The sequence below is a fragment of the Thioalkalivibrio sp. ALJ2 genome (assembly GCF_000378325.1).
GTDB lineage: Bacteria > Pseudomonadota > Gammaproteobacteria > Ectothiorhodospirales > Ectothiorhodospiraceae > Thioalkalivibrio.
Genome location: NZ_KB899554.1, coordinates 1 through 56,155, shown reverse-complemented (window position 1 = coordinate 56,155; position 56,155 = coordinate 1). Strand labels below are relative to the sequence as shown.

Sequence of the window (56,155 nt, the reverse complement as noted above, 5' to 3'; positions counted from 1 at the left end):
CTGGCGGTAGGAGTCGCGCAGTACGTCGTAGTTGCGGGTCAGCGCGGTCAGCTCCGACTCCACGGCCGGAGCGCGGTCGACGTCCTGTTCCAGCCGCGCGACCCGCGCCTGGAACTCTTCGATCCGGGTCTCCAGCATCGCGATCTCGCTCTCGGCGTCGGTGATCGCGGCCTGCAGCGCGTCGCCACCCCCGGTAGCCCCAATGGGTACGACCGCCGGGTTGCGCGCGTAGTCGGCGGCTTCGCGCGAGCGGCGCTCTTCCAGCTCCGAGAGGATGCGCCTTGCGGCGACGATGTCGGGGTGGTCGTCGGTGTAGCGATGCCGCATGGCATCGATGTTTTCCTGCAGGTCGTTGATCCGGCGGTCCAGCTCCGGGTTGCGGTACTGCGCCCTCACCGTGCCGCCACCCGACCGGCTCTCCTCGGCACGGCGCTGCAATGCGGCCAGGCGGCTGTGGGCCTCGCGCAGTTGCAGCTCTGCCTGGGCCACCTGTTCGCGGCCGCGTTCCAGGCGCGAATAGAAGTTGCCGTCGCCGCTGATAAAGCGCGCATTCTGCCGCTTGAAGTCTTCGATCTCGGCTTCCCTGGCCTGCAGCTGGCGCTCGTAGATCTCGATCTGGCGCTCGATGAATCGCTGCGAGGTGCTCAGATCCAGGCGCGAGTCGCCCAGGCCGCGCTCCATGAACAGATTCACCGTCTCGCGGACCACGCGCTCGGCCACATCAGGATTGCTGTGGCGAAAACGCACAGTGAAGATGTTTTCGCGCCGTTCGCCGTCCAGGGTCAGCCTGCTGCGCAGCAGGCTGACCTGCGCGTCGAGGTCGGCACTACCCATGTAGACGTCCAGGTCGCTTTGCCGGGCGATGGTCTCCAGGTTGTCGCGGCTGAGCAGGGTGCGCGTCACCATCCGCAGCCGCTCTTCTGTATCCGGGCGCACCGTCATCCCGCGCAGCAGCGGGTTCAGGACGGACTGAGTGTTGACGAATACCTGCGCATTAGCCTGATAGGTATCCGGGAGGCTCTGGATGTAAGCCCATCCGCCCAGACACACAATCCAGGCAATCGGCAGAATCCACCAGCGTCGGCGCCAGGTGGCGCGCGCCCGCTGAACAAAATCCTGAACAATCTTTTCCATTTCTTGTTGCCCCCTGTTAAACCCTTTGACGTTCAATGACGCCTTGTGGGTCTTCGAACGGAGTAACAGTTCTCCGGTAAAAGGGTTCCCCGCAAGGTCGATTGGCACCTTGCTTGAGCCCCACCTCGGGAGACGTCTAGGGCTATTGAAGATCGTTTGTTTTCCCTTGTCTACACGTGTCGAGAATGTTTACACCTGAAAAAATTTTGAAGCTGAGTTTTCTAATAAATTTTCGCGGTTTTATAACGGATCAGGGATTTACGTTAACTGGTACGCAGTTTGCTGGGCTTTGTTCGATTAGGCTCGAAACGGCTGCGGCAGGGGGGTGGCCTGGCGGTTGGGAGGGATTCTCAAATGCACGACGATCTGGGCCAGAGAAGTCTCGCGCAGAATCTGGCGGAGTTCTGGCATCCCGCCATGCTCAAGCGGAACTGGAGCGAGCGCCTCGCACTGATGAACGACATCTACCGACAGCTCCATCGGTTCAGTGCCAGTGACGAAGAGTACGAGTCCTGGGCCGGACAGCTGGTGGAGGCCGTAATCGACCGGCTCGGGGAGCCACCGATTACGGATCCGGCTCAGGCCGATCTCTACGCCTGTTCGCCGAACCCGAGGCACTGGTCGGCCGCATTCGCCTGGCGCTACGGCCGCAAGACACCCGGCCGGCCCGAGCAGCGCTGCTGGCCTCGGTATGCGGTCAACCTGCTGACCGAGATCGGCATCCGAAAGGAGTGGCGCAAGTGCCGCCTGATGGATCTTTCGCGGGGTGGCGCGCGGATTGCACTGGTCGGGCAGTACCCGTATTTGCCGCCGGATACCGCCTTGCAGCTAATGCTCCCGACCGCCGGGACCTTCGATGCCGTCGTGGTATCCGATCGCCGAGTGGGTCTGGGCCTGCGTTTTCTCAGGCGCAATGGTCCGGGTCAACGCATCGACACGACGGCTTGAAGGCATGCGCCTCTGGCCGGGGAAATCCGTATTGAATTACGCAATGGAGGACGAACGTTTGTATACCCATGCTGGCGTCGAACCGGGACGCCCCACCTCAGATCGTTGCCTGCCGGATGGGCACTCCCCGTCCTATCAGGTGTATCTCGCCACGGGCGCCCGGGCGCGTCGCATCCACTATCGGATGCGCTACGCGGTGTACTGTCTGGAGACTGGTTTCGAAGCGGCCGAGCGTTACCCGGAAGGTTTCGAGCGCGACATCCACGACGAGCACGCCGCTCATTTTCTGGTGCGGATGGGCGGGCTGTACGACGGCGGGCACTGGGTTGGCGCCATGCGTCTGATCCGGCCGGAGGCGGGTCTCCTCCCGACCATGGCCGCCGGGCATCTGTTTGAGGATGCCTTCGCGACGCCCAGGGTCGAGTCCCCGCGGGTGCTCGAGGTTTCCCGTCTGATTGCTCGTGGTTCACCGGAACGCGGATCGCCGCGTTTGCTGTATCACCTTTGCCAGGCCGCCCAGGCCTATGCCGAAGACCACGGGTATGACTTTCTGCTGTTCATGATTCGACCAGCCCTCGCGCGTCTGCTCCAGCGCCACCATATCCCCATCGAGCTGTGTGGCGAGGCCTGTGATCACCGGGGGCTGCGGCTGCCGTTTCGTGCATTGACTGCCGAGTCCGGCGTGGCGCTGTCCGCCTGGCGCCGCCGGCTGGGGCTGGGCGACGCACCGGTGCGCCCCCACTATGCGCAACTGGCCGGACACCCACCGCTCCCGTACCGCGCGGCGCCGGGGTACAAGCGTTGCTGGCGCCCGCGTGTGTATCACGCCCCAAGGGCTATGGAAGTGCCCTGTGCAGGATGACCCGCTCATCACGGCATTCTGCCGCTATTTTTCTCTGGTGAAGCCGGACAAGGAGCAGCTGGAGGCGGTGTACCGACTGCGCTACGAGGTCTACTGCCGAGAGTTTCGTTACGAGTCTCCGGAGAGCTGCCCGGGCGAGCGCGAGATCGACGAATATGACGCCCAGTCCACGCATTGCCTGCTGGAGCATGTGGTGAGCGGTACCCACGCGGGCTGCGTCCGGGTCGTGCATGTTGACGCGCGTCAGAAGATCCACGAACTCCCGATGGAGCGCCACTGCGATAACTGCTTTTACGAGACCGAATTTCGCCCGGACCGGCTGGAGCGGGACGCGATCTGCGAGGTCTCCCGACTGGCCGTCAATGGCCTGTTCCGGCGACGTCTGGGGGAGTCGGTCACTCCTGTCGGGGACCTTCATCTGCTGAATGTGCCTCTGGAACAGGCGCGTACCTTCCCGCTGCTGGCGTTGAGTCTGTTCATGAGTGCGGTCGCCATGATGGAGATCGAGGGCCGCTCGCATGCCTTCGCCATGATGGAGCCGTCTCTGGCGCGCATCCTGCGTCGCCACGGCCTGAAGGTGAAGCAGATCGGCACGCTTCAGAACTACCATGGTCGCCGCGCGCCGTTTCATATTAGTCTGCTTACAGCCCTGGCCGGGATTCACCGTTCACCGTCGCTGAGCCAGCTGTATGCACACTCCTATGCCAATCTCTCCGACCCCCATCCCTCCGACTCTCTCTGGGACGCGATTGCCAGCGCGGCCTGATGCCTGAATTCGACTATCACGCGGCGTTCCGGCGCACCCATGGCTGGGTGACCTGGCCGGAGATGGAACGCCTGCGCGGTGCGCGGGTGGCGATCGCCGGTCTTGGGGGTGTCGGCGGGAGCCATCTGCTGACGCTCGCCCGCCTGGGGGTGGGGCGCTTTCATATCGCGGATTTCGACTGCTTCGAGCTGCACAACATGAACCGCCAGGCGGGGGCCGGCATGTCCCGTTTGGGCCGACCCAAGGTCGAGGTCCTGCGCGAGATGGCGCTGGACATCAATCCGGAGCTCGAGATCACCACATTCCCGGAGGGGGTGTACCAGCACAATCTGGAGGCCTTCCTGCAGGGTGTGGACCTCTACGTCGACGGGCTCGACTTTTTCGTGTTTCAGGTCCGCCGCGAGGTCTTCGCCGCGTGCGCGGAGCGGGGGATCCCGGCGATCACCGTGGCCCCGCTCGGCATGGGGGCCGCATTGCTCAATTTCCGCCCGGGTGGTCTGTCGTTCGATGACTACTTCGACCTGCGCGATGGATTGCCCGACGAGGAGCTGGCGCTGCGTTTCATGATGGGCCTGGCCCCGTCGATGATGCAGATGGGCTATCTGGCCGATCCTGCCGCCGTCGACCTGAGGGCGCAGCATGGCCCGTCCACCGTGATGGCCTGCGAGCTGTGCGCCGGGGTCATGGGTACCGAGGCCCTGAAGATCCTGCTGGGACGTGGCCGTGTCGTCTGGGCCCCGCGCGGCGTTCACTTCGATGCCTATCGCCAGCGCCTCGCCCGCACCTGGCGCCCCGGTGGCAACCGCAATCCCCTGCAGCGCCTGCTGCTGGCGATCGGACGACGTCGACTCGCACGTCTCCGGGCCCAGGTCTGAACAGCAGCCATCCAGCCTCGCGTTTCGTATGTTCGGACATAAAAAAACCCCTCGTCCGAAGACGAGGGGCCGGGAGAGGCTTTCCACCCAGGGGGGAGCAGAAGGCCCAACCACAAGGGCTGCTAGGCAGCCAGGCCAGTCTCGCGGCGGCGGCGTCGCGTGGCGACGAAGCCGAGCATTACCAGCCCGGTTCCCAGCAGAAGCAGCATGCCCGGCTCGGGTACCCCGAACCACCGGGCGTCGGCCGAGCCGACCACATCAAAGGTAGTGCGCTGATCGACTTCCTCGAAACCCTCGATAAAGTCGAACTGACCCGATACTCGGACATTCATGTAGAACGGGTCCGGACTGGTGAAGAATTGCTTGCCTTCATCCGTCAGCATCCACTCGTTGAAGATGAGCGCGAAGCTGCCGATATCGTCCGAGCCGGGTTCAAAGCGACCCGCGCCCCGCTCGAAGATGTCGGACCAGCCTACGAGGATGTCATCACCCGTGCCGCCAAGGGCCACACCGTCGGCCGCATCGCCCGAGTTAAACCCGAAGGTGGTATCCAGATTCGGATCCAGGTAGAGCGCGATCGAGCCGGTGGTGCCGGTGAACTCGCCCGAACCCGCGTCGAAAGTCCCGGAGGACTCGAACACGGCATACAGGCCATAGAACAGATCACCGTCGTCCCCGCCGGCGCCCAGACGATTGCTGACGCCTGTACCCCCAAGGAAGTACTGACCTACGTTCCAGTAGGCCGCCGCGTCGAAGGAACCGTCGGTATCGAGGGTCAGCAGCTCCTCATACCCGCCGGTAATACGGTCAACCTGACGTTCGCCGACCGCGATCGTCGAGAGATCGAGCTGCGAATCATCAATCGTGAAGACGCCGGCATGTGCGGTGCTCGCAAGCCCCAGACTGGCCACTGCCAGTACCGCCCCCAGCGCTGTTTGCTTGAACCTTTCCATGTTGTAATCCTCCACCAGTTAGCATCAATTTGTTTGGGTTAACGCTTACTTCCACTTCAATTTGCTAGTCGTCCTGTCTTGCGAGTGAAGTAAAGCAGGCTGCGTGCCAAAAGTGTTAACTATCGGATTTTCAAGGCGTTTGTTTTGTTTTTCCTTGGTCCTGGAAAAGGCCTTTGTAAAAAAAACGGACGGCGGAGTTGGGGGCTCGGCCGTTCTTTCCGTGAAGGAGATGTCACATGTCCAAGCGTGCCAAGACCCGCGACGAGATTGCCGAGGCCTACAAGTCGCCACCCTGGTGGTACGACGCGCGGGGGTTTTTCATCCTGACCTTTGCCTACAACAGCACCCTGGGCGCCCAGATCCGTTTTTTTGGCCGCAACATGGGGGCCCGGCATCTGGAGATCGGCTGCGGTACGGGGACGTTGCTGGAGATGGCGATCAAGTGGCGGCGCCGGCGCAAACTGCCGGAGAGCGAAATCGTTGGCGTGGATTACGCCGAATCCATGCTGGCGGGCGCGCGCCACCGCTTCGCAAAGGACGAGCACGTGACTGTCAAACACGCCGACGCCGCGGAGCTGCCGTTCGCCGACGGCGAGTTCGATACGGCCAACATCGCCAACTCGGTACACTGCTTTCCGGATGTGGACGGCGCCATCCACGAGGCCTTTCGGGTGCTCAAGCCGGGGGGCACCCTGGCCGCGAACGTCCTGCTGTATCCGCGCACGCCGCAGCCACTCAAATTGATTGCCGAACGCATCAACCGCTGGGGCATGCGCAAAGGCATCCTGCATACCCCGTACGAGGCCCGCGATATCCTGAGTCGCTTCACCAGCGCCGGGTTCCAGGTGGTCGACTCCTCGATCTCGGGCAATTGCTACAACCTGCTGTTGAAGAAATCGCAGTAGTCCTGGCGCCAGTTTCGACGCTGGCCGGAAAAGCTGAAGCCCACGCGGACGTGGGCTTCAGCTCGGCGCGTCTTTCTCGCTTTTCCGGTTTTACAGCGACTCGTGAAGCGACTGCGCCCGTTCGCGTTCCGGGAAATCTTCGTGGGCCTCCAGCAGCTCCGTCAGCAGGGCGCGCGCCTGTTCGGTTTCGCCGCTGGCCTGGTAGGCCTGTGCCAGATGGAACCCGATATCCGGTGCCTGCGGGCTCATCCGGTAGGCCCGCTGCAGGGTCTCCAGCGCGTTCTCGGTGTCGCCGCCCTCCAGCAAGACCACGCCCAGGGTGTCGAGAATCGCGGGCTGATCCGGGGCCAGTTCGACAGCCCGCTGGGCATACTCGCGGGCGCGGGGGTTGTCGGTCTCGCGGGCCAGCCATGCCGCATTGTTCAGCGCGATGACATCGTTGGGCCGCTGTTCCAGCACGGTTTCGTAGGTTTCCAGGGCTTCGGCCTCGTGGCCGGCGTTGATCTGCGCCGAGCCGAGCAGGTGGCGCGAGGCGAGATCATCGGGGTGGTCCTGCAGCCAGCCCTGCAGCGTCTCCAGGGCCGCGTCGGAATGGCCGGCCCGCTGCTGAACCTGGTATTTCTCCACCAGCCAGTCGCGTCGGGACTCACGCTCAAGGGCGCGTTCGTAGCCCTCGATTGCCTTGTCGAGCTCGCCGGCTTGTGCGTCGAACCAGGCCTGTTGCGCGATCACCTGCGCCGCCTCCGGGGCCCGCTCCGCAACGGGCTCGAAGACCTGACGCGCCTCGTCGACCTCGCCGGCCAGACTCAGGTGGCGGGTCAGCACCATGCGCGCGCTCATGTGGCTGGAGTCGATCGACAGCGTCTCGCGCAGGGCCGTGACGGCCTGCTCGGTCTCGCCCAGCGCGGCGAGATTGCGCGCCTGCCGGAAGCGCAGCTCCGCGGCATCCGGCCGCAGTACGGCCAGGTGCCCAAGCGTCTGTGCCGCGCCCGCGAAGTCCCCCTCGCGCTCCTGCAGATCGACCAGCAGGCCCAGCACTCGGGTGTCGTTGGGGTGATGTTCGCGGGCTTTTTCCAGGGTCGATCGGGCGGCGGCGTGATCCTCCTGCTGGTTCTGGGCGCGTGCCAGCATCAGGTAGGGCTCGATCCGATCCCGGTGCGCCTCGATTGCGTCCTGCAGCCAGCGCTTGCCGGCCTCCATCTCGCCCTGCTGGAAATGCAGTGTCGCCAGCCGAATCGCCGAGGTGGGATGCCCGGGGTCGCGTTCCTGCAGGTCCTCGAGGATCTCGCGGGCCGTCTCCAGGTTGCCCTGGCGGACCTCGAGCGAGCTCAGGTTCAGGGCCAGGGTGCTGTTGTCCGGATGGAGTGACAGTCCTTCCTGATAGATCAGGCGGGCCTCGTGGGTTTCGCCCATCCCCAGCAGGGCGGCGCCCATCAGGTTGAAGCCCTGCGGGTTTTCCGGGTCCTTGTCGCGCAGACGCTGGGTGGCTTCCAGGGCCTGCTCGTACTGCCCATCCCGGATATGCGCCAGGGCCACCGAGTAGTCGGCCAGGCGTACATCCGCGCTTTCGCTGGCGACTCGGTGCAGCAGCGCCATGCCTTGCTCGTGGTCGCCGTGCCGCACCAGGGCAATCCCCAGCATCTCCTGCAGTTCCGGGCGGTCCGCGCGGTTGGCCAGGGCCTCGCGCAGGACCTCGATCCCGCTTTCAGTGTCGCCCTCGCCGATATAGAGCGCGGCCAGCTGATCGCCCAGGGCTTCGATCAGGTCGGGCCGCTCGCTCAGTGCCTCGGCCAGGATCCGTCGAGCATCCTGCGTGCGGCCCTGTTCAATGCGCAGCTGGGCCAGCAGCCGATAGCTCATCGCGTTGGCCGGGCCCAGCGCATGGTGGCGCTCCAGCAGGCGTTCCGCCTGGGACCAGTTGCCTTCTTCCAGCTGGATGGCCGCCAGATAGGGCATCGCGAGGCGGTAGTTGGCCGAGGCCGCCAGCGCCTCTTCCAGGTGGGGGCGAGCCTGCAGGGGTTCGCCCGTCTCGAACTCGATCAGCCCCATCAGGAAGTGGCCGCCGGCGTGGTTGGGTGCGCCATCCTTGAGGAATTTGCCATCGGCCCGGGCCTCGTCGAACTGCCCCAGTTCGACGTGCATCAGCCCGCGCTTCAGGCGTTCGGCGATCGCATCCGGGCGCAACTCGACGGCGCGGCTAAAGGCCTTGAGTGCAGCCTCGGGGTCGCCCTGCACCCGTTCCAGGTCTCCCTTGAGGGACCAGGCAGGCGAAAATTCGGCGTCCGTTTCCAGGGCCGCATCGGTCATCTTCATGGCCTGCTCGGCGTCGCCATCGGACATCGCCTTGTAGGCGCGCGCCAGATGAATCTCGACCAGATCGTCATGCGCCTCGCGGGCGGCCTCAAGATAATCCGATCCGGCAGTGGCGTCTCCCGCCTGATAGGCCGCCAGCGACCGATAGGCCAGCAGGCGCGCGGCATCCTCGCCTTCCAGGCCATCGGCCTCGGGGATCTCGGCGATTGCCCCACTGCCACCCAGCATGAACAGCAGCCGCGCCAGGGGCAGGGCGTACTCGTTCGGGTCCGCGCCCGTCTCCAGGGCTCGTTGCAGGTGGCGCACGGCCGGTTCCGGCTGCTGGTCGCGCAGATAGGCGAGGCCCAGGCGGCCGCGCACCTCGGGGTCCGGATTGCGCTGCAGCACGTTGCGATACTCGATGGTGGCCGCGGCATATTCGCCTGCCTCCATGTGGCGCTCGGCGCGTTCGCGGTGCTCGGCCTCGGTCGGGGTGCCCAGCGCGTCGCAACCGACCAGGGTCAGCGCCATCAGCAACGGGGCCAGGCGCGGGAGGGTGCGGCGGGGCGCGCCCACCACACGGGATACAGAACGGGGAGTCTTCATGGCGGGTTTACCTCAGGCCAAATTTGTCGAGCAGGCTGTAGAGCGTCGGCCGTGTGATTCCGAGCTGGTCGGCGGCCTGGGCAATGTTGTTCTTGCTGCGGGCCATCGCCTTCAGGATGGCCTCGTGTTCTGCGCTGTCGCGGATATCGCGTAGTCGTACCGCCGGGGCCTCGCCCTCGGGCGGCTCCAGGCCCAGGTCCTTTGCGGTAATCAACTGGCTGTCGGCCATGATCACGGCGCGGCGGATCAGGTTTTCCATCTCGCGCACGTTGCCCGGCCAGTCATAGGACTCGATCGCGTGGGTGGCGTCCTGGGTAAAGCCGCGGCGCGGCCGCCGCTGATCCTGGGTGAAGCGGTCGAGCAGGTAGTGCGCGATCAGCGTTGCATCCCCCTTGCGCTCGCGCAGGGGAGGAATCGAGACCGAGATCTCGCTGATGCGGTAATACAGGTCTTCGCGGAACTCGCCCTGCTGGATCAGCGCCTTCAGGTCCTGGTTCGTGGCGCCGATGATGCGCACGTTGACCGGGATCTCGCTGCGACCGCCGAGGCGTTCGATCTTGCGCTCCTGCAAAAAGCGCAGCAGCTTGGCCTGCAGGCTGTGCGGCAGGTCACCAATCTCGTCCAGGAACAGGGTCCCGTTGTTGGCGTGTTCGATGCGCCCGATGGTCTGCCGTGTGGCCCCGGTAAAGGCGCCTTTCTCGTACCCGAACAGTTCGCTTTCCAGCAGGTTCTCCGGGATCGCCGCGCAGTTGATCGCCACGAAGCGTTCATCCGCGCGCCCGCTCAGGTCGTGCAGCGCGCGTGCCAGCACCTCCTTCCCGGTGCCACTCTCGCCCAGCAGCAGCACGGTGGCGTCCGAAGGTGCGACACGCTCGACTACTCGGCAGACATCCAGCATTCCCGGGTCGGCGGTGATGACCCCGCTCAGGGACGCCCCGGGCTTGCGCGCCAGCTTGCGGTTCTCCGCCTCGAGGCCGTACAGGTGGGCGGCGCGATCGACGATCATCCGCAGCAGGTCGGATTCGACCGGCTTGATGTAGTAGTCGTAGGCGCCCAGGGCCACGGCCTTGAGCGCGTTCTCGCGATCGTCATTCCCGGTGACAACGATGACCTTGGTCTCCGGGTCCATCGCCAGGATGTCCTGCAGCAGGGCCAGGCCCTCGGAAGCATTGGCCGGGTCTGGCGGAAGGCCCAGATCCAGTGTCACCAGCTCCGGCTGATGGCGCCGCATCCTGGACATGGCGCTTTCGCGGTCCTCGGCCTCCAGGATCTCGTATCCCTCAAAACACCAGCTCAGCTGGTTGCGCAGACCCTGATCGTCTTCGACGATGAGAAGCTTCAGCATGGAACCCTCGCAATCACCTGCGGCCTTCATGACGGTTCAGCCATGGCCGGTGCCATCTGCAAGGGGAGCTTCAGGGTAAAGATCGTTCCGACGCCGGCCTCGCTGTCGACGGTGATGCGTCCTCCCATGCGCAAAACTCGATCCCGCGCCTCATATAAACCAATCCCCATCCCTGCATTTCCCTTGGTGGTTTGAAAGGGCTTGAAGAGCCGATTTTTTAGAAAAGCCGGCTCCATACCGCTCCCCGTGTCTTCAATTTGAACAATAGCCCAACCCCCTTCGGTGTAAAGATTGAGATTGATTGAGCCGTCATCCGGCGTAGCTTCTTGAGCATTTCTTACAAGATTGAGTAGTACATTTTTAAGTCCCTCCTGGTCCCCGATGACGGCCGCGGGTTCGCGCAGGTCGAGCCGCGGCAGGGGCGAGCGGTGGCTGCTGGCCTCGGAGACCTCGGCGAGAAGCCGATCCAGCGGGATGATGCGGCTCGGTGTGTCGGGCGTGGCCTGGGCGTGGCGCAACTGGGCCAGGGTCCGCTCCAGCCGGTCGCGGGCATTGCTCACCGTGTTCAGGGCATCGCGGACAAAGTCCGGGTTGGACAGGTGACGCTCCGCGTTGGAGCACACCAGGGACAGCTGGGCCGAGACGTTCTTGAGGTCGTGCACCAGAAACGCCGCCAGTCGGTGAAAGGCCTCGAACTGGCGGGCCTCCAGCAGGGCCTCGTCGGTCTGCACCAGCGCGACATACACCGCGAGCTGGCGCCCGGCGGTCTTCAGGAGGTCGCGTTCCTCCCAGTCGATCTTGCGCGGCGCGCGGGGCTGGGCGAGCACGACGAACCCCTGCAGACGCTCGCCCTTGAGCAGCGGCACCACCACCCACAGGCGCGTGTTCTGCGCCAGCCATTCGGGCAGTTGCAGGCCCTGATACAGCTCGGGGTCTCGGCGGTATTCGTTGAGGTCGATCACCCAGCCGGTGCGCGCGACGAACTCCACCAGTGCCCCGTCGGGCTCCTCCGGGGGATAACTCGGATCGCCCAGGTTCAGTACCCCCTCCAGGGCGTAGGGGCCGTTGCGGTCGCGCACCCACAGCAGCCCCCCAGGGCTGTCCACCAGTTCGCCGATCGCCTGGATGGCGCGTTGGCGGAACGGGATCTCGTCATCCTCGGCCGAGAGCGTTCCGGTAAACCGCAGCCACTCCTGGCGGTAATCGAACGAGTAGCGAAAGAAGTGCTTGGCCAGGAAGACGCGCAGACGCGACCGCAGACTGCCCGAGGCGACGATGACGGCCAGCAGCAACGCCGCGCCGAACAGAAACACTACCTGCAGGAAGGCACCCAGATCGCCCCCGACATGCCGCAGGTAGTACCCGGCGGCCCCGATGGCGAACAGATAAAGCCCGGCGCCGATCAGCGCCGCGGTGTGAAACAGCAGGTGGCGCGAGACCACCGGGGCCTCGCGGGCCTGCAGCGGCCGGCGGGCCAGCGAGATCGCGAGCAATGGCACGATGAGCGCATTGACCAGGCCGCGGGCCTGCCAGGCCGGGCTGTTGATCGCCCCGAACAGTACGAGATCGGCAAACAGGAAGAGGTCGAAGGCGAACATCGCCCCGAGGCCCAGGCTCAAGAACTTGATCTCCCAGCGCCGCTGCAGGGGCGTATTGCGAAAGACCTGCTCGACCAGCACCAGGCCCAGCACCGCCATGCCCAGCATCGCAGTGCCCACCCAGGCGCCATAGGTTATCGGGAGCGGCAGTGCCAGGGCAGCGAACACGCCGAACATCAGCGCGGCGGTGACGATCATCGCCGTGCGCAAGGGTGCGGGTGGGCGCGTGCTCGGCTCGCCGCGACGGGCGAGCAGGGCGAACAGGACCGCGAACCACCCGGCGTTGCGCAGCACCTCGAAGGCCCCGCCGGAGACCGGTGCCTCGCCGATCTCGTGCGCCACGAGCGCCATGTGCAGCGCCCAGATCACCGACAGCAGCGCCGCGCCCGCGACCCACAGGCTCCCCGGGCGCTGCCGCCAGGTCCACAGGGCCAGCACCACCAGGACGAGAAAGGCGAGGGCGGCCAGGAGATAGCTGGGCGCGGCGAGATTCATGGCTCAGCGGGCCCCGCGGCCAAACAGGACGACGCGGACCGTCTCGAACAGGATCATCAGATCCATGAACAGGCTGTGGTTCTTGACGTAGTACAGGTCGTACTGGAGCTTCTGCCGGGCATCCTCGACCGATGCGCCGTAGGCGTAGCGCACCTGCGCCCACCCGGTGATACCGGGGCGGATGCTGTGGCGCGCGAGGAAATACGGGATCTGCTCGCTGAGCTGCTCCACGAACACCGGGCGCTCCGGGCGCGGCCCCACGAACGACATGCGCCCCTGAAACACGTTGATGATCTGCGGCAGCTCGTCGATGCGTAGCTTGCGGATTACCCGGCCCACGCGCGTGATGCGGTCGTCGTCACCGCTGGCCCAGCGGGCCACGCCGTCCCCTTCGGCATCCATGCGCATGCTGCGGAACTTGCAGATCTCGAACGGCGTGTTGCCCTGGCCGACCCGGGTCTGCCAGTAGAGCACCGGCCCCGGGCTGTCGAGCTTGATGGCGATCGCGGTCAGCAGCATTACCGGCAGGGTCGCCACCAGCAGGGCCGTGCTCGCCAGCAGATCGAAGCTGCGCTTGACCAGGGCGCGTGCGCGGTGCTGGCGGAAGCCCCCGCCAAACACCAGCCAGCTGGTGTTGATCCCGTCCAGCTGGAGCTGGCGGTCCTCGCGCTCGAAGAAAGTCGACAGGTCCGTGATGCGGATGCCGTTGAGCTTGCATTCCAGCAGCTGGTTGATCGGCAGGTTCTCGCGGCGCTCGCGCATGCCCACCACGATTTCCTCCACCCGCAGCGAGCGCGCCACATCCAGCAGGCTGGTCTTGTCGTCCAGCACCCGGAGTCGTTGCTGGTCCACCAGCCGATCGGTCTCGCGCTCGGTCGCCACATAGCCGACGACCTGATAGGTGGCATCGCCCCCGTCGGGTCCGGCATGGCGTACCTCCAGTGAGCGCGCACGGCTGCCCGTGCCCAGGACCAGGATGCGCCGCTTGAAGGCATCGGTCTCCGACAGCCCGCGAAAGAGGCTGCGCTCGGCCGTCAGGCTTGCCAGCAGGATCACCGCGCCACTGCCCACGATCGTCGGTGTCAGTACGCTGCTGGCCGTGAGCAACCCGTAGATCGCCAGCGCGCCACCCGCCAGGACCAGAGCCCCGCCCAGGCGCACCACAGCGGATCGCAGGCTGAACCTTGCCAGGCACTCCTGCTCGTAAAGCCCCACCAGCATCACCGCGAACAGCACCACCGCCACGGCGATCAGGAGTTCCGGCATCCAGGGGGCGACCGGGCCCAGCGACAGGGCGAACAGGGCGAGCGTCAGGTAGAGCGCGATGTAGATCGCAACCAGCTCCAGCCCCACCAGCGCCAGGATCCGTCGCGATACGTAATGTCCAAGTATGCGCATGCTCAAGATGCCCCCCGGTCACCTCCCCCAGAGCCGGGGAGGCGATCGATGCCTGTTTCTTTCCCGAAACCGGGTTGTCCGCTCGGCTTGTAACCTGCGGGCGCGGCAAGAGGCCTTGCCGTGCCCGCACCGGTCAGAAGCGGCGTTCCGGGATGATCAGGATGTCGCCCGGCAACATGTCCACGTTGGCCGAGATGTCGCCCCCGTAGATCAGGTCGTTCAGGCGGACGCGGTACTGCTGGCGTTCGCCGTTTTCGTTGCGCACCAGCACGGCGCGGTTGCCGGCCGCGAAATCGGTAATCCCGCCGACCGCGATCATCACATCCATTACGGTCATCTCTTCGCGGTACTGCAGCGCCTGAGGCTCGGCCGCCTGGCCGATCACGCGCACCTGGCGGGCATAGGGGCCAGCAAAACTGGTCACCATCACCGTCACGATCGGGTCGCGGAGGAAGTCGGAGAGCTTGTCTTCCATGTCCCGCGCCAGCTCACTGGGGGTTCTGCCGCTGGCCTGCACGTCTTCCACCAGCGGCGTGGTGATCTGGCCATCCGGCCGCACCGCCACTGCGGTGGACAGATCCGGGTTGTTGCGAACCGCGATATTCAGCGTGTCTCCGGGACCGATGATGTACTGGTCCACCACCGTTTTTTCCACGGTCGAGGGGGCATCCGGATAGGGCGTGGTGGTGCAGGCGCTGGTCGTCACCAGGACGAATGCCAGGGACAAAATGAGAACAATAAAAGCACTTTGTGGGCTGGTCTTGACGGTCATCGCTTGTCTCCCCTTTGGGCGTGTAAGGAAACGCTTCCGCTTCCTTGAGTCAGTCCAATTTGACACCGCCGACTTCATTGTCCGGCGAAACCCGGACCCGGCCCTGATCGTGCCCGGACCCGTCTCCGTTTAGCCTCGAAACGGTGCGGGCAATAGCAAGCACTTAGTTAGTATTGGCTATTCCCCTGGATAATCGATGTTAGACGTGGCACCCGGCCCAGACCATCAGTCTTTAGACTGACGATGGGGTGTTTTCCGTTCGGTTTATTTGGTCCTTTCAAATCCCGTTGGTGGGCCCAAAATAGGGTCCTTGATTTTGCGTCTACTACCGGGGAAAAACGTTGGACCCCATCCCTCTGCGTCTGCTAGCCAATTGGCTTCTTCTGCCTCCTTCCGGTCCTCTCATACTTGCCATTGTCGGGTGGGTTATTTACCGAACAAATGTTGGAAAATTGCTGTTGGTAATCGGCCTTCTATTGAGCTATTCCTTGTCTACTCCTGTATTTAGTTACGCCCTCATGAAGCCCTTACAGGAGGGTTTTGCGCCGCCGGACGACAACCAGCTGGCGGACGCACAAGCGATTGTGGTGCTGGGGGCCGGGTATCGCAGTGGAGCCGAGGAGTTCTCGGGCGAGACCGTCCACGACCTGGCACTGGTGCGCCTGCGTTACGCGGCGTACCTGCACCACCGCACCGGGCTGCCCGTGATGGTTTCGGGCGGGGGCCCCGAGGAGCGAGTTCCAGAAGCCGACTACATGGCAGAGGTACTGAAGGAATATGGCGTCCACCCGATCCTGCGGGAACCCAATGCGCGCGACACCTGGGGCAATGCCCGGCACTCCGCCGAGCAGCTGCATGCAGAGGGGATCGAGCGCGTGGCACTCGTGAGCCATGCCCATCACATGCCGCGCGCCACTTGGTCATTCGAGCGCGCGGGCCTGGAGATTATCCCGGCCCCGACCGGTGCCTTTGTGCCGCGTGATAGCGGCTGGTCCCTGGAGGCCTTCCGCCCACAGGCCAGTGCGCTCTGGGCCAGCTGGCTCGCGCTGCACGAGTACTGGGGCATGGCCTGGTATCGCTGGCAGTACGGGCCCGAATAGCCCGGCACGCCACTCATTTATGTACAGCCGTTCGATCAACGACGAGGCGAAGGTTTGGCGATGAAAATCCTGGTAACCGGTGGAGCGGGCTATATTGGTTCACATGTCGTGCGCCAGTTGCTGGCCGATGGTCACGATGTCGTCGTCTACGACAATCTCAGCACGGGGCACCGCTGGGCCATTGGGCATGCCGCGCTGATCGTTGGCGACATGGCCGACCGCCAGCGCCTGCACAGTGTCCTCGGGGAATATGCGTTCGACGGCGTCCTGCACTTCGCCGCCAGGATCGTCGTCCCGGAGTCGCTGGCCGATCCACTCGGATACTACGGCAGCAACACCCGTAACACCCTGAACCTCCTGGAGGGGTGTCAGGCGACAGGCGTGCGTTTCCTGGTCTTTTCGTCGACCGCCGCGGTGTACGGTATCCCGGCACAAAACCCCGTCGACGAAACCAGCCCGCTGCTGCCCATCAACCCCTATGGCGCATCCAAGGTCATGTCCGAGCGGATGATCGCCGACTTCGGTCAGGCGAGTGATCTGCGCTACGTCTGCCTGCGCTATTTCAACGTGGCCGGCGCGGCCCCTGACGGGACGCTGGGCCAGGCCACTCCCAACGCGACCCACCTGATCAAGGTCGCCTGCCAGGCCGCCCTGGGCGAGCGCGAAAACATCACCGTCTTCGGGACCGATTACCCAACCGCCGATGGCACCTGCGTAAGGGACTACATCCACGTCGAGGATCTCGCCGCCGCCCACCTGCGCGCGATGGACTACCTGGTGGCGGGCGGCCCCTCGCAGGCCCTCAACTGCGGCTATGGCCACGGCTACAGCGTGTTGCAGGTCCTCGAGTCCGTGCAGCGCATCAGCGGTTACCGATTCCCCGTGATCCATGGTCCCCGCCGTGCCGGCGATCCGCCAGCCCTGACCGCAGACGCGTCCCGCATCCGCGACCTGCTGGCCTGGTCACCCGAGTACGACGACCTGGACCTCATCGTCCGCCACGCCCTCACCTGGGAACGCCGCATGACCACCGCAGCCGCACCCCCACTGGCCGTCCGCCTCCACCCCCTGCCCATGCCGGAAACCACCGCCCACGCCTACAGCGCCCCCTGATCCTCCGTTGAGGCGGCCGTCCGCAAGCGGGCAGCCTCTCCCGTTACAGGACCGTGCGGCGGTTTCGGTTACGAGCCTTTCGGGGGGGCGAGAGAGTACATCCCTCATGCCTCGTCTCCCATCAATTCATCGCGCTTGAGTAAGCGCTGGTAGCCGGGTGCGCTGCCGCCTCAGTGACGGGCGGAAGAGTGTCGGCGTCCGTTGGGCGAGCGGGCGGTTGGCCTCGCGGGCTCGCGATAGCTCGATGATTCCAGCGGCATGAAATCCGGTTTCCATCGGGACTGTATGGGAAAGGCTGGGTCGAACCTGGTACCATGCCGCGCAGGGCTTGGCTGGCTACTTTGGGTGAGGCCATTCATATTGCTGCTGGGCGCCCTTGATCCATCCGGGGAGCCAAGCCAGATCAGAGTCTTTGGGTTGCGGTCCCTTGAGTCCACACTCCCAGATCGTGAGAACGCGCCAGCCTGAAGCGAGAAGCGTCTCCCGGTTGCGGCGGTCTCGCCTGATGTTGGCTGCAAATTTCGCCTGCCAGCGGTCTTGATTGGTGGCGGGGGTAGTACAGAGCCGGCAACCCTGATGTCGATGCCAGAAACAGCCATGTACAAAGACAGCAAGGTTGTGCTTTTTGAGTACCAGGTCCGGTTTTCCGGGGAGTGCCGAAACGTGCAGCCGATAGCGAAACCCTCGGGAGTGAAGGAAGCGTCGGACCCTCATTTCGGGCTGCGTGTTGCCAGACCGAATCCCGGACATCATCCGGGAACGGGTGGCTTTGTCCACTACGTCAACCATTCGCACATGATCCCGGTCTCTGCTCCTCAGGGGCAACTCTCGGCCTCAAGGACAGGTTAGTGAACCAGCGCATACCGGTAGTTGATCTCTTTGCGGGTCCTGGCGGGCTGGGTGAAGGGTTTGCCTCACTCAGCGACTTCTTTCGCATAGAGGTGTCCGCGGAATGTTCGGTTCCTGCTCACAAGACACTGAGGCTCCGGGCATTCAAGCGACTTCTCGAGGAAGGCGGAAGCTCCCTGGACGACTATTACCGGTACGTTCAGGGACACACCTCCGTCCCTTATTCGGACAGAACCCGAGATGTATGGGAAGAGGCCAGCCACGAAGCGCTGTGTGTCACGCTCGGCGACCCGGACGATGACAGGTGGTTCGCTGGCAAGCTCGATGAACGAGGGTTCGACGGCGCGAATGGCGTCCTGATCGGTGGTCCTCCGTGCCAGGCGTACTCGCTTGTCGGCCGTGCCCGGAATCGCGGTATCGCCGGGTACGTGCCCGAGGAAGACAAGAGGCATTTTCTTTATCGTGAATACCTCAAGCTGATCCAGCACTATCGCCCGGCCGTCTTTGTAATGGAGAACGTGAAGGGGATTCTTACCTCCAGGGTCGGTGGCGAACGAATCTTTCACCGAATTCTGGAAGACCTGGTGGATCCCGACGAAGCCCTCGGGCGGGGCAGCAGCGGCCCGGGTTATCGCATCCACTCTCTCGTTGATCCCGAGGTCGTCTTCAGGCGGGGTGACTCGCCCGCTTGCCTTCGAGGCCACGAGTTTCTGGTCCGCTCCGAAGATTACGGTATTCCACAGACCCGGCACCGGGTCTTCCTAGTCGGCGTTCGGGAAGACATAGAAGCTGCCCCCGGGGTGCTGGAAACTCGCCAGAAGATCTCCCTCAGTCAGGCCCTGGCCGATCTTCCGCCGCTTCGAAGCGGGCTGTCTCGGGATGACAGCCAGGAAGCCTGGCTAGACGCTGTCCGAGATCAGATCAGCCAGCTCGCCCGTGACGCGCGGAGTCACGGTCAGAGCGATATTGCGTCCAGCCTCGAGCGTACGAGTCGCGAGATACGGGACAGGCAAAGCTGGTCCCGTGGTGGCCTGAGATGTCCGAAGGTAGCGAGCTGCCGGCTCCCGGAACACGAAGCACTCGAGCAGTGGTGGAACGACAACAGGCTGGAGAGCGTACTCAATCACGAGGCCCGCTCCCATATGCCCAGTGACCTGGGTCGATACGTCTACGCAGCGACATTCGCCAGGGAGTACGGCCGTTCTCCTTCCGGCGCTGGAGACTTCTCCTTGCCGAGTCTGGCTCCCAACCACGCAAACTGGATGAGTGGAAAATTTGCGGACCGCTTCCGTGTCCAGTTGCGAGACGAGCCGGCGAAGACGATAACAAGCCACATCTCGAAGGACGGGCATTACTACATTCACCACGACCCGGAACAGTGCCGATCCCTTACGGTACGCGAAGCCGCCCGCATCCAGACGTTTCCCGACAACTACTTCTTCGAGGGCAATCGTACTGAGCAATATCATCAGGTCGGTAATGCCGTACCGCCCTGGCTCGCTCGACAGATTGCGCTGCTCGTGAAGGGAGTGCTTGTCGCTCACGAGCAAGAGAAGGGGCGTGGCACGGCCCTGGCCGATGACCAAAGTGCCGAAGTCGCTGTCTAAATACGGCCGGGCAGGCCGCGGTCACCCCGGACGAGAGAAATTTCTCAGGGCCGAGTTAAATACCGCGCTGACTCTTCCTAGAAGCTCGTTGTCCCCAAGCCCGTCGATGTCCTGCGTTACTCGATACGCAGTGAGGTTGCGAATGGCATCGCGAGTCAGGGCTTCCATCGGAACACCGGGGTTTTCCTGCCGTATCCGCTTCCAGACTGATGCGATCGTCCGTGCAGTTCTTGGGCTGGCAGAAAGATCCGGGCGCTCAATGATTTGCACAAGGGCATCTTGTGTGAGTGGCTCGAGGCTGTTCCAGCCTGGCCCGCGACCATCATTGTGGTCGGCCCCGATTAGATAACCACGCCGCCACAGGACCCCAAATGTATTACGGATACCGCCCGCCCAGCGTTCGCGCTTTCGTCCTGGGAATCGCCAATCGGTCAGATCCGGCATCAAGACCAGAGTGAAGTACGCCCAGACTCCCTTGCGACATGCCTCGCAGGCGGGGATCCCAGCGTCCTCAGCCAGATAGCGGGCGGCGCGAAAATCAAACTGACGGACCTCTTCGTCACCGCGCGTATCCGGAAATCCATGTTCACGGGCGAGCCGGACAAGATCATTCCGGATGCGACGCAGCTTGTCGAAGTTGCACCTTGTCCCGCCAGTGGCCGTAAATGTGGCGGATGGATGGCGCACATCCTCGAACTCGACCGGACCACAGAGCCGGGCGACCTCGTTCCACAATGCATCGGCGGCAAAGCCGTCAAGTCTGGGGAACAGCTCAACCGTCATGCTGCCCTCCAAACACGGTGAACACTATTGCTTCGAAATCTGCAGGACGCTGCTCGAACATGTCCCGGATTTGCCCCGCTGTCTGGTCGGGGAATGCCGCATCGAGCCACGCGGCAGCAACGGCACCAATGCTGCCGTTTGGGTAATCCTCGGCGCGCAGGGTGAATTCCTCACTGTGGAGCAGGCGGGCCAAAATGTGGCGGACGAGGTCACCTTGCAGGATGGGCATCATAAGGGTGTCCTTGCGCGAAACTGCGTCGAGAACATCCTGCCGCTTGGTGTTAAGGATTACCTGAAACGCCGCTTCAAACCGGTCGTCGAGTCGGCTTTCCTCGAGCCGGAAGTACCACGGCGCCAAGGCGTACTGTGCTGAAACTTCGGAAAAGTCTCTGGCCTCCATCGGCAGCCTGCCGCCTCCTCCTTCGAGCCGGCACCTGAACTCGTCTTCCCACAATCGGCTGCCCGGAGCCATCGGCGCAAGCCGCTCGATACGCTCTGCGCGTTCGACCGAAAGGACTGTCACAAGGTCGATGTAGCCCTGCAGCTCGGCCCCTTCGAGCGCCAGGGGCCCAATGTCTAGCTGTACGCTCCCGGAGCAATCCCTGAGTGCCCGTTCAAATATGCACTTTCGCAGCTTGAGCTCCCCGGTCGCGGCATATACATGCAACAGAAGACTCGAGGACGGTCCGAGTCCTGTGTCACTCCACAAACCCTCTAGGTCAAGTTCCAGCGTGCGTTGTAGACCGAGACTGACCGAATAATCCCAGTCCGGGAGCAGTTCCGGAAGCACGCACGCACCATCGGTGTCCGGCCCCATCCAGGGCCCAGCTTCAATGCGGGATACACTGGGTCGCAGGAATGGAAATGCGAAGACCTCACTCATCTGCTGCCTCCCGGACCGCTAGACGGGGCCGTACAGCCACGCCGACCGGAACAGTCACCCGAAGCTCTCCTTCGGTTGAGTCTTCGGGCAGGCAAACTTCCAGAGACTCGGATGGCGAATGGTTCTCACCTGACAGATTCCATCCCCGGATTTCCGGCTTGTCGCCATCCGGAGCAATACCGAGCAACTCGCCGCTCCCTTCCGTCACGATGGCGGGGTCCGCGGACAGGACGACGCTGGTTCCCGCACGCCCCACGACCTGGAACCGGAAGGTGGCGACCGTCTTCTGCCCCTCCGCTGCCAGCTTCTCCAGCTTCAGCCCTGACAGTTTCAATGCCCGCGGCTTGTTGTGGCCGCCCTTTGGGCGATGGCGAGGCAGTGCGCGATCGCCGTCCCCCGAGAGAAGAGCGCCTCCGAGCATGTCGGCGGCTGGGGCCAGTCCTTCCGATGCGCCACCGGAAGGGTCGCGCCGCTCGGGGTTCAGCTCATCCATCAGCTCCTTGATACGGGTCAATGCGACGTTGACATAGGTTCGCTTCGGAGATTTCGGCAATGACCTGGGATTCCAGTCATCATGGGTCGGCGGCTCCGAGGCCGCGAACGCCTGCTCGATCTCCTCGTCGTTACTGCACACAAACACGCCAGCCCATTCGAGGCGGTTGTTGGGCAGCGGCGTTCCTTCGAGATACTTCACGACCAGTTCGGCAGGTCGCATCAAGGCCACATGGCGGCTGACATCCGGGATGGAAATGCCCACATCCCGATCACTGTCGAAGGTCCGTTCCTCGTGAAGGCCGCGCTGATATCCCATCCAGCCCAAGTGCGCTTTCGGTCGCCTGCTTCGAACTTCTCTGGTGTCCCCGTTCGGCGCCGACCGAACCTGTTGAAGGGCCTCTGCATAGAGGTGAAAGGGCGGCGTCGACTCGACCGAGGGAATTTCGCATGGCTGACCCTCCACTTCTAGAGCAAATTCCATGGGGCTCAGGGGCTGGCCGGGCCACGGCACCATCTTCGGCCAGAAGAACCACAGGAACGCCTTCTGGACGTGTTCGGCAAGACCCTCGTGATCGTCCCATTCCACTTCCAGTGTCGGGTCGAGGATCATCACTGATGTACCACTGCGCCCCTTGCGGTCGGGCATCCCCAGCCCGTCCGCAAGGCGGGTGGCTTCCTCGTTTCTGACAGGGTCCACCGCGCCGCCGGCGGGAGCACCCGCTCCCCACCAGTGTCGGCCTGTAAAGCTGCGGCCGGTCTCCGGGTCATAAAATTCTTCGCCCATCCGGCTGGCCATAAAGCGCCGCTCGCTCGTGCCGTCCTCCTCCTGAGTCAGGCTGTCGACCACAACGGTCTGGCAGGAGCCTAGGGAAAAGAGCGAAGACTTTCCGTAACCATAAGTTCCACCGGAGTGGCTGCCCTCCCTTCTCGGTGCACCGATGTTTCTCAGGAAGCGGACAAATCTGGAGTCCTCTTCCTCGGTCACTTCCGAAGGGCGTGTCTTGCCGGTCAGTCCGTGGGTCCCGAAGTCACAAATTTCGGCAACTCGAATCTCATTTCTCCGGAATAGACCCCGAAGAGGTGACCCGGGGTCAGGCGACAGGTCGCGGAAAACCACCTCCCGTAGAAACCGGTACTCTTCGGGCGACAGGGTTCGAAGTCTGAGAAGGTAAGTCGGCCTGGTGTTCGGAAGGTGGGCATCCCAGCTGTTCTGCACGCTTTCGCGTATTGCGGTCAGGAGCGGTTCAGTTGCCGGCGTTCCTAGCAACCGTCTCGCGCCCTCGCCCGACAAGTTGCCGTAATCGCTGTAAGGCTCGCTGGAGCGGACGACACGAAGGTTATGCATGCACGAATCCCCGGAGAATCTTGTCGCTTTCGTCGCGCGGAACTTCCCACTTCACCACTGCATCGAGGCGAAGGGAGAACGTGATGGAATCAATACCGGGATCGAGTGCGCCGCGGGCAAGCCGATCGGGTGTCAGTCGGGGAAAGTCGGAATCGACTTCGAAGAATCGCCGCGGGCCGGCACTGAAGCGATGGGCCTCCCAGCGGCTGGCCGACAGATTCGAGTAGTCGACCGCCAGCAGGCGTTCCGAAAGTGACGCCGGATCCGAAACTTCCTGATGCAGCGCCTCGACGAGGGCCGGCACGGAGATCTCGCCCTCGGGGTCGGGGACAAGCGTCTGATGAACGAGGTGAAGCCCATTGGGCGGGGGGTCGAGCTGACGGATGCCGTGGATCTCTACCGTGGTTGCTGCGCGCCGCGTGGAGGTCTTCACTTCGAACGAGCGCCCATTGCGATGGAAGTCGTGTTCACCCCCAAGGGGGCCCTCCCATGCGCTCCAGCCCCCCGCGTCCAGCTTCACCAGGTCCCGCAAGAGCATCAGTTCGCCCGCCAGCCCTGCGGCGATTTCGCGGCTGATGGCCTCGCCAGCGCCACCGTCCAACAGGCGCCGGAAATCCATTACCGCGTCCCGCACGGCAGATTGTCCGGAACGCCCCTGGCACATCCGCCGATGAATACTGGCGACCAGTTCCGCGAACACCTGCCGCAGCCGTGGTTCCCGGCAGGTCAGACGGATGACACGCTGACGGCGGCCACCAGTCGACACCGTGCGCGTGACAATTTCCACGTTCCTTCCCGAGAGACCATCGGAGCCCTTTTCGTCAGGCTCGATGGCGACCATCACCGCCGGCGCCCCCGCCTCGCCAAGGGCCAGCATGAAACGATCGCCCAGGCCACACCCCTTCGGCTCGAGCCAGCCATCGTCGCTTTCTCCGACACGCCGGGCGAGGCTTTCCCAGAACCAGAGGATCTCGGGCGGCGCGAGCTGTTCGTCCGTCTCACGCTCCATCCGGATCATCCTCCTCGTCGGCCACAACCTCGTCGAGGGAGACTGTGATGTAGTGTCCGCTGAAACCTCTTGGATCTTCCGGGAACACAACCCCCATTCCGAGAACGTCGTGCGCCGCACCCAGCGACTGGCGCGTGGTCGACTGCGTGTCCCGCGGTTCGGAATCCTTGTCGATGGGATACAGCAACAGCAGAGGAGGCGGCTCCCCGCCGTACTCCTTCGCTCGATGATCCTTGAGCGCTGGCCAATCCCGCCTCTCGGGAACGGGCCCGGCCGTATCCACCAGGATGTCCATGCGAGACATCAACGCCTTGATGTCGGTGCAATGCTCAAGGGACTTCTGGAGCGCAGCACGGTTGACGAGCCTTAGCGGATCAACCGGCCCAAGGGCCAGGCTTCCCGGTTTCGCGCTGGCGGGCATCATTACCGCCACATTCCAGCGCCTCAGTTCGGCGGACTCGTACTTCTCGATGTACTCCCGCAGTGCCTTGGTGTTGGTGCGAACCTGTTCCCGACAGGTCTGGTAGTTACGCAGGAACTCGAGAATCGCGTCCACCGGTACGTTCCGCACTAGGAACGCATTCTGCCGATGCTCGGTATGCACACTCGGATCTTCCACCGCCCGTGTCAGAAGGCGGCCACCAGCCTGCCAGTTCCGCTGCAGCCAGGCTGTGTCCCTGTGGTAGAAGCGGATAGTCTGCAGGTGCTCACCGGAATACGACAATGCAGCTTCCTTCGTGTGCTGCATTGCGGGCCGCCGGGTAACCAGCATGCCGGGAACTTTCCGAATGCGGACACCCCAGTCTATCGGGCGTATGGAGCCATCCCGGTAATAGGAAATCTCCTCCCTCAATTCGGCCTCGATCGTCGCCAGCTCACGGAAACTTGACATCGTTGCAGCAGTCATCCAGATCCGCGGCAATTCCTCGTAGCCGTGTCGATAACCGAACCAGCGCCCCATCTGCATCAGGGTGTCGTACTGTCGGGCATTGCGCCCGAAATAACTGACGACCAGACCCGGCAAGGTCACTCCTCGGGCGAGCCGGTCACCCCCGATGATGACCGCCCATACAGGTTCTCCGTCCCTGGGAAACTCAAGACGCGTTTCACTCACGTAGTTGTCCTGAGCCACCAGCGTGCGCGCCAGGACCTTGTCCGTTTGCTCCAGGACGGTGTCGGTGGCCAGCGGTTCCCTGCCGAACGCAGTTGCCGGCTGGAGCGGATACTCGCGCTCCCAGATGTCCTTGAGCATCTTGTGCCGGGCCGCTGCCGGAGTATCGCGAAATTGGGCAAGGAAACTCCGGACCGTCAGCTCGAGGTTCTGGTGGGCTTCGGTAAGGCGACTGGTGTGCAGCAGCATCGTTGAATGCACCTCATCACCGCGCGCCGTTCTCGCCGCCGTCGCCAGCACGAACCACAGGAGTGCTTCCTGCAACGACGAGGGCAACCCTTGGTCAGGACCCGCCTCTCCCTTTTCGAGTCCCTGGATGGTCTCGATGTCTTCTTCGCGGATCGTCCGGATAACGTCAACACCGTCACCGGAAGGCCCGGGATCATCGGCTGACAGCAGGTCACGCCCGAACAATCGCTCCGCACCGAAGTAATCCGCGGGCGCGGGAATCGACACAATAAAATCTCGCGGGTACAGGTCGCGGTCGTATTCTTCGTTCCCTTCCGCCCCCGGGTTGATCAGGACGTTCGCAAAAGGCGTCGCGGTATACCCGACATAGGAGCACTTGGGCAGACGCCTGAGGATCTCCCGGATGCGCCTGTTGATGGTGGTGGGGTCTTCGTCTGTCTTCTTGGCGACATCAGGGCTCGCCTGGTCGGTCTCGTCATCGATCACCAGGGCCGGCAGCTTCATGCGTGTCGAGAGCGCGGTCTGCTCGAGAAAATCCCTCAACCTCGCAAGAACGTGGGTGTTCTTCTTGACGACGGCAAGGATGCCGCCTTTCCTAGGTTCCACCAAGTTCTGGCGCGTCCCGGCATCGAAATCCTGCTCCCAGGTAGTCAGGTGATCCCAGAGTTCCGGGTGGGCGGCAACCAGATCCTCCTCCATCCGCTCCTGGGTCTGGGTACGCAAGGCATCCGTGACTCCGGCCAGAATAATCACAAGGCGGTAGCCCGAATCCAGGGCCTTGGCAATCACTGCGGTCATGTTGGCCGTCTTGCCGGATTGCACATAGCCGACGACGAGCCCGCGGGCCGAGAACTTTTCCGGTGATTCCGGCGGTGCGAGCCTCGCGACGATGGACGAGGAATGCTCGTCGATCGACTGGACCGAGTCCGCGCTCCAGTGCTTGTCCTCGAGGAGGTGACGTTCAAGACTCGGCCAGAACAGGTCATCCGGTTGCGGGCCGGCATACCAGCGCGTGCGCCCGCGGGCTTCGATGACTGGGACATCGCGTTCCCGGATCGCGGCCATGTCAGCCAGAACCATTTGTTCGATGTCCTCAGCGAGCCGCCAGGCTAACTCCTTGTCGACCTCGAGAAGATCCTCGATCAGTTCCTGAATCTCTTCGCGGGCCTGCTGGGGCGAGCGCGCAGCCCGGAGTTCTTTCCTGAAGCGGTCCTTGAGCTTCTCGACCTGACGCTTGCTAAAGTACTTAGCGGTATCTTCGTCCAATGAAGTGGCCCCTTCTCCGTGTTATCCAGAGAGCATTCTGGGACAAGAATAATGTCCGGCTCTCATCAAGCGCATTCCTGTACTCCTGCTCAGGATCCTACCAGCGTGGGCGCCTAGAAACAGGGCTGTTCCCGTGATCGCCGGGGTCAGACCTTGCCTTTGGCCCTGCGCTGTCCCTCCCCGAAGCAATCCACCATGCCGTTGATGAAATACGGCATAGCCCCTTCCCCATCGCTTCCGGGGTCACCTTTGACCGCCTCGGGAACGGGGTCTAGCGTCAAAGGACAGGGGGCGAGAACGGCCCGACGGAATCCGATGCAACCTCGCGGAATCGCGCAGGAGGCTCACGATGCGCAGCGTAGACAACATGGCGGGGCTGGATGACCTCGCGAAGGCCTGCGCCTACTCCAGCTCCCGCGTGGATATCGACGCCGCGGGCTCCCGCATCATCGTGCACGACTGATCGGGCCTGGGCCGCCGGTCCGACCGGCGGCGACCCTGCAACCTGGAGCGGTGGGCGATGGCGGTGATCCACCACGAGATGGAGATCGACGCTGCTCCGGAGGCGGTGTTCGAGTTGATGGCCCGGGTGGAGGCGTTCGCCGCCTACAGCGAGGCCATCGAGTCCATCACCCGCGTCAGGTCCGAGCGCTACCGCTGGCGTGTGCGGGTGGCCGGGGTGCCGCTGGTCTTTGATGTGGAGGTGCTGGTCGCGGTCCCGCCGCGTCTGCTCGGCTGGCGCGCGCTGGCCGGCTTGTCCTGCGAGGGCTGTTACCGGCTGACTCCGAGCGCGCGCGGCACGCATCTGCAACTGGACGTGCGCTGCGGCGACGAGAATCCCCTGACCGATGGCCTGCTCGGCCTGGCGGCCCACCCGGTGCTGGATGCGCTGGGGGCGGAGGTGGTGCGCAACGCCTGGCCGCGCCTCCACGGGCCATGAGCCCTAGTGCTCCGCGTAGAACTCGCGGTATTCGTCGAGGAAGGCGAGGCGGGTGGTGTCGGTGACGCGGTTGATGAACAGGGTGCCGTCGAGGTGGTCGATCTCGTGCTGGAAGACGGTGGCGAGGAAGCCTTCGGGTTCCAGGTGGCGGGGCGTGCCGTCGGGCTCGTAGTAATCCACGGCGATGCGGCGAGGGCGGGCGACTTCCCCGCGCAGGCCGGGGACCGACAAGCAGCCTTCCCAGTAGCATTGCGGTGTTGAGTCCAGGACGGTCACGGTCGGGTTGACCAGAACGAGGCGACCGGTGGGTATGGCGACGGGGTAGCGGGTATTGCCCGGCTGGATCTCGATCACGGCGACGCGCTGTGGAACGCCGACCTGGGCGGCAGCCAGGCCGAGGCCTTCGCTGGCGTGCATGGTATCGACAAGGTCGTCCACCAGGGCGTGCAGCCCGGGGCTGTCAAAGTCCGAGTCGGGTACCGGGTCGCAGACGCGACGCAGGTCGGGGTGCCCCATGCGCAGGATACGGCGAACGCTCATGGGAAGGATGGTGCCACAGGAGAGATAATGGTGGCCGGGGACGGAATCGAACCGCCGACACGGGGATTTTCAATCCCCTGCTCTACCGACTGAGCTACCCGGCCATTTCTCGGAGGGATTCGCCCTTCGGGCGAAGGGCGGTATTAAAGCGGTCCGTGGCGGCTACGTCAAGCAATCGCCGCCGAACCGCCGGGAATCAGGACTGGTTCGGGTCGACGAAGCCTTCCGGCTTTTCCGAGCCATCGCCGAACAGGAACTTTTCCATTTCCTCTTCCAGGAACTTGCGCGCCTTGGGGTCGACCGGGGTCAGGCGGTATTCGTTGATCAGCATGGTCTGGTGGCCGAGCCAGGCCTGCCAGGCCTCTTTGGACACGTTCAGGTAGATCTTCTTGCCCATCTCGCCGGGGTAGGGCGGAAAATCGAGCCCATCGGCCTCTTTCCCGAGTTTCACGCAGTTAACGGTTCGTGCCATTGCCGGAATCCTTGTGTTCGTGCAGATAACGCTGGATGGGAGCCGGGATGCCGACCGCCCGTGATGTGCCGGGTTTATACCAAATCGCCCTGTCGCCTTCCATGATCCCACACGCGTTCGGCGGGAGCCGGTAGCAGTGGATGCGCAGATCGAGGTGGTAGTGACTGAAGGTGTGGCGCAACCCGGTGGTGTCGTGTGCCTCGGCCTGCGGCCACTGGCTGCGCACCCACTCGTCGAGCTCGGGCGCCGCGGCGGCCTCGGGGAGGCTGTACAGCCCGCCCCAGATGCCTTGTGCCGCGCGTTGTACCAGCAGGCTGCCCTGCACGGTCTGCAGATGGGCGGCGTGGCGAATGCGCGTGGGCAGGTCCTTGCGTGGGCGCGGCGCGGGCAGCTCTCCGGTCCGGTCTTGCGCCAGGGCCTGGCAGTCGCCGGCTACGGGGCACTGCGGGCAGTCCGGGCGCGTGCGCGTACACAGGAGGGCGCCCAGGTCCATGATGGCCTGGGTGTAGTCGGCGCAGCGGGTGGTCGGGGTGCGTGCCTCCGCCTCGGCCCACAGTTCGCGCTGGACGCTCGGGCTGCCGGGCCAGCCTTCGATGGCCGCGTGGCGGGCGAGGACGCGCTTGGCGTTACCGTCCAGGATGGGCTCCGGCCGGTCGTGGGCCTGGGCGATGATCGCGGCCGCCGTGGAGCGGCCGATGCCGGGGAGCTGTTCCAGGGCCTCGCGCGTATCCGGAAAGTCTCCGCCATGCTCGCTCACGATGTGCTGTGCGGCGCGATGCAGGTTGCGGGCGCGGGCGTAGTAGCCGAGGCCGGACCACAGATGCAGGACCGTGTCCTGGTCGGCGGCCGCGAGGGATTCGACGTCGGGGAAGTGCTCCATGAAGCGCAGGAAGTACGGGGTCACCGTTTCCACGCGTGTTTGCTGCAGCATGATCTCGGAGACCCAGACGCGATAGGGCGTGCGAGGGTGCTGCCAGGGGAGGTCGCTGCGGCCGTGCCGGGCGAACCAGGCAAGCAGCCGTTCGGCAAAGGGTGTCATTGCGGGGGTGTCGAAATGAAGCGGCCGGCCTCGAAGGCCGGCCGCTTGAATGCCGAGTTCGCCGGCACGATTACCGCAGGCGCTCGCGCAGGCCGCGTTCCAGCTCGCGTCGAAGATCGCGTTCGCCGGACTCTTCCGTCTCGCCTTCGGCGTCGTCACTGCGATCGCCGTCGAGGCGCTGCATCAGGCGATCGCGCAGGCGCTCTTCTTCTTCGCCCAGGCGGTCGCGGACATCGTCCTCGAAGCGCTCGCGCAGGATGTCTTCCAGGTCGAGGCGAAAGCTGGGGTCGCCAAAGGTGCCCGAGATGCGGATCGGCAGGCGGATGCCGCTCAGGTCTTCCAGGGAGCGTCCGCCCTGGCCCTCGAGGGTGCCCACGATGGTGGTGTTGACGAGGTAGTCGAGGGTGTCATCGGTAAGATCGGCGCTGCCCTCGCCACGCACGCGCAGGAGCGGGGAGTTGGCCACCAGGTCGTCGTTGTGCACGACGCCATCGCGAATGTCGAAGGTGCCGGTCAGGTCGCTGAAGTCGGTCTGGTTGGGTTCGTCTTCTTCCAGCCGTTCACCGCGCAGGCGCGCCTCCGCTCGGCGGATCACCTGGGCGACGTTGATGCCACGAACGGCACCGTCGGAGAACTGCATGGAGCCGGAGCCGTTCAGTGCGCTGCGCAGCGCGTTGACGGTGTTTCCGCGAGTGGCGATATCGAGTTCCAGATCGCCGATGCCCATGAGCCGCGCGTCATCGCCCTGCATGTCTTCCAGCAGGGCGCCGATGTCCAGGTCGGCCAGGTCGGCCGCGAGTTCGTAGCGCGGGGTGTCTTCGCGTACGTCGACGCGCACGCGGCTGGTCAGCTGGCCTTCGTAGGCTTGCGCTTCCAGCGGGTCGATGCGCCAGTCGCCTTCGTTGGCGCGGATCTCCAGCTGGATGTTGCGCATCACCATACCCAGAGCGTCCAGGCGCTCCAGCGCCATCTCGCCGCGTACGTCGATCCCGCGCAGCAGCTCCACCGGAAGCTCGATGGCGATGTCGTCATCGTCGTCGCGTTCGCCATTGGAGGGGCCGCCCTCGGTGCGGGCCTGTTCCACTTCGGGTGGCAGGTAGCGATCGAGGTTCAGCTCGTTGCCGCTCAGGTCGAAGTCGAACAGCGGACGCTCGCCACTGGTGTCCCACCGGGCGTTGCCGGTCAGCCGCGTATCGTCGATGGTCACCAGGAACGGGCTCAGCTCCAGTGACGTCAGGCTGCCGCGGGCCGAGAGGTCCAGCGCCACACGCTTGAGGGCGTCCGGGTCATTGGTTTTGGGCGGTTCGAGACCGATATCTTCCATCAGGTCCGGCACCGAGAAGGTGTTGCTGCGCAGTTCGCTGCGCACGGCCAGCTCTTCGCCGGCGCCCAGCCCGGTCAGCTCGGTGAAGCCCGTCAGGCGCACATCACCCACGCCAACGGTTACGCGCTCAAAGCGCATCTTGGTCTCGTCAGCGATTTCCAGCGCGACGTCGGTTTCCAGCGAGACGCCGATCGGGCGCGGCAGTCCGGCGCCTTCTACGCCAAAGTTCGCGTTCAGGCGGCGGATGGAATAGCGATTGCTCAAGAGGTCCAGATTCATCAGGCCCTCTAGGTTCATCGCGAATTCGACCGGCTCGTCCAGGTCACCGCCCTCGGCGTTGACCACGGCCTCCATCTCCAGTGGTGTTTCCACCCCGGGGCGGAAGCGACCGACCTCGAGGCGGAAGGGATCCAGCGTGGCCTGCAGTCCGGTCATGCGGTCGTCCCAGTGCACCCGGGTGTTGGTCAGGGTTACACCGGCGATGCCGATGCGCTCCATGGCCAGACGCGATTCGGTGGCGGTGCGTTCCTCGCCGTTGTCGCCGGTGACGGCCTCGTCGCGGGCATCCTCGGCACGCTCGGTCAGGTCGTCCCAGTTGGTGCGCCCGTCTTCGTCGCGCGCCAGGTTCAGGCGCACGCCATCCCCCTCGATGTGTCGCACGTCCAGCTCGCGCCGAAGCAGCGGCATCACCGCCACGGAGACATCGACGACATCCAGCTCGGCGAAGGGATCGTCGCCAAAGCCCTCGGCATTGCCGAAGCGAACCTCTTCCAGGCGCAGGCCGAGGTTGGGGAAGAAGGTTAGGCCGATCGGGCCTTCCAGGGTCAGTTCGCGACCGGTGGCATCGCGGACTTCAGCCTCGATGCGCTCCTTGTAGTCGTTGGCGTCGAAGGTCGCGACCAGGTAAACGGCGACAATCACGGCCAGCAGCAACAGGATCGCGATCAGGGCCAGCAGGCGCTTGATCCATTTCATCGGGGTTCTCCTTGCGTCGTGTCCGCACGCCAGGTGCCGCTGCGGCCGCCACGCTTCTCCAGCAGGCGCACGCCATCGATCACCATGCCGCGGTCCACGGCCTTGCACATGTCATACACCGTCAGCAGCGCGGTGGAGACCGCAGTCAGGGCCTCCATCTCCACGCCCGTCCTGGCGTGGACCTCGCAGGTCGCTTGCACACGGACGGCGGTACTCTCGATATCCAGTTCCAGGGCCACCCGCGTCAGACCGATTGGGTGGCACAGCGGGATCAGGTCACCGGTACGCTTCGCTCCCATGATACCCGCGACACGAGCGATCCCCAGAACGTCCCCCTTGGCATGGCGGCCTTCGCGGATACGCTGCAGGGTCTCCGGCTGCATGTGGATGCGGCCTTCGGCAATCGCCACCCGGTGGGTGATCGACTTGTCGCCGACATCGACCATGTGCGCATGGCCTTCGGCATCGAAGTGAGTGAAATCGTTCATCGTCGCTATAATGCTTGACTTGAACCCGTGATGACAGGGGCCCGCATGACCGTAACTGTTCACTACTTTGCACGCCTGCGCGAGGAAATGGGGCGCGCCGACGAGCAGGCCGAGCTGCCCACCGAATCGATCTCGGTGGGGGATCTCTGGCGGCATCTGCATGGCGATGCCCCGCCGGAACGCCTGATGGTGGCGGTCAACCAGGAACAGGCTGCACTGGATACGGTTGTGCGCGATGGTGACGAGGTCGCCTATTTCCCGCCGGTGACCGGGGGCTGAGGTGGCGGTCGAGCTCTACAGCGAAGACTTCGACCCCTGGGCGCTGGTGGCCCGTGCAGAGCGGGCTATCCCGGCCGAAGCGCGCGGGGCGGCCAGCGTGTTTGTCGGGCGCATGCGTGACTTCAACGAAGACGACACTGTGACCGGGCTGTTCCTGGAGCACTATCCCGGCATGACCGAGCGCGAACTGGAGCGCATCGTCGCCGAGGCCGAGTCGCGCTGGCCGCTGCTGGGCTGTCTGGTCGCGCATCGTGTAGGGGACGTGCGGCCGGGCGATGCCCTGGTGCTGGTGGCCACCTGGTCCGCGCACCGGGTCGCCGCGCGCGATGCCTGCTCCGACATCCTGGAACGCCTCAAACACGAGGCCCCGTTCTGGAAGCGCGAACGCCTCGCCGACGGCAGCGACCGCTGGGTCGAGAAAAACACCCCCGGCTTCTGATCCTTCCCGGCTCGAGGTGCAGTCTGCCAGGCCCGGTCATCCCGGCCGCAGCGAAGCGGAGAGCCGCGATCTCCTGCACAAGGCTGATATCAGGCCCCGAGACCCCGGATAACCGCTGCGCGCTTTCCGGGATGACGACATTGGGGGCGGCGCGCTGGAAGAGCCCTTGTGGGAGCCTGCCTGCAGGCGAAGCCCCTGCCAAAGCTGCGCTTTAGCGCAACGTCAGATAGAGCGTCTGATTGCCGCGGCGAAGCTGCAGCTCCAGTGCCTGGTGCGGCGATAGCTGGCGCGGCAGATCGGACAGGTGCTCGACGCGCTGGCGGTTGACCGCCAGCAGCACGTCGCCGGGGCGAATCCCCGCTCGGGCGCCCGGGGTGCCCGCCTCCACGTCGATGATGACGACACGGCTGCGACTGGCACCGGGCGGTGTGTGTTCCGCCAGGCGCACGCCCTCCAGCCGTGGATGGATCGCAGCGCCCTCGGCCTGGCGGATCTCGGGGCGTTCCAGGCGCGTGGTCAGGGTGCGCTCGCGCCCGTCGCGCAGGACCAGCATCTCCACCTCGCTCCCCACCCGCAGCAGACCCAGGCGGTTGCGCAGGTCCGCGGCATTGCGCACGGCTTTTCCGTCGATGGTCAGCACCACGTCGCCGGCCTCGATCCCGGCACGGCTCGCGGCGGAGTCCGGTTGTACGTCGGTAATGACCGCGCCCTGGGTAACGTCGAGATCGAAGGCCTGCGCCAGCGCCGGCGTCAGGTCCTGGATGCCGACGCCCAGTGCGCCGCGCTCGACGCGGCCCTCGGCGACCAGCAGATCCTGGATCTGGCGCGCCATGTTGGTCGGGATCGCGAACCCGATGCCGATGTTGCCGCCGCCGCGCGCCAGGATGGCGGTGTTGATGCCGACCAGTTCCCCGCGCAGGTTCACCAGCGCGCCGCCCGAGTTGCCCGGGTTGATGGAGGCATCGGTCTGGATGAAGTCCTCGAACCCGGAGCCGCCGAGTCCGCTGCGCCCCAGCGCGGAGACGATGCCGCTGGTCACCGTCTGGCCGAGGCCGAACGGGTTGCCGATCGCGACGACAAAGTCGCCGACGCGCAGGGCATCGGAATCCGCCAGTGGGATCGCGCGCAGGTTTTCCGCGTCGATGCGGATCACGGCGACGTCGGTTGCCGGGTCGGTACCAACCACCTCGGCCTCGTACTGGCGCCCGTCGTACAGGGTCACCAGGATCTCGTCCGCGCGCGCGATGACATGGCTGTTGGTCAGGATGGTGCCTTCGGTCGCATCCACAATCACGCCCGAGCCGAGTCCCTGACGTTCGCGTTCGCGCTGGCGCTCGGGCAGGTCGAAGAAACGGCGGAAGAACGGGTCGTCGAACAGCGGATTGACGGATTCCACCACGCGGGCGCGGGTGGCGATATTGACGACCCCGGGGATGGTGCGCTCCAGCATCGGGGCCAGAGAGGGCAGGGGCTGGCCGTCGACCTCGGCGGGGAGTTGCGCCAGGGCCGGGCCGGCCCAGGCGAGGGTCGACAGCAGAATCAGGAAAGAGACCAGCCGACGCATGCGCGCTCCTTGTGTCCGTGCACTACGTGTCCGTGAACTACGGTGTCAGCCCTGCGCGCGGGGCAAACGAGGACTGTTCCGCCATCTTGCGGTACCAGTCGCCGGCCTCGTCCTCGGGCGGGGCCTGGATCATCAGCTTCAGGTACAGGTCGCCGGGCGGTTTGCCCGGCAGGCCCTTGCCCTTCAGACGCATCTGCTTGCCGGACTGCGAACCCGCCGGGATCTTCAGGTTGACCCAGCCGTGCGGCGTGGGGACCTCGATGGTGGCGCCCAGTGCGGCCTCCCAGGGGGTGATTGGGATGTCGCGGGAGAGGTTGCGGCCCTCGACGCGGTAGCGGCTGTCGGGCTTGATGCGAATCTCCAGCAGCAGATCGCCAGAGCCGCCGGTGCCCACGCCCGGGTCGCCCTGGCCGCGCACGCGCAGGCGCGAGCCGTCCTTGGCCCCGGCCGGGATGCGCACACGTTGCACACGCCCGTCGGCATCGTTGACCGAGATCTCCGTGCCCTTGAGTGCCTGATCGAGCGTGATCTCGACCTTACCCTCGCGGTCGGCACCACGCATGTTGAAGCCGCCCGTACCGCGGCGACGGCCCGCGCCGCCCATCCCGGCACCACCGAAGATGGACTCGAAGAAGTCGGAAAAGCCGCCGAAATCGGCTCCGCCTCCGGCGCCCGCGCCACGGTGCTGGGCCCAGCCGTCCCATCCAGGCGGCGGACGAAAGTCCTGCCCCTGGCGCCAGTTGGAGCCGAGCTGGTCGTAGGCCTTGCGCTTTTCCGGGTCGCCCAGGGCCTCGTAGGCCTCGTTGACCTCCTTGATTCGGGTCTCGGCATCCGGGGCCTTGCTGACGTCCGGGTGATACTTGCGCGCCAGCTTGCGGTACGCCTTCTTGATGGCGTCCTGGCTGGCGTCGCGGCTGACGCCGAGGATCTTGTAGTAGTCCTTGTATTCCATTGCACTCCCAGAGTTGCCTCTGTCCGATCCCCGGGGGACACCCGGATCCCTTGGTGGTTGTCGGCCCGTATCCGATCTTTCCCATGATAGCCGGGATTCGGCTGTCACCCGTGCATCGGCTTCATGAAACGGGTGGCGATGATCCTGTTGCCGCCATCAAAAAACGAGGCGCCGCCCGCTTGCGCCGGCAGCGCCCGAATTCCGGCAGCCGTAACGGCTGCCGGCAGGGTTGGTGCCGGATCAGCCCGTGATCTCGATCCGGCGTGGCTGTACGCGTGCCTGTTTCGGAATACGAACCTCCAGCACCCCGTTTTCGGAGCGCGCGGAGATGTTTTCGGCATCCGCGGTGTCCGGCAGCGAGAAGCGGCGGAAGAAGGTGCCGCGCACCCGCTCGATCCGCTTGTAGCCGTTCTTTTCCTCTTCGCTTTCGTGCTTGCGCTCGCCGCGCAGGGTCAGCACGCCGTTCTCCATGTGGAGTTCGATGTCCTTCGGGTCGACGCCGGGGATGTCGGCGTGCAGCACGTAGGCATCGGTCTCTTCGAGGATATCCACGGCAGGCGCCCAGTCGGACGTCGCGGCGGAGTCGTCCGTGCCGGGCATATCCGGCATGCGGCCGAGTTCGCGCGACAGCTGACCCAGCAGGCTCCACGGTTCGTAACGCATCATTGTCATGGCTTTACCCTCCTCTTCCGGGTGTCAACTCTGACTCACCCATGGAGATAGGGGCCGCCGGGGAAATTTCAAGGGGTGGGAAAGGGGGCTGCGGCGCGCTGTCAGGGCCGTGTGAGGCGGCGGAAATCCAGCAGGCGATGCTGGTCGTCGGTGACCAGCTCGAACACGCCATAGACGCCGCGCTGGTCGAGGTGCTGACGCAGCAGCCGGGCGGGAAACTGCACGCTGATGCCGCCTTCCGACTCGGCGTAGACGACCGCCGCGCGCCCGGTGTAGTAGTCCTCCATCTCGTGGCGCGAGATGGACAGGTGCACGCGGTAGCGATGCATTAAGGAAACACCGATTATTCGAGGTTCTGTACCTGCTCGCGCATCTGCTCGATCAGGACCTTCATCTCGACGGTTGCGCGGGTGATCTCCAGGTCATGCGACTTGGAGGCGAGGGTATTCGTCTCGCGGTTGAACTCCTGCATCAGGAAATCGAGGCGCCGCCCGCTGGGGCCGTCCTTGTCCAGGATCTCGCGCACCGCCTTCACGTGGCCGTCGATGCGATCCAGCTCCTCGGCGATATCCAGGCGTTGTGCCAGCAGCGCCACCTCCTGCTCCAGCCGCTTCGGGTCCAGGCTCAGGTCCAGCTCGTTGATGCGGCTCAGGGTGCGTTCGCGCTGTTCAGCCAGCATCGGCTCGCGCCGCTCGCGGATGAGCACGACATGCTCGGCCAGGGCCTCCAGGCGATCGCGCAGGCCGTTGACCAGTTCCTGGCCCTCGGCCTCGCGCATCGCCACCAGGGCGTCGATCGCGCTGTCGAGCTCGGCAAGAATGGGGCCGGCGAGGCGGTCGGCGTCGATTTTCGCCCCCTCCAGCACCCCGGGCCAGGCGAGGATATCCAGCGGCGACACGCTGGCATCGTGTTTCATCATGTCGGCGACGGATTCGGTCGCCTCGATCAGCGACTGCACGCGGTCCACGTCGAATGCGGTGGGCGAGCCGCCCGACTGGCCGCGATCGCGCAGCACCACATCGACCTTGCCCCGACTCAGCCGTTTCTTGAGGCGATTGCGCACCTCGGGCTCCAGCGCCCGCAGGGCCTCCGGCAGGTGGATGCGCAACTCGAGATAGCGATGGTTGACGCTCTTCAGTTCCCAGTCGTAAACGCCCTGGTCCAGCGTCATCGGCTGCCGGGCGAAGCCGGTCATGCTCGCGATCATAAGGTCCCCTGTTGATAGCCCTGCGCGTGGTAACAGCCCGGTGCGCGTGTGATTTGCTGGCGTCTTCGGCCGCCTTTGCCCCAGATCCGCCGCGGGCGCGCTCATGTGAGAGCCTCTCCCGTCTCCCGTATACTGCGCGCCACTCCAATCTAGCAAGGATCAAGCATGCGACCCAGTGGCCGACAAGCCGACGAGATGCGCCCGGTGCGTTTTACCCGCCATTTCACCCGGCATGCGGAGGGTTCCGTGCTGGTGGAGTTCGGCGACACCCGGGTGCTGTGCAACGCGACCATCGAGTCGCGCGTGCCGCCGTGGCTGAAGAACAAGGGTCGCGGCTGGGTGACGGCGGAGTACAGCATGCTGCCACGCTCGACGCACGACCGCATGGCGCGCGAGGCCGCGCGCGGCAAGCTGGGCGGACGCACCATGGAGATCCAGCGTCTGATCGGCCGCTCCCTGCGCGCCGTGGTTGACCTGGAGGCCCTGGGCGAGCGCCAGATCATCGTCGACTGCGATGTCATCCAGGCTGACGGCGGGACCCGTACCGCCTCGATCAGCGGTGCCTATGTCGCCCTGCGCGACGCGATCCGCAAGGCGCGCGAGCAGGGCATGATCCGCAAGGACCCGCTGCACGGGCACCTGGCGGCGATCTCGGTGGGCATCTTCAACGGTGCGCCGGTCCTCGACCTGGATTACGACGAGGACTCCCAGGCCGAGACCGACCTGAACCTGGTGATGAACGAGGCCGGCGGCGTGATCGAGATCCAGGGGACGGCCGAGGGCCATGCCTTCCGCCGCGACGAGCTGAACCAGATGCTGGATCTGGGCGAGAAGGGCATCCAGCAGATCGTCGAGGCCCAGCGGGCGGCGCTGGCCAAGGGAGACACTGATTGATGGACACGTTCGCGTTGGCGCCCCATGTTTCCCGAGACCAGGCGCGGCGCGCAGTCGGTAGTGGTGCTACCGGCAAGCGGCGCAACGCAGGATCGGGGAACATGGGGTGCCAACCCCACAAATTCTTGACGGACGGGGCTCGGCCGATTTTGCCCGCTGACTGCGTTGCGGCTCGCTTATGTAGCTCGGCTACACGTCGCTCACCACGCCTTGTCAGCACGCAAAATCGACTCGAGCGCGAACGTGTCCATCAGTCAGTGTCTCCCTGGGGCTGAGCCATGGACCCATCCCGTCGCGTCGTCCTCGCCACCGGCAACCCCGGCAAGCTGCGCGAGATCCGGGCCCTGCTGGAGCCGCTGGGGCTGGCGATCGAGCCGCAGTCGGAGCACGCGGTGCCCGAGGCCGACGAGACCGGGCTGACCTTTGTCGAGAACGCGATCCTCAAGGCGCGCAACGCCGCGCAGCATACCGGCCTGCCCGCGATCGCCGATGACTCGGGCCTGGAGGTCGACGCCCTGCGCGGCCAGCCGGGCATCTACTCCGCGCGTTATGCGGGGCCGGAGGCGGACGATGCCGCGAACAACGCCAAGCTGCTGGAGGCGCTGGCGGGTGTCCCCGAGGCCCAGCGAGCCGCGCGGTTTCGCGCAGTCGTCGTGTTTCTGGAACATGCCGAGGATCCTTCGCCGCTGATCGCCGAAGGGGTCTGGCCGGGCCGCATCGTCGAGCAGCCCAGCGGTGCCAACGGCTTCGGCTACGACCCGCTGTTCTTTGTGCCCGAGGAGGGCTGCACCTCGGCCGAACTGCCCCCGGAGGCCAAGAATCGCCTGAGCCATCGCGGCCAGGCCCTGGCCAAACTGGTGGCACAACTGCGGGAACGTGCCGATCACTGAGCCGGCGCCTATGCTCGCGGGATGAGCGTATTCGCCACCCCGTTGCCCCTGGCTTTGTATGTGCACCTGCCCTGGTGCGTGCGCAAGTGCCCGTACTGCGACTTCAACTCCCACGAGCCGCGGGGCGAGGCCCCGTTCGACGCGTATGTCGAGGCGCTGATGCGCGACCTCGAGTCGCAGCTCCCGGATGTCTGGGGGCGGCGCGTGGACAGCGTGTTCATCGGCGGCGGGACCCCCAGTCTGTTCCCGCCCGAGGCAATGGCGGACCTGCTCTCCGGTCTGCGTGCGCGGCTGCCCCTGCGCCCGGATGCCGAGATTACGCTGGAGGCCAACCCCGGAACCGCAGATCGCGCATACTTCCATGGCTACCGCGAGGCCGGGGTCAACCGGCTGTCGCTGGGTATCCAGAGCTTCGACGACGCCATGCTCGAGCGACTGGGGCGCATCCACGGCGGGGCCGAGGCCCATGCCGCGGTCGAGCATGCCCGCGGCGCCGGGTTCGACAACATCAACCTGGATCTGATGTTCGGCCTGCCGCAGCAGTCTGTCGAGGCTGGGCTGGCGGATCTCCAGGCCGCGATCGATCAGGGACCCGAGCACATCTCCTGGTATCAGCTGACCCTGGAGCCCAACACCTATTTCGCAGCCCGGCCCCCGGTATTGCCACCGGATTCCACGATCGAGGAATTGTTCACACAAGGACAATGTGTGCTGGCTGCGGCTGGCTATACTCGATACGAGGTTTCCGCGTACGCCACGAGGGGGCGGGAATGCCGGCACAACCGCAACTACTGGACGTTCGGCGACTACCTCGGCATCGGGGCCGGGGCCCATGGCAAGCTGACACTGCCGTCCCAGGGGCGGGTGTTGCGGCGGACCAAGCCGCGCCAGCCCGCGGCCTACCTGGAGACGCCCGACCAGCACCGCGACCAGGCGGTCCCCGAGGCCGAGCTGCCGTTCGAGTTCATGCTCAACGCGTTGCGTCTGGTGGAAGGAGTGCCCGCGCATTGCTTCGAGGAGCGCTGCGGCCTGGACCTGACTACGCTGGAACCGGCGCTGGGCACGCTACGGGCAGAGGGTCTGCTGGTGTCCGATCCGCAGCGCCTGCAGCCGACCGAACGTGGCCTGGCCTTTCTCAATGACATTCTGGAGCGGTTTTTGCCGGAAGACATGGCGGGTGTGACAGCCGGGGCCCGGGTCATAGCGGGCCCGGAGGAGGTGCGGTGATGCGACCGGTGGAGTTTGTCGGCTTTACCTGCCCCTGGTGTGGCGAACCGGGCGAGACGACGGTGGACATGGTCAGTGCGGACCAGGAATGGATCGAGGACTGCGCCGTGTGCTGCGCCCCCATCGTGTTTCGGCGCGTCGAGTCCCCGGACGCCGAGATCCCGCAGGTGGAGGCCATTCGGGAGGGGGGATGAGTGTGACCCCGCCGTACACGCCGATTGCCTGCGAGCGCTACTCCGAACTGGAACTGGCGATCCTGCGCGGGCAACACCTGCGCACCCACTGGCGCCGGGGCGAAATGGATCGGATTGCGGTGGTGCGGCCGCTGGATCTGCGCACGCGGCGCGGGGCCGAGTATCTGATCCTGCGTGACGCCGAGGGTCGGCGGCAGTGGTGGCGGCTGGACCGCCTGGTCAGCTTCGAGCCGGTGCCCGGCTGATACGCCGTCCTTGCACGGCGAGCGCCTGGCCCGCCCCTGGAGATCGCTGCGCTGGCGCTCGCGATGACGGGAGGCGGGCGCGGGGCCCGCTTCGCGTCAGCTGCGCTTCATCTGGTCGAAGAACTCGGAGTTGGTCTTCGAGGACTGCATGCGACCGAGCAGGAATTCCATCGCCTCGATGTCGTCCATCCCGTGCAGGAACTTGCGCAGGATCCAGAGCTTTTGCAGCTCGTCCGGCGCGGTCAGTAGTTCTTCGCGGCGGGTGCCGGAGCGGTTCACGTTGATCGCCGGGTAGATGCGCTTCTCGGCGATGCGGCGCTCCAGGTGCACTTCCATGTTGCCGGTGCCCTTGAACTCCTCGTAGATCACCTCGTCCATCTTCGAGCCGGTCTCGACCAGCGCGGTGGCGAGGATGGTCAGGCTGCCGCCTTCCTCCACGTTGCGCGCGGCACCGAAGAAGCGCTTCGGACGGTGCAGGGCGTTGGCGTCCACGCCGCCGGTCAGCACCTTGCCGGAGCTGGGGGCGACGGTGTTGTAGGCGCGCGCCAGGCGGGTAATGGAGTCCAGCAGGATCACCACGTCGCGCTTGTGCTCGACCAGGCGCTTGGCCTTCTCGATCACCATCTCGGCGACCTGCACATGGCGCTGGGCCGGTTCGTCGAAGGTCGACGAGACCACTTCGCCCTGGACCATGCGGTCCATCTCGGTGACTTCCTCCGGGCGCTCGTCGATCAGCAGCACGATCAGGTAGCACTCGGGGTAGTTGGTCGCGATGCTCTGGGCGATGTTCTGCAGCATCAGCGTCTTGCCCGCCTTGGGCGGGGAGACGATCAGGCCACGCTGGCCCTTGCCGAACGGCGCCACGATGTCGATGACGCGGGCGGTGATGTCCTCGGTGGAGCCGTTGCCGCGCTCCATGCGCATGCGCTTGGAGGGGTGCAGCGGCGTGAGGTTCTCGAACAGCACCTTGTGCCGGGCATTCTCCGGTGGTTCGAAGTTGATCTCCGAGACCTTCAGCAGCGCGAAGTAGCGCTCGTTGTCCTTGGGCGGGCGGATCTTGCCGGCGATGGTGTCGCCGGTACGCAGCCCGAAGCGTCGAATCTGGCTGGGGGAGACGTACACGTCGTCCGGCCCGGCCTGATAGGAGCTGTCGGCGCTGCGCAGGAATCCGAAGCCGTCGGAGAGGATCTCCAGGACTCCGTCACCGTAGATGGCTTCACCGCTTTTGGCATGGGCCTTCAGCAGGGCAAAGATGATCTCCTGCTTGCGGGCGCGGGACATGTTGTCGATGCCTTTTTCTTCTGCAAAGGCGACGAGATCGGCAGCGGACATCCGCTTCAGTTCGGTCAGGTTCATTCGTGGGGTGCTGTGTTCAACGTGGATGATCGGCGACCGGGGATGGCCGCTCGGCTTGCCTTGGATTGAGTATCGGGGGCAGGTTGCGGTCTGGCGACCGCCTGAACTGAACCGATGGTAAGCGACGCGCCCGCTTGGGGCAAGGCCTGGTGGCGTCGTTTTTTTGGTACTGCAACCCCGGGGCCGCATGCGACCCCGGGGTATGCCGGATCAGAGGTGCTGGTCCAGGAAAGCGGTCAGCTGCGACTTGGACAATGCGCCGACCTTGGTGGCTTCGACATCGCCATTCTTGAACAGCATCAGCGTCGGGATCCCGCGAATGCCGTACTTCGGCGGCGTGGACGGGTTCTCGTCGATGTTCAGCTTGGCGACTTTGACCTTGCCGGCGTATTCTTCGGCGATTTCATCCAGAATGGGGGCGATCATCTTGCAGGGCCCGCACCACTCGGCCCAGTAGTCCACCAGGACTGGCTGATCCGCCTTCAGGACGTCTTCGTCGAAACCGGCGTCTGACGTGTACACAATTTTGTCGCTCACTCCGAGCCCTCATCACTTGGGTTGGGGGAACAGCCCGCAACGCCGGCTGCACGGCTCTTACTATCGACGATGATCGCCAGACAGTTCAAGTAATAGAGGATTCACATGACCGATCCCGCGCAGGAAACGCCCCGCTTCGACCAGCTCGATCTGCCCGAGGCCGTACAGGCGGGCATCCGCGCCACCGGTTTCGAGACCTGCACGCCGATCCAGGCGCTGACCCTGCCCATTGCGCTGGCCGGGCGGGATGTCGCCGGGCAGGCGCAGACCGGTACGGGCAAGACCGCGGCCTTTCTGATCGCCACCTTCAACCGTCTGCTGCGCCAGGCGCCCGCGCCCGATCGCCGGGCGACCGATGTGCGCGCCCTGATCGTCGCCCCGACGCGTGAACTCGCCATCCAGATCCACAAGGATGCCGAGATGCTGGGGCGCGAAACCGGGCTCAAGCTGGCGCTGGCCTATGGTGGTACCGGTTACGACAGCCAGCGCGAGCAGCTGGAGGCCGGGGTCGACATCCTGATTGGTACGCCGGGCCGGATCATCGACTACTTCAAGCAGAAGGTGTTCGGGCTCGGGCACACCGAGGTGGTGGTGCTGGACGAGGCCGATCGCATGTTCGATCTCGGTTTCATCAAGGACGTGCGTTTCCTGATGCGTCGCTGCGCGCCGGCCAGCGAGCGGCTGTCCATGCTGTTCTCGGCCACGCTGTCGCTGCGCGTGATGGAGCTGGCCTACGAGCACATGAGCAACCCGGAAAAGGTCCAGGTCGAGGCCGAGACCCTGACCGCGGATCGCGTGCGCCAGGTGATCTACTACCCGGCGAACGAGGAAAAAATCCCGCTGCTGCTGGGGCTGGCGCGCGATCTCAAGCCGGAGCGGGCCATCGTGTTCGTGAACACCAAGCACGGGGCAGAGAAGGTCTGCGACTGGCTGAACGTGAACGGGCAGAAGGCCGCGCTGCTCTCGGGTGATGTGCCGCAGAACAAGCGCTCGAGCCTGCTGGAGCGCTTCACCGCAGGCGAGTACGCCTTTCTGGTGGCGACCGATGTCGCGGCGCGCGGACTGCACATCCCGGCCGTGACCCACGTGTTCAACTTCGATCTGCCGCAGTCGGGCGAGGACTACGTGCACCGCATCGGGCGCACGGCACGCGCCGGGGCCGAGGGCGACGCCATCAGCTTCGGCTGCGAGGACTCCGCGTTCTACCTGCCGGACATCGAGTCCTATCTCGGCGAACGGATCCCCACGGAGACCGTGGACCCCGCAGCCCTGTTCAGCGACCCGGTGCGCCCCAAGCCGCGCCCGCGCAAGCCGCGCGACGACCGGCGCGGCGGCGGTGGACGTGGCGGTGCGCGCGGATCGGGTAAACCGTCGGGCGGCGGCGGGCACCGCCATCGCAGCGGGGGCGGCAAGCCAAAAGGCTCCTGAGCCGTTCTGCGAACAGGCGCAAGAGGGAGCAGGGAGGGGGAAATGGTGCCGACGGCAGGAGTCGAACCTGCGACCTATCGATTACGAATCGATTGCCGACGCCCAGCTTGAACCAACAATGTAGAGGACTACTCGTCAGGTGGCCCGACAGGACTGGTCAACACACCAGTACCAAGGGGCATCACCATGACAGTCCGAATCACGACGACCAGCACCAAGGGCGGTGTCGGTAAAACCACCGTCACGGCCAACCTCGGCGCCTACCTCGCGGACCTCGGCTACAAGGTCCTGCTGATCGACGCCGACATTCAGCCCACCCTGTCCAGCTACTTTCCGGTGGACCCGGCCCTGATCGCCGCCGGGGGGCTCACCGAACTCATTACCAACGGCGACACCGACGGCACGGTGACTCCGATCGACATTCCGCTCGATGGCGAGCGCGACGGGGCACTCGACATTGTGCTGTCCAATGACCCCCAGGGTCGGCTGCAGCAATGGATCCTCCACACGCCGGACGGCCGAGTGCGGCTCAAGCACATCCTCGCGGATTACGACGATCTCTATGACGTCGTCCTGCTGGATACCCAGGGGGCTGTCGGCCCCCTGCAGGATGCCGCTGTCCTAGCGGCAGACTTCCTGCTCTCCCCTATTCCCCCCGAGATTCTCTCCGCCCGCGAGTTCGCGCGCGGGACCGTGTCGATGCTTGATCGGCTGCGACCGATGGCGGCCATGGGCGCACCGGTCGGTCCGCTGCGCGGCCTCCTCTATCGGGTAGACCGAACCGGAGACGGCCGCGCGATCGCAGACGAACTCCGGCGCGAGGCGACCGGTGAAAGCCGCGGCCAGATCACCATCCTCGATACGTTCATCCCCTCCGCCGTGGCCTACCGAGAGGCGGCCACCCAGCAGGTGCCCGTCCATCGGTGGGAGCCCCACCGGCAAGGCCCCACCCTGTCCGGCGCCGAGACCATGCGCCGCCTCACCGAGGAGCTGCTGCCTCACCTGATCCACGACCGTGAGGGAGGGGTGCAACATGGCTAAGAAACAGCTGAGTTCGGAGGAGCTGCGCAGCCGCCTGACCGTGGGCCATTTCGGCGATGCGGCGGCGCAGGAGCTGCCGCCCGGGGATCCCCTGACCGTCACTCAGATGGTGCTGGAGATCGACCGGATCCGACCGTATGACGGCAACCCCCGGCGGCAGCGCAATCCGCAGTACGACGAAATCAAGGCATCCATCCGGGCGCAGAAGCGCCTGAACAATGCGATCGAAGTCACGCGGCGACCGGACGACGACTTCTATATGGTGCGCGCCGGCGGGAACACGCGGCTGCAGATCCTCAAGGAACTTTATGAGGAGACCGGCGACGAGGCCTATCGCCAGGTGCATGTCCTCTATCACCCCTGGACCTCGGACCAGGATGTGCTGGGCGCGCACCTGATCGAAAACGAAATGCGCGGCACCATGACGCTGATCGATCGCGCCCTCGCGGTTAATCGTCTCCGCGAAATGTTCGAGGAGGCCGGAGAAAGTCTGAGTCGTAAGGAGTTGCAACGGCGACTGCAGGACATTGGTTACACCGCCTCCCTGAAACTACTGCGTCGATTTGAATACGCCGCGAAGACTCTACTCCCGTGCATCCCCCAGGCTCTCCATGGCGGTCTTGGTGGACAGGCGATCGAGAAGCTCCGTGATCTCCACCGGTCGGCCCATGCCGTAGGCGAATCCCATGGGCACACCCAGGATGCGGTGGACATGGTGTTCGAGGAATCGCTCGCCGTTACCGATGCGCCTGATTGGGACCCCGGCGCCGCGCGGCAGGAGCTGGAGCGACGTCTGGCCGAGGAGCTGTCCCTCGATCTGCGCACCGTTCGGATGGAACTCGATACGCCGCCGACGCAGGATTCCGAGGGTGCGATGGGGTCAACCAATACGCCCCCGGACGGCACCCTCGGCGCAATGGGCCAACCGACACCGCCGGTCCACGATGCCCCACCTGACGGGGCGCCCGGAGCGTCCCCCGGACGTTCCGGGGCCGCAACCGATCCAGTGATCGGTGATGGGGCCGGTGCGGGTGATCCGCCTCCTGCCGCCCCACCGGTCACGGCGCCGACTGAGCCCGCGCCCGGCCCCGCGCCAACCGTGGCGGAGCTTCGGGATCGGATCTACACGCTGGCCCGGCAGATCGCCACCCGCTACCACTACGCCGATCAGATCCAGCCCGTAGACATCGGCTATGGCTACTTCATCGACCTGCCGAGCGAGACGGTCGAGGAGGCGGCGGCCCGGATGAACGGGGTGGAGATCGACTATCGCCACTGGACCTGGTGGATGCTGGTCAGCTGGTCGCAGATCGGCCTGCACACGGACCGCGTCCTGCAGACAGCCCCGACCCATCGCCTGGCCTCAGTCATTCACCGCGCCGACGAGGAGGAGGTCATCGCGCGGCACATCGCCGAGCCACCCTGGCGCGGGCTGGGCTGGATGGTCAGCTCGTGCCTTCGGGAGTGCGATTTCGCCGACTTCGTCGCCCTCGTCCAGGCCTGCCGCGACCTGCAGCGCCAGGCCGACGCGGACGATCTCGATCCGTGGGAGGGCTGAGCCATGAGCAGCACAGCGGATCTCACCCTCCACGTCCTGCGCTTCGCCATGGACCGGCTGCAGGAAGCCGACGTGAACGCCCTCAGCGTATTGGGGCTCACACCCGACCAAGCCTCGACCCTCGCCGACATGACATTTGACGAGCTGGTCGAGATTTCGCGACTCGGGCATCTGTTCATCGACCTCCAGATCGACGCGGACCGATTCGATCAGCTCCTCGATCGAGCGCGGGGCGAGGTCCAGTCCCGGCAGGTCCAGGACGAGCTGCTGCGGCACCAGGCAGACGCCCGGATGATGGAGGCGCTATTCGGAATGACGACGACGGATGTCGCCCGGCGTCGGCGAGTGCTCGGGCTGCCATCGCAGCCCGGTCGGCCGCGGTCACCCACGCCCGAACAGGCTCAGGCGATGTGGGACGCATGGCGGGTCGCCCCGAAGGCCCTACCGGATCCGGATCGCTATCTCCACGTAGCGCGAAGCACGAAAACCTCGGCCGCTGCGGTCTACCGGCTCGTCGCGGAGTGTCAGCAAACACTCACCGATCGGGCGCCAACGTATCCGCCGGCCAAGACGACGCAACCCGTGGTGGACCTGGTGCATCACCAGTTCGGGACCCACCTCTATTCCGCCGGGGGCTCGTCGTGAGTGCAGCGGAGATCGCCCCCCGCATCCGAGGACTCAAGGCGTACCTGGAGGACGCCGCGCGACAGCTACGGGATCGACCGCCGGACCCCACCGGCGAGGAGGAAGGCGCAGTCCTGTATTTCGGGAACTGGCATGACTCCCACCCCCGGGCGCTGCTATTCGCGGACGAGCTGGGGCCGACCGACAAGCTCGCCTGGATGGTGATCCAGGCGAACTCGGATCCCAAGGCCCCCGCCGGATTCCCGTCGTATGACGAGTTCGGCCGCGCGGGGCTTGGGTCCCGGCCCACCATCGCCGCCGCCATCGCCATGCTGCGCATCACTCGATGGATCTCGCTGTGTGATCGCGTCCGTGACCCGCAGGGGCGATACCGGGGGAGCGTCTACGCGATCCACGACGAGGCGGTATCGGTCACGGAGGCGATGTACCTCGATCCGGAGTACATCACCTATCTGGAGAGCCTGACCGACCACGGCCATCGACGGGTGCGGGAGACTGCACAGCAGGTGCTGTCCACGATCCATCAACGCCTCGATGCCGACCGCGACCTTACGGATCCCGTGGACACCGGCGCTCGCTTTGAGTGCCGCCTCGCCACCCATAACCCCGACCCGGCCGTGCGGGCCGCCGCGAGCCCCTGGGGTCGCGCCGGAAGCAGCCAAGTTAAGGAGGCTAACTCGGGTGAGAGCCAAGTAAAGAATCTTTACTCGGTCGCCGAGCACCAAGTAAAGAATCTTAACTCGGTGGGCCCTCCCGAAAAAATTCAAAAAAAAACAGTCACTTCGTACCGAGTTAAGAATCTTAACTCGGCTCACGCGCGCGAGGGTAGTAGTAGTTTATATAAACCTACTACTACAAAACCTACCTCTGAGGTATTGGAACAACCGGGCGCGCGCGACAGTGAGGAGGCAGTCGCTGAGCTGCACTACCCCGAGAGCTTCGGTGCCGATCACCGCAAGCTGGCTGAGCGATGCCTGCAGGGATTGTCCGCCGACCAGGCCCAGCAGGTCCTGGACGAGGTCGCCGGTGCCATCCGGGATCGCGCTCAGACGGATCCGATCCGAAACCCCTTGCGCTACCTGAGTGCCGTCGCCAAGCGGGCGCGCAGCGGCGAGTTCCTGCCGAGCTACGCCGTGGACGCGGCCGAACGACGGCGCCGCAAGGCCGAGCAGGCGGAGCGCGAACGCCGGATCGATCAAGCAAGCGTCCAGCAAGCCGAGGCCCAGGTCGTCACGGTCGAGCCCGATGCGAACAACGAACTGGTGCAGCGATTGGAGAAGGCCCGCAGTCGCAGCACCCACCGATCCACGGAGCCAGGGGCATGATCCTCGATGAACACGACATGCCGTTCAGCCACGGCCGGGCTCGGGTAGTCCGGGATGCGTTGAATCGCGAGACCGACCAGCGGTACGAGTTGGTCGAAGTGCATTGGGTCGACCAGCACGCGGGCTACGGCGTAGCCCGGGTCGATCCCGATGCACCACCCGAGCCCCCGCCTCGGCCAGCAGATGACGAGGAACCAAGCGAGTCACTGCGACGGGCCGCACGGGAACACCGCCCGGCGTCGGACGGGGAGCCACCCCGAGACCAGTCCGCCAACGCGGACGCCGAGGTGCCGACCTATACCTTGCGCCCGGCGTTGCGCAGCGTATGGCCCACGGTGCTCAAGTTTGTGCTGCTCCTCGCCGTATTGGCGTGGACGCCGGAGATCGTGGCCTGGCTGGGGCAGTTGCCCGATCCAGTAGGCGCGAGCATTGCCGAGTGGCGCATGACCATCCCGGGCATCGGCGAGCTGCCCATCGTGCAGGCAGCGCTGTCGATGGTCCTCGGGATCTGGATGGTGCTCACCGCGTTCCGCATCGTGCTCGCGATCTACTACTACCGATTCACCCTCGAGCCGGACCGCGTGACGGTGCAGACCGGGATCATCGCGCGCCACCGCCGCACGATGCGCTATGCCAATGCCCGGATCCCGACCCTGGAACAAGGGGTCATCGATCGCCTGATCGGAATCGGCGAGGTGCGGGTGTCCTCGGCGGGCGGCGGCGAAACCGGCGAGATCCGGCTGCACGGGATCCGACGACCCCTGGAGGTGAAGGAGGAGATCCAGCGGCGCGTGGACGCGGTTTGGGAGCGCTGAGCCAGAGGGGGGGGGACACTGTCCCACCCCCTGAGCCAGACCAGAGGGGTGTGTCCGTACCGAGGATTGCCACAGTAGCCCCGAATCAGGCCCTGGATCGGCTGCTGCTCGTCGCGTTGGGCCGCAGCGGGCAGTCGCGCTCGGTTCGTCGCGTGCTGCTCGCCTGCTACAACGCGCCGGAATGGCCGCTCGACCTGTCCGACCTGCGCGGACTCGATCTGGATCTCCAGGCGTCCGCGCTCACGGCCATCGGACTCTTTATGGAAGGTTCCGATCTTTACGAGCACCGTCCCGAAGCCCCCTGGCAGGCCATTTGGGATTTGGCCTGCCGGGAAGCCTAGGGCGGTGATAGAACACGCTGACCGGGATCCCCCGGTACTCACGAAACTAGGAGGCGACTATGGCCGACACGAAACCCATGCCCAACGAGGCCGACCCGATCGTGGACTGGCGTACCGCGAGTTCGTCACCCGGAGGCCTGCGCGGGTCCGCCGCGATGGAGATCCAGACGCGCCAGGCGCAGCGACTCGTGCATGGACGAGGCGCGAGCGAGAAGAAGGCGCCCATCATTGGGCTCGTTCGTTTCGCGACCACAATGCGGCGAATCTGGCGAGCCGCTGCCCTGGACGATCCGTGGGCCGACCAGAAACTGCTGCAAACCTATGAAGCGCTCGTGGACAACCGGGAAGGGGTCAATGCCCTGCGGGAACAGACCGAGCGTCTCCTGGAGTCGATGCCCGGTATCGAGATCGATGTGGCTCAGAGCCAGAGCCCCTGCACCGTCCCACTGGAGTTCTCGAACCCCTACGGTTTCATGGGGGCCTACCTGATCGCCGACTTTGACCGGACCGCACGCGCCATCCTGACCGCGCGCCACGTCGGGCTCATGGGCCGCGACGAGAGCGAGCGGATGCTGTATCAGGGTGGCCGACTGGTCCGCAGTGCGTTCAACGCACCGCAGGGGTTCCAGTATCAGGGCGTGACCCGAGACGATGTGGCCGCTGGCACAGCGAAAGCCCGGCAGGCAATCGAGAACCTCGGTCTGCCGCCGAAGGAAGTCCTGGAGGGGACCTTGCGCGCGCCGGTGGCACCCGACATTCGGGGGCCGAATGCGCGCAGCGAGCCGCCACCGGGGCTCTATGATGACGAGGAGGACGACGAATCCGATGCCCCTGCCGGCGAACGCGCCGAGTCCTACGGCTCGGCCGTGGCTCAGGAAACCGGAACGTGATGGACCTTGTTTGGTCGCCTGGCTCAGATGCACGGGGCGTAGTTATGGCCGGAGGCCTGCCATGTAGTTATGCCCTAAAGGGCCCTTTAAGGGTAAGGGGGGCGCTGGGGCCATTGGAGAGCGACACATGAAACTCGCCGAGGCGCGTCAGCGAATGCAGGTGCTCGAATCCGAGCTACGGCAGATCGATGACCAGATGGACGAACTGGTGCAGGAGTTTAAGGACACCTATCGTCGGCCGTGGGTCGCACATCCTGCGATCCATCGTTCCCGGCGGGAAGGTGGGTCCGTGTTCCGGTGGCGTCTACGTGGATTCGACGGCATCGGCCAGTCCTGGCTGATGTTTACGTCGGACATGCTGCAGGAGGCACTTTCCCGCGAGGGCGTACCCAAGCGGACGCGGCTGGCTTGGCTGGAGATCGAGCGTCGCGGGCGGATGCTGACGTTTGAACATCGCAGGAGGAACTACGAGCGGCTACGCCTCAAGGATCTGGTGGCACAGATCGAGGCTCTGAACGCGTTGGAAGACCAGTGGCGCGGAGGCAGCAGTCATGCAGGATGATTACAGCGAGCGCGAACGCCTGGAGGGCATCCGCAAATCCGCGCGCGCCATGCGGCGATCCCTCGGTAGCATGACCGAGGAGGAAGCGGCCCGGGCGGGTCGGATCGTGCCGTTGGAGGGCTGGAACGGCCTTGATCTGATCGAGCTGGATGAATTGTTCGAGGCACTGGAACCCGCGCCGACGCTGCGGGCGATCTGGCGTGCGCGAACCGAGTTCGGCATCCACGTCACAGGCCCGGCACAGGCACTGGAGCAGATTCGCGAGTATCGCCTGGATGATCTGCAGCGGTTCCAGCTGGTCACGATCGCCAAAATCGAGTGGGCCCGAATGCGGAACCCATCGCCGCGCGATCCGCGCGGTTCATCCTCGGCGTCAACGCTATCCCGATAGTGGCTCCCTGAGCCAGACCCGGGGGGGGTGTAATCCCGTTACACCCTTCGGGGCCCCATCCTTCGGTCAAAACCACCCCGACCCCCTTCTGGATTTCGCCTAGCTTCCATGCCGGGCACCGCGCACGCTGACATCGAACCCATGTCTGGTGCAGATCCATGTCCAACAGCTTTTCCGGTCGCGGCAACCTGGGCGCGGCGCCCACGCTTCGTCATGCCGATCGCGGCGGCGAGTCCACCCCCGTCACCAACCTCCGGATCTTCTTTGATCGTCCGAAGCCCGATGGCAACGGCGGCTTTGAGGACAAGGGCGGGTTCTGGCTGGACGTGGCCCTGTGGGGCCCGCGCGCCGAGACCGCTGCCCGCGTGCTGCCCAAGGGCGCCCGGGTCCACGTCGAGGGCGAACTGTTCGAGTCCAAATGGAGTGACCGGGAGACGGGCGAGGAACGATCCCGACTCGAACTCCGTGCGTCCGCCGTCGATCTGGATCTGGCTCGGGTCGAGGACGTGACCTTCCGGCGCCGGGACGACGGGGATGGAGCGACCGATGCCTGAGAGCCCGCTGGCCCGCGCCCGCTGCGATGCCTGCGTCTACTGGCATCGGCTGGGTAGCGCTGATGGCTCCTGCCGACGTCACCCCCCGGGGCTCCTGCAGCCGGTCGGGGACAGTGACGGACCTTTCCCCCTCACGAAAGCGATCCAGTGGTGCGGCGAGTGGACGCACCCGGACGAGGCTCGCTGAGCCATGCCCTTGTATCAAGCCCAACTGGTGGAACTCGGTCGCGTGGTCTCCACGACCTCGCTTCGAGGCGCACAGCGATCAGGCGGCCGGGAAGGAGGCCGACGAGAGCGCCGACTGGCGCCAGGGACAATGGGCGGCGGTTCGCCGCGTACCCCCACCGCCAGAACCCACGATCGCCTCGCGCGTAGCCGCCGATGATCCAACCAAGGAAGAAGGAGACACTCCATGATGCTCGGAACGATCACCCGTACCCTCCTCGCCGGTGCCGCCATCGCGGCCCTGTCCGGCTGCATCGTGATTGAGGAGACGCGACCGACGACCTCCAGCAGCTCCACCGCCGGATCCAACAGCCAGGCCTCCGGACAGCAGCAGTACGCGAACGAGATCCTCAACTTCGAGGTCACCACCGCCACGGACGTCGATACGGCCTTCAACCGCATCCGCCGCCAGTTCGGGTATCTGCCCCTGGAACAGCGCACCAATCCCGCCGGTCAGCCGTGGCTGGAAGCCTCGGACGCCTACCACTTCCGCGAGAATCCAGGTTCTTTCTACTCGCTGCGGGACTATCGCGAGATCCTCGGTTATGCCGGCGTGGTCCAGATGGATATTTCCCGTGACGGCAACGGCAGTCACATCGCCGTGGAGTATTACGAGGGCACGGACCGGGTCGAGGGCTTTCCCGCCACGGACGAGTTCATGGACCGCTTCCGCGCCAAAGTGCGCTCCACGGTCGAATAGGCGCCGCCATGCGCTTGTTTCTTGCCGAAAAACCCTCACAGGCCCGCGACATTGCGCGGGTTCTGGGCGCTTCGCGCAAGGAAAATGCGTGTATTCGCGGGGATGGGGTGACGGTTACCTGGTGCTTCGGGCACCTGCTGGAAATGGCCCCGCCCCAAGACTACGACCCGTCACTCAAGCAGTGGAGCGTGGAGACGCTGCCCATCCTGCCGGGCCAGTGGCAGATGAACGTGCGGCCCAAGGTGAAGGGCCACTTTTCCAGCATCCGGTCCCTGCTGAAACAGGCCTCCGAAGTGGTCGTCGCCACCGACGCGGACCGGGAAGGCGAGACGATCGCGCGTGAGGTCCTGGAGCTGTGCGGCTACCGGGGCCCCGTCCAGCGCCTCTGGCTCGCCGCCCTGGACGAGGCCAGCGTGCGCAAGGCCCTCGCCAACCTGCTCCCGGGGAATCAGACCTATCCCCTGTACCGCGCCGGCGTGGCGCGCGCCCGTGCCGACTGGCTTGTGGGCATGAACCTCACACGGGCCTACACCCTCGCGGCTCGGGCCCGAGGCTATGACGGCGTTCTGTCCGTGGGGCGTGTCCAGACGCCCACCCTCAAGCTCGTGGTCGATCGGGACCGCGCGATCGAACAGTTCAAGCCGGTCCCCTACTACGAGGTATCGGTCCGCTGCGGCCATACGAACGGCTCCTGGGAGGCCCGATGGGTGCCTCCCGAGGGGGTGAGTGACGCCGAAGGCCGCTGTACCAGTCAACAGGCGGCCGCCTCTGTGGCGCAGCGTGTACAGGGGGTGCAAGGCACCGTGACCCTGGCGCAGACCGAGCGCAAGCGCGAGCAAGCGCCGCTGCCCTACGATCTCTCGACACTGCAACAGGAGGCGTCGAAACGGCTGGGGATGGGGGCACAGGAGGTCCTCGATACCGCGCAGTCGTTGTACGAGAAGCACAAGGCCACGTCCTACCCCCGGACGGACTGCCGCTACCTGCCCGTCAGCCAGCACGGCGGGGTGCGCGACGTCCTGCAGGCGCTGATGCAGAGCGACTCGACCATCGAGCACCTGGTTGAAGGCGCGGATGCTTCCGTACAGGGGCGCTGCTGGAACGATGCGAAGATCACGGCGCACCACGCCATCATCCCGACCACCGCCGCTGCGGATGTCCATGCCATGTCGTCGCGGGAACAGGCGGTCTACGACCTGATCCGTCGCCGCTTCATCGCGCAGTTCTATCCCGCCTACGAGTACGACCAGACACGGCTGGAAGTCGCGGCCGAGGGCGAGACGTTCCGTGCGCAGGGGCGAGTGAACCGCCGAAGCGGCTGGCGCGTGCTGATCCAGACGGACGCCTCGGCCGAGGAGCGCAACGAAAGCGCCCAGGCGCTTCCCAACGTACAGAAGGGCGACCCCGTCTCCCTGGCCGGCGCGCAGATCCGCGACAAGGAAACCACCCCGCCGGAGCGCTTTACCCAGGGCACGCTGCTGGCCGCCATGAAGAACATCGCCCGCACCATCGCGGACGAGCGGCTGCGGCGCGTCCTGAAAGAGAACACGGGCATCGGCACGGAGGCCACCCGCGCCGGGATCATCCAGACCCTCATGGATCGCGGTTACCTGGAGGAGCGCAAGAAGAAGCTCACGTCCACGGCCGCCGCCCGGTCGCTGATCGATGCGCTGCCGGATCCGGTGAAGGACCCGTCCACCACGGCCCTGTGGGAACAGGCTCTGGACCAGATCGCCAACGGAGAAGGCGAGATCGATGGGTTCCTGCAGCGGCAGGCCGAATGGGTCAAGCGGCTGGTGCAGCACGTTCAACAGCAGGGGGCCGATGCGGTTCAGGTCGAGGCGCAGGCCCAGCACGCCTGTCCGACCTGCTCGGCCCCCATGCGGCGGCGCAAGGGCGGGTCCGGGGCGTTTTGGGGCTGTACCCGCTACCCGGACTGCACAACCACGCTGCCCGACCAGGGCGGGAAACCCGGCAAGGCCCCGAAACAGGGGCCGGTCGGGCAGTGCGGCTGCGCCCAGCAGGGCAACATCAAGGAATCGCCCAAGGCCTGGCAGTGCGAGGCGTGCAACGCCATCGTCTGGAAGCAGGTCAGTGGCAAGAAGCTGACCGAGACCCAGGCGCTCACGCTGTTCGCGGGGGATCGGGTACAGCTCAAGGGTCTCAAGAGCAAGCGGACTGGCAAAACCTTTGATGCCGGTGCGAAACTATCGGAAGGCAAGGTGCAGCTGCAGTTCGACTGACTGCGCCAGACAACAGGAGAGCCCATGGCGATCATCCGCTTCCCCATCGAGCGCCGCGATCACTGCGCGTCCGGCGCCACCGTGGAGCACCCGGAACACGGGATCTGCGAAGTCCTGGATATTCCGGACGACGCCCCGATGCAACGCCTGCTTTACCGGGAGCGGGACCACGCGTGGGTGGAGGCCGATGTGCGGGAGCTGCGCCAGATCGAGCGGCCACTCGAACCGCATGAATTGACAGACGATTATTGGGAAGGCTAAAACTAGAGTCATCACACGGCTTTACCGCCCGCCACGAGCGCATCGTGGTCCCTGAAAGCACTGCCCGGACCGGGTAGCGGTGCGCTGGCCCAGCCAGTCGGTCCTGCTGTATTCCATTCACCCACGCCGGGGAGAGCCTCCCCCCGGTTGGGCGCGTCTCTTTCGGCTATTCTCGAAGGAGGC

The 56,155-nt window shown here is 65.2% G+C and carries 55 protein-coding genes and 1 tRNA gene (1 of these 56 cut by a window edge); 30 read left to right on the top strand and 26 right to left on the bottom strand.

Annotation, left to right across the window (positions count from 1 at the left end; genetic code table 11):
* Positions 1–1,134, bottom strand: partial view of an XrtA system polysaccharide chain length determinant gene (locus F468_RS0100275; RefSeq protein WP_018994387.1) — the 5' portion only. Its footprint begins 423 nt before the window's first position; 1,134 of the gene's 1,557 nt are visible here — the first part of the coding sequence; the start codon lies at positions 1,132–1,134; its stop codon lies off the left edge, out of view.
* A gap of 354 nt (positions 1,135–1,488) precedes the next feature.
* Between F468_RS0100275 and F468_RS0100270 the strand changes: the two genes are divergently transcribed.
* The 4 genes from F468_RS0100270 to F468_RS0100255 are packed head-to-tail and all read left to right on the top strand — an operon-like array spanning position 1,489 to position 4,585.
* Positions 1,489–2,082, top strand: a complete 594-nt coding sequence (locus F468_RS0100270; RefSeq protein WP_018139497.1) for a PilZ domain-containing protein — start codon at positions 1,489–1,491, stop codon at positions 2,080–2,082.
* A 43-nt stretch (positions 2,083–2,125) separates the two neighbouring features.
* Positions 2,126–2,944 (top strand): acyl-homoserine-lactone synthase, encoded by an 819-nt coding sequence (locus tag F468_RS0100265; protein ID WP_018994386.1) that lies wholly within the window; start codon positions 2,126–2,128, stop codon positions 2,942–2,944.
* On the top strand, positions 2,934–3,710 hold the full coding sequence (locus F468_RS0100260) for a PEP-CTERM/exosortase system-associated acyltransferase (RefSeq protein ID WP_018994385.1): 777 nt from the start codon (positions 2,934–2,936) through the stop codon (positions 3,708–3,710). Before F468_RS0100265 ends, F468_RS0100260 begins: the two co-directional genes overlap by 11 nt.
* Complete coding sequence (locus F468_RS0100255; RefSeq protein WP_018174998.1) at positions 3,710–4,585, top strand: ThiF family adenylyltransferase; 876 nt, start codon at positions 3,710–3,712, stop codon at positions 4,583–4,585. Before F468_RS0100260 ends, F468_RS0100255 begins: the two co-directional genes overlap by 1 nt.
* A 122-nt stretch (positions 4,586–4,707) precedes the next feature.
* Here F468_RS0100255 and pepA read toward each other — a convergent pair whose 3' ends face one another.
* Positions 4,708–5,538 carry a flocculation-associated PEP-CTERM protein PepA gene (pepA, locus tag F468_RS0100250; RefSeq protein WP_019023129.1) on the bottom strand — a complete coding sequence of 277 codons (831 nt, stop codon included), beginning with the start codon at positions 5,536–5,538 and terminating at the stop codon, positions 4,708–4,710.
* Positions 5,539–5,774: 236 nt separating this feature from the next.
* Between pepA and F468_RS0100245 the strand changes: the two genes are divergently transcribed.
* Entirely contained in the window at positions 5,775–6,443 is a 669-nt protein-coding gene (locus F468_RS0100245; protein ID WP_018174996.1) for a class I SAM-dependent methyltransferase, read from the top strand.
* Between the two features lie 90 nt (positions 6,444–6,533).
* On the opposite strand, the gene prsT is transcribed toward F468_RS0100245, so the two are convergent.
* From prsT to F468_RS0100220, 5 genes are all read right to left on the bottom strand, one after another.
* Complete coding sequence (gene prsT / locus F468_RS0100240) at positions 6,534–9,314, bottom strand: XrtA/PEP-CTERM system TPR-repeat protein PrsT (RefSeq protein WP_018994384.1); 2,781 nt, start codon at positions 9,312–9,314, stop codon at positions 6,534–6,536.
* A gap of 34 nt (positions 9,315–9,348) precedes the next feature.
* Complete coding sequence (gene prsR / locus F468_RS0100235; protein WP_018174994.1) at positions 9,349–10,686, bottom strand: PEP-CTERM-box response regulator transcription factor; 1,338 nt, start codon at positions 10,684–10,686, stop codon at positions 9,349–9,351.
* Positions 10,687–10,712: 26 nt separating this feature from the next.
* Positions 10,713–12,779, bottom strand: coding sequence for an XrtA/PEP-CTERM system histidine kinase PrsK (gene prsK, locus F468_RS0100230; RefSeq protein WP_018174993.1), 2,067 nt, complete (start codon positions 12,777–12,779; stop codon positions 10,713–10,715).
* A 3-nt stretch (positions 12,780–12,782) separates the two neighbouring features.
* Positions 12,783–14,177, bottom strand: a complete 1,395-nt coding sequence (locus tag F468_RS0100225) for a TIGR03013 family XrtA/PEP-CTERM system glycosyltransferase (protein ID WP_012983858.1) — start codon at positions 14,175–14,177, stop codon at positions 12,783–12,785.
* A 133-nt stretch (positions 14,178–14,310) separates the two neighbouring features.
* Positions 14,311–14,949 (bottom strand): XrtA/PEP-CTERM system exopolysaccharide export protein, encoded by a 639-nt coding sequence (locus tag F468_RS0100220; protein ID WP_012983857.1) that lies wholly within the window; start codon positions 14,947–14,949, stop codon positions 14,311–14,313.
* Between the two features lie 518 nt (positions 14,950–15,467).
* Here F468_RS0100220 and F468_RS0100215 point away from each other — a divergent pair.
* A complete protein-coding gene (locus F468_RS0100215) occupies positions 15,468–16,049 on the top strand; it encodes an ElyC/SanA/YdcF family protein (protein WP_018993292.1) in 582 nt (193 codons plus the stop codon).
* Between the two features lie 60 nt (positions 16,050–16,109).
* Complete coding sequence (gene galE / locus F468_RS0100210; protein ID WP_018994381.1) at positions 16,110–17,162, top strand: UDP-glucose 4-epimerase GalE; 1,053 nt, start codon at positions 16,110–16,112, stop codon at positions 17,160–17,162.
* A gap of 336 nt (positions 17,163–17,498) precedes the next feature.
* Here the strand turns inward: galE and F468_RS13970 are convergent, their stop codons facing one another.
* A complete protein-coding gene (locus tag F468_RS13970; protein WP_018994380.1) occupies positions 17,499–17,951 on the bottom strand; it encodes a very short patch repair endonuclease in 453 nt (150 codons plus the stop codon).
* 59 nt (positions 17,952–18,010) lie between these two features.
* Between F468_RS13970 and F468_RS0100205 the strand changes: the two genes are divergently transcribed.
* Complete coding sequence (locus F468_RS0100205; protein ID WP_018994379.1) at positions 18,011–19,618, top strand: DNA cytosine methyltransferase; 1,608 nt, start codon at positions 18,011–18,013, stop codon at positions 19,616–19,618.
* 21 nt (positions 19,619–19,639) lie between these two features.
* Here the strand turns inward: F468_RS0100205 and F468_RS13965 are convergent, their stop codons facing one another.
* Genes F468_RS13965 through F468_RS0100185 form a run of 5 tightly spaced genes read right to left on the bottom strand, consistent with a single transcriptional unit; the run spans position 19,640 to position 26,759 of the window.
* Complete coding sequence (locus F468_RS13965; RefSeq protein WP_081601277.1) at positions 19,640–20,401, bottom strand: hypothetical protein; 762 nt, start codon at positions 20,399–20,401, stop codon at positions 19,640–19,642.
* Positions 20,391–21,284, bottom strand: a complete 894-nt coding sequence (locus F468_RS0100200) for a hypothetical protein (protein WP_018994378.1) — start codon at positions 21,282–21,284, stop codon at positions 20,391–20,393. The genes F468_RS13965 and F468_RS0100200 overlap by 11 nt, the downstream gene beginning before the upstream one ends.
* On the bottom strand, positions 21,277–23,124 hold the full coding sequence (locus tag F468_RS0100195; protein ID WP_231373163.1) for a hypothetical protein: 1,848 nt from the start codon (positions 23,122–23,124) through the stop codon (positions 21,277–21,279). The genes F468_RS0100200 and F468_RS0100195 overlap by 8 nt, the downstream gene beginning before the upstream one ends.
* The gene (locus F468_RS0100190; RefSeq protein WP_018994376.1) at positions 23,117–24,133 is read right to left on the bottom strand and encodes a PD-(D/E)XK motif protein; all 1,017 of its coding nucleotides are present in this window, start codon (positions 24,131–24,133) and stop codon (positions 23,117–23,119) included. The genes F468_RS0100195 and F468_RS0100190 overlap by 8 nt, the downstream gene beginning before the upstream one ends.
* Positions 24,123–26,759: a Z1 domain-containing protein gene (locus tag F468_RS0100185; protein WP_018994375.1), complete on the bottom strand. Its 2,637-nt coding sequence runs from the start codon at positions 26,757–26,759 to the stop codon at positions 24,123–24,125. The genes F468_RS0100190 and F468_RS0100185 overlap by 11 nt, the downstream gene beginning before the upstream one ends.
* 520 nt (positions 26,760–27,279) lie before the next feature.
* On the opposite strand from F468_RS0100185, the gene F468_RS0100175 reads away from it, so the two are divergent.
* The gene (locus F468_RS0100175; RefSeq protein WP_018994373.1) at positions 27,280–27,699 is read left to right on the top strand and encodes an SRPBCC family protein; all 420 of its coding nucleotides are present in this window, start codon (positions 27,280–27,282) and stop codon (positions 27,697–27,699) included.
* A gap of 3 nt (positions 27,700–27,702) precedes the next feature.
* On the opposite strand, the gene def is transcribed toward F468_RS0100175, so the two are convergent.
* The 6 genes from def to moaC form a co-directional block, all read right to left on the bottom strand.
* Positions 27,703–28,239: a peptide deformylase gene (gene def, locus F468_RS0100170; protein ID WP_018994372.1), complete on the bottom strand. Its 537-nt coding sequence runs from the start codon at positions 28,237–28,239 to the stop codon at positions 27,703–27,705.
* Between the two features lie 28 nt (positions 28,240–28,267).
* Positions 28,268–28,343, bottom strand: a tRNA-Phe gene (locus F468_RS0100165).
* Between the two features lie 92 nt (positions 28,344–28,435).
* Positions 28,436–28,711: an oxidative damage protection protein gene (locus F468_RS0100160; protein WP_012983847.1), complete on the bottom strand. Its 276-nt coding sequence runs from the start codon at positions 28,709–28,711 to the stop codon at positions 28,436–28,438.
* Positions 28,695–29,750, bottom strand: a complete 1,056-nt coding sequence (gene mutY / locus F468_RS0100155; protein WP_018994371.1) for an A/G-specific adenine glycosylase — start codon at positions 29,748–29,750, stop codon at positions 28,695–28,697. Before mutY ends, F468_RS0100160 begins: the two co-directional genes overlap by 17 nt.
* A 70-nt stretch (positions 29,751–29,820) precedes the next feature.
* Positions 29,821–32,049: an AsmA family protein gene (locus F468_RS0100150; protein ID WP_018139472.1), complete on the bottom strand. Its 2,229-nt coding sequence runs from the start codon at positions 32,047–32,049 to the stop codon at positions 29,821–29,823.
* Positions 32,046–32,537 carry a cyclic pyranopterin monophosphate synthase MoaC gene (gene moaC, locus F468_RS0100145; RefSeq protein WP_018139471.1) on the bottom strand — a complete coding sequence of 164 codons (492 nt, stop codon included), beginning with the start codon at positions 32,535–32,537 and terminating at the stop codon, positions 32,046–32,048. The genes F468_RS0100150 and moaC overlap by 4 nt, the downstream gene beginning before the upstream one ends.
* A 45-nt stretch (positions 32,538–32,582) precedes the next feature.
* Here moaC and moaD point away from each other — a divergent pair, with 45 nt between their 5' ends.
* A complete protein-coding gene (moaD, locus tag F468_RS0100140) occupies positions 32,583–32,816 on the top strand; it encodes a molybdopterin converting factor subunit 1 (protein ID WP_018139470.1) in 234 nt (77 codons plus the stop codon).
* A gap of 1 nt (position 32,817) precedes the next feature.
* Entirely contained in the window at positions 32,818–33,255 is a 438-nt protein-coding gene (locus F468_RS0100135) for a molybdenum cofactor biosynthesis protein MoaE (protein WP_018994370.1), read from the top strand.
* A gap of 211 nt (positions 33,256–33,466) precedes the next feature.
* Here the strand turns inward: F468_RS0100135 and F468_RS0100130 are convergent, their stop codons facing one another.
* From F468_RS0100130 to F468_RS0100110, 5 genes are all read right to left on the bottom strand, one after another.
* The gene (locus F468_RS0100130; protein WP_018649117.1) at positions 33,467–34,819 is read right to left on the bottom strand and encodes a DegQ family serine endoprotease; all 1,353 of its coding nucleotides are present in this window, start codon (positions 34,817–34,819) and stop codon (positions 33,467–33,469) included.
* Positions 34,820–34,856: 37 nt separating this feature from the next.
* Entirely contained in the window at positions 34,857–35,771 is a 915-nt protein-coding gene (locus tag F468_RS0100125; RefSeq protein WP_018994369.1) for a DnaJ C-terminal domain-containing protein, read from the bottom strand.
* A gap of 240 nt (positions 35,772–36,011) precedes the next feature.
* Positions 36,012–36,443: an Hsp20/alpha crystallin family protein gene (locus F468_RS0100120; protein ID WP_026296471.1), complete on the bottom strand. Its 432-nt coding sequence runs from the start codon at positions 36,441–36,443 to the stop codon at positions 36,012–36,014.
* Between the two features lie 101 nt (positions 36,444–36,544).
* A complete protein-coding gene (locus tag F468_RS0100115; protein WP_012983838.1) occupies positions 36,545–36,772 on the bottom strand; it encodes a DUF2835 family protein in 228 nt (75 codons plus the stop codon).
* Between the two features lie 14 nt (positions 36,773–36,786).
* Positions 36,787–37,650, bottom strand: coding sequence for a YicC/YloC family endoribonuclease (locus F468_RS0100110; RefSeq protein WP_018994367.1), 864 nt, complete (start codon positions 37,648–37,650; stop codon positions 36,787–36,789).
* Positions 37,651–37,815: 165 nt separating this feature from the next.
* On the opposite strand from F468_RS0100110, the gene rph reads away from it, so the two are divergent.
* From rph to F468_RS0100085, 5 genes are all read left to right on the top strand, one after another.
* Positions 37,816–38,544 (top strand): ribonuclease PH, encoded by a 729-nt coding sequence (gene rph / locus F468_RS0100105; RefSeq protein WP_012983836.1) that lies wholly within the window; start codon positions 37,816–37,818, stop codon positions 38,542–38,544.
* 278 nt (positions 38,545–38,822) lie between these two features.
* Positions 38,823–39,434, top strand: coding sequence for an RdgB/HAM1 family non-canonical purine NTP pyrophosphatase (gene rdgB, locus F468_RS0100100; protein WP_018649114.1), 612 nt, complete (start codon positions 38,823–38,825; stop codon positions 39,432–39,434).
* Positions 39,435–39,455: 21 nt separating this feature from the next.
* Positions 39,456–40,661: a radical SAM family heme chaperone HemW gene (gene hemW / locus F468_RS0100095; RefSeq protein WP_018994366.1), complete on the top strand. Its 1,206-nt coding sequence runs from the start codon at positions 39,456–39,458 to the stop codon at positions 40,659–40,661.
* Positions 40,661–40,855: a CPXCG motif-containing cysteine-rich protein gene (locus tag F468_RS0100090; protein ID WP_018174973.1), complete on the top strand. Its 195-nt coding sequence runs from the start codon at positions 40,661–40,663 to the stop codon at positions 40,853–40,855. Before hemW ends, F468_RS0100090 begins: the two co-directional genes overlap by 1 nt.
* The gene (locus tag F468_RS0100085; protein WP_018174972.1) at positions 40,852–41,100 is read left to right on the top strand and encodes a transcriptional antiterminator, Rof; all 249 of its coding nucleotides are present in this window, start codon (positions 40,852–40,854) and stop codon (positions 41,098–41,100) included. Before F468_RS0100090 ends, F468_RS0100085 begins: the two co-directional genes overlap by 4 nt.
* 96 nt (positions 41,101–41,196) lie before the next feature.
* On the opposite strand, the gene rho is transcribed toward F468_RS0100085, so the two are convergent.
* Complete coding sequence (gene rho, locus F468_RS0100080) at positions 41,197–42,456, bottom strand: transcription termination factor Rho (protein ID WP_012983831.1); 1,260 nt, start codon at positions 42,454–42,456, stop codon at positions 41,197–41,199.
* 210 nt (positions 42,457–42,666) lie between these two features.
* Positions 42,667–42,993 carry a thioredoxin TrxA gene (trxA, locus tag F468_RS0100075; protein ID WP_012983830.1) on the bottom strand — a complete coding sequence of 109 codons (327 nt, stop codon included), beginning with the start codon at positions 42,991–42,993 and terminating at the stop codon, positions 42,667–42,669.
* Between the two features lie 105 nt (positions 42,994–43,098).
* Between trxA and F468_RS0100070 the strand changes: the two genes are divergently transcribed.
* The 14 genes from F468_RS0100070 to F468_RS0100005 all read left to right on the top strand — a co-directional run bounded on the left by F468_RS0100070 (position 43,099) and on the right by F468_RS0100005 (position 55,972).
* Positions 43,099–44,421: a DEAD/DEAH box helicase gene (locus F468_RS0100070; RefSeq protein ID WP_018994365.1), complete on the top strand. Its 1,323-nt coding sequence runs from the start codon at positions 43,099–43,101 to the stop codon at positions 44,419–44,421.
* A 186-nt stretch (positions 44,422–44,607) separates the two neighbouring features.
* Complete coding sequence (locus F468_RS0100065; RefSeq protein ID WP_018994364.1) at positions 44,608–45,462, top strand: ParA family protein; 855 nt, start codon at positions 44,608–44,610, stop codon at positions 45,460–45,462.
* Complete coding sequence (locus F468_RS0100060; protein ID WP_018994363.1) at positions 45,455–47,020, top strand: ParB family protein; 1,566 nt, start codon at positions 45,455–45,457, stop codon at positions 47,018–47,020. Before F468_RS0100065 ends, F468_RS0100060 begins: the two co-directional genes overlap by 8 nt.
* Positions 47,021–47,023: 3 nt before the next feature.
* The gene (locus tag F468_RS0100055; RefSeq protein WP_018994362.1) at positions 47,024–47,665 is read left to right on the top strand and encodes an STY4526/YPO1902 family pathogenicity island replication protein; all 642 of its coding nucleotides are present in this window, start codon (positions 47,024–47,026) and stop codon (positions 47,663–47,665) included.
* Entirely contained in the window at positions 47,662–48,990 is a 1,329-nt protein-coding gene (locus tag F468_RS0100050; protein WP_018994361.1) for an STY4528 family pathogenicity island replication protein, read from the top strand. Before F468_RS0100055 ends, F468_RS0100050 begins: the two co-directional genes overlap by 4 nt.
* Positions 48,987–49,805 carry a PH domain-containing protein gene (locus F468_RS0100045; protein ID WP_018994360.1) on the top strand — a complete coding sequence of 273 codons (819 nt, stop codon included), beginning with the start codon at positions 48,987–48,989 and terminating at the stop codon, positions 49,803–49,805. The genes F468_RS0100050 and F468_RS0100045 overlap by 4 nt, the downstream gene beginning before the upstream one ends.
* A gap of 50 nt (positions 49,806–49,855) precedes the next feature.
* A complete protein-coding gene (locus tag F468_RS0100040; RefSeq protein ID WP_026296470.1) occupies positions 49,856–50,146 on the top strand; it encodes a hypothetical protein in 291 nt (96 codons plus the stop codon).
* Positions 50,147–50,205: 59 nt separating this feature from the next.
* On the top strand, positions 50,206–51,036 hold the full coding sequence (locus F468_RS0100035; RefSeq protein ID WP_018994358.1) for a PFL_4669 family integrating conjugative element protein: 831 nt from the start codon (positions 50,206–50,208) through the stop codon (positions 51,034–51,036).
* Between the two features lie 154 nt (positions 51,037–51,190).
* The gene (locus F468_RS0100030) at positions 51,191–51,598 is read left to right on the top strand and encodes a hypothetical protein (protein ID WP_026296469.1); all 408 of its coding nucleotides are present in this window, start codon (positions 51,191–51,193) and stop codon (positions 51,596–51,598) included.
* Positions 51,588–51,989 carry a hypothetical protein gene (locus F468_RS0100025; RefSeq protein ID WP_018994356.1) on the top strand — a complete coding sequence of 134 codons (402 nt, stop codon included), beginning with the start codon at positions 51,588–51,590 and terminating at the stop codon, positions 51,987–51,989. Before F468_RS0100030 ends, F468_RS0100025 begins: the two co-directional genes overlap by 11 nt.
* A gap of 158 nt (positions 51,990–52,147) precedes the next feature.
* Positions 52,148–52,543: a single-stranded DNA-binding protein gene (ssb, locus tag F468_RS0100020; protein ID WP_018994355.1), complete on the top strand. Its 396-nt coding sequence runs from the start codon at positions 52,148–52,150 to the stop codon at positions 52,541–52,543.
* 412 nt (positions 52,544–52,955) lie between these two features.
* Complete coding sequence (locus tag F468_RS0100015; protein WP_018994354.1) at positions 52,956–53,468, top strand: hypothetical protein; 513 nt, start codon at positions 52,956–52,958, stop codon at positions 53,466–53,468.
* Positions 53,469–53,476: 8 nt separating this feature from the next.
* Positions 53,477–55,711, top strand: a complete 2,235-nt coding sequence (locus F468_RS0100010) for a DNA topoisomerase III (protein WP_018994353.1) — start codon at positions 53,477–53,479, stop codon at positions 55,709–55,711.
* A 24-nt stretch (positions 55,712–55,735) separates the two neighbouring features.
* The gene (locus tag F468_RS0100005) at positions 55,736–55,972 is read left to right on the top strand and encodes a hypothetical protein (protein WP_018994352.1); all 237 of its coding nucleotides are present in this window, start codon (positions 55,736–55,738) and stop codon (positions 55,970–55,972) included.
* The last annotated feature ends 183 nt before the right edge of the window (positions 55,973–56,155 follow it).

Excerpts from the sequence above, each read along its gene's own strand:
- F468_RS0100070 (WP_018994365.1), top strand. The coding sequence starts at position 43,099 with ATGACCGATCCCGCGCAGGAAACGCCCCGCTTCGACCAGCTCGATCTG.
- hemW (WP_018994366.1), top strand. The coding sequence starts at position 39,456 with ATGAGCGTATTCGCCACCCCGTTGCCCCTGGCTTTGTATGTGCACCTG.
- F468_RS0100270 (WP_018139497.1), top strand. The coding sequence starts at position 1,489 with ATGCACGACGATCTGGGCCAGAGAAGTCTCGCGCAGAATCTGGCGGAG.
- prsR (WP_018174994.1), bottom strand. The coding sequence starts at position 10,686 with ATGCTGAAGCTTCTCATCGTCGAAGACGATCAGGGTCTGCGCAACCAG.
- moaC (WP_018139471.1), bottom strand. The coding sequence starts at position 32,537 with ATGAACGATTTCACTCACTTCGATGCCGAAGGCCATGCGCACATGGTC.
- F468_RS13965 (WP_081601277.1), bottom strand. The coding sequence starts at position 20,401 with ATGACGGTTGAGCTGTTCCCCAGACTTGACGGCTTTGCCGCCGATGCA.
- F468_RS0100265 (WP_018994386.1), top strand. The coding sequence starts at position 2,126 with ATGGAGGACGAACGTTTGTATACCCATGCTGGCGTCGAACCGGGACGC.
- rdgB (WP_018649114.1), top strand. The coding sequence starts at position 38,823 with ATGGACCCATCCCGTCGCGTCGTCCTCGCCACCGGCAACCCCGGCAAG.
- F468_RS0100035 (WP_018994358.1), top strand. The coding sequence starts at position 50,206 with ATGGCCGACACGAAACCCATGCCCAACGAGGCCGACCCGATCGTGGAC.
- F468_RS0100255 (WP_018174998.1), top strand. The coding sequence starts at position 3,710 with ATGCCTGAATTCGACTATCACGCGGCGTTCCGGCGCACCCATGGCTGG.
- F468_RS0100200 (WP_018994378.1), bottom strand. The coding sequence starts at position 21,284 with ATGAGTGAGGTCTTCGCATTTCCATTCCTGCGACCCAGTGTATCCCGC.
- F468_RS0100005 (WP_018994352.1), top strand. The coding sequence starts at position 55,736 with ATGGCGATCATCCGCTTCCCCATCGAGCGCCGCGATCACTGCGCGTCC.
- F468_RS0100110 (WP_018994367.1), bottom strand. The coding sequence starts at position 37,650 with ATGATCGCGAGCATGACCGGCTTCGCCCGGCAGCCGATGACGCTGGAC.
- F468_RS0100065 (WP_018994364.1), top strand. The coding sequence starts at position 44,608 with ATGACAGTCCGAATCACGACGACCAGCACCAAGGGCGGTGTCGGTAAA.
- F468_RS0100015 (WP_018994354.1), top strand. The coding sequence starts at position 52,956 with ATGATGCTCGGAACGATCACCCGTACCCTCCTCGCCGGTGCCGCCATC.
- F468_RS0100245 (WP_018174996.1), top strand. The coding sequence starts at position 5,775 with ATGTCCAAGCGTGCCAAGACCCGCGACGAGATTGCCGAGGCCTACAAG.
- F468_RS13970 (WP_018994380.1), bottom strand. The coding sequence starts at position 17,951 with ATGGTTGACGTAGTGGACAAAGCCACCCGTTCCCGGATGATGTCCGGG.
- F468_RS0100225 (WP_012983858.1), bottom strand. The coding sequence starts at position 14,177 with ATGCGCATACTTGGACATTACGTATCGCGACGGATCCTGGCGCTGGTG.
- F468_RS0100045 (WP_018994360.1), top strand. The coding sequence starts at position 48,987 with ATGATCCTCGATGAACACGACATGCCGTTCAGCCACGGCCGGGCTCGG.
- F468_RS0100220 (WP_012983857.1), bottom strand. The coding sequence starts at position 14,949 with ATGACCGTCAAGACCAGCCCACAAAGTGCTTTTATTGTTCTCATTTTG.
- F468_RS0100150 (WP_018139472.1), bottom strand. The coding sequence starts at position 32,049 with ATGAAATGGATCAAGCGCCTGCTGGCCCTGATCGCGATCCTGTTGCTG.
- F468_RS0100025 (WP_018994356.1), top strand. The coding sequence starts at position 51,588 with ATGCAGGATGATTACAGCGAGCGCGAACGCCTGGAGGGCATCCGCAAA.
- moaD (WP_018139470.1), top strand. The coding sequence starts at position 32,583 with ATGACCGTAACTGTTCACTACTTTGCACGCCTGCGCGAGGAAATGGGG.
- F468_RS0100215 (WP_018993292.1), top strand. The coding sequence starts at position 15,468 with ATGAAGCCCTTACAGGAGGGTTTTGCGCCGCCGGACGACAACCAGCTG.
- galE (WP_018994381.1), top strand. The coding sequence starts at position 16,110 with ATGAAAATCCTGGTAACCGGTGGAGCGGGCTATATTGGTTCACATGTC.
- F468_RS0100195 (WP_231373163.1), bottom strand. The coding sequence starts at position 23,124 with ATGCATAACCTTCGTGTCGTCCGCTCCAGCGAGCCTTACAGCGATTAC.
- ssb (WP_018994355.1), top strand. The coding sequence starts at position 52,148 with ATGTCCAACAGCTTTTCCGGTCGCGGCAACCTGGGCGCGGCGCCCACG.
- F468_RS0100115 (WP_012983838.1), bottom strand. The coding sequence starts at position 36,772 with ATGCATCGCTACCGCGTGCACCTGTCCATCTCGCGCCACGAGATGGAG.
- rph (WP_012983836.1), top strand. The coding sequence starts at position 37,816 with ATGCGACCCAGTGGCCGACAAGCCGACGAGATGCGCCCGGTGCGTTTT.
- F468_RS0100120 (WP_026296471.1), bottom strand. The coding sequence starts at position 36,443 with ATGACAATGATGCGTTACGAACCGTGGAGCCTGCTGGGTCAGCTGTCG.
- F468_RS0100090 (WP_018174973.1), top strand. The coding sequence starts at position 40,661 with ATGCGACCGGTGGAGTTTGTCGGCTTTACCTGCCCCTGGTGTGGCGAA.
- F468_RS0100130 (WP_018649117.1), bottom strand. The coding sequence starts at position 34,819 with ATGCGTCGGCTGGTCTCTTTCCTGATTCTGCTGTCGACCCTCGCCTGG.
- F468_RS0100125 (WP_018994369.1), bottom strand. The coding sequence starts at position 35,771 with ATGGAATACAAGGACTACTACAAGATCCTCGGCGTCAGCCGCGACGCC.
- mutY (WP_018994371.1), bottom strand. The coding sequence starts at position 29,750 with ATGACACCCTTTGCCGAACGGCTGCTTGCCTGGTTCGCCCGGCACGGC.
- F468_RS0100010 (WP_018994353.1), top strand. The coding sequence starts at position 53,477 with ATGCGCTTGTTTCTTGCCGAAAAACCCTCACAGGCCCGCGACATTGCG.
- F468_RS0100055 (WP_018994362.1), top strand. The coding sequence starts at position 47,024 with ATGAGCAGCACAGCGGATCTCACCCTCCACGTCCTGCGCTTCGCCATG.
- prsK (WP_018174993.1), bottom strand. The coding sequence starts at position 12,779 with ATGAATCTCGCCGCGCCCAGCTATCTCCTGGCCGCCCTCGCCTTTCTC.
- pepA (WP_019023129.1), bottom strand. The coding sequence starts at position 5,538 with ATGGAAAGGTTCAAGCAAACAGCGCTGGGGGCGGTACTGGCAGTGGCC.
- rho (WP_012983831.1), bottom strand. The coding sequence starts at position 42,456 with ATGAACCTGACCGAACTGAAGCGGATGTCCGCTGCCGATCTCGTCGCC.
- F468_RS0100060 (WP_018994363.1), top strand. The coding sequence starts at position 45,455 with ATGGCTAAGAAACAGCTGAGTTCGGAGGAGCTGCGCAGCCGCCTGACC.
- F468_RS0100030 (WP_026296469.1), top strand. The coding sequence starts at position 51,191 with ATGCAGGTGCTCGAATCCGAGCTACGGCAGATCGATGACCAGATGGAC.
- F468_RS0100160 (WP_012983847.1), bottom strand. The coding sequence starts at position 28,711 with ATGGCACGAACCGTTAACTGCGTGAAACTCGGGAAAGAGGCCGATGGG.
- F468_RS0100190 (WP_018994376.1), bottom strand. The coding sequence starts at position 24,133 with ATGGAGCGTGAGACGGACGAACAGCTCGCGCCGCCCGAGATCCTCTGG.
- F468_RS0100175 (WP_018994373.1), top strand. The coding sequence starts at position 27,280 with ATGGCGGTGATCCACCACGAGATGGAGATCGACGCTGCTCCGGAGGCG.
- F468_RS0100085 (WP_018174972.1), top strand. The coding sequence starts at position 40,852 with ATGAGTGTGACCCCGCCGTACACGCCGATTGCCTGCGAGCGCTACTCC.
- def (WP_018994372.1), bottom strand. The coding sequence starts at position 28,239 with ATGAGCGTTCGCCGTATCCTGCGCATGGGGCACCCCGACCTGCGTCGC.